This window comes from Virgibacillus oceani (assembly GCF_014638995.1).
Classification (GTDB): Bacteria; Bacillota; Bacilli; order Bacillales; family Amphibacillaceae; genus Virgibacillus_E; species Virgibacillus_E oceani.
On the sequence record NZ_BMFR01000007.1, the window covers coordinates 115,344 to 173,014 of the forward strand.

At 38.7% G+C, this 57,671-nt stretch carries 60 protein-coding genes and 2 pseudogenes (1 of these 62 only partly in view); 51 read left to right on the forward strand and 11 right to left on the reverse strand.

Features of this window, described 5'->3' with window-relative positions:
* The first annotated feature begins 27 nt into the window (after positions 1 to 27).
* The 8 genes from IEV74_RS10455 (at position 28) to IEV74_RS10490 (ending at position 5,276) form a co-directional block, all read left to right on the forward strand.
* A complete protein-coding gene (locus IEV74_RS10455; protein WP_229683126.1) occupies positions 28 to 243 on the forward strand; it encodes a DUF302 domain-containing protein in 216 nt (71 codons plus the stop codon).
* Positions 244 to 379: 136 nt separating this feature from the next.
* Positions 380 to 1,054, forward strand: a complete 675-nt coding sequence (locus IEV74_RS10460) for a hypothetical protein (protein ID WP_229683127.1) — start codon at positions 380 to 382, stop codon at positions 1,052 to 1,054.
* Positions 1,041 to 1,799 (forward strand): cytochrome c biogenesis CcdA family protein, encoded by a 759-nt coding sequence (locus IEV74_RS10465; protein WP_188455331.1) that lies wholly within the window; start codon positions 1,041 to 1,043, stop codon positions 1,797 to 1,799. The genes IEV74_RS10460 and IEV74_RS10465 overlap by 14 nt, the downstream gene beginning before the upstream one ends.
* A gap of 18 nt (positions 1,800 to 1,817) precedes the next feature.
* A complete protein-coding gene (locus IEV74_RS10470; RefSeq protein WP_188455332.1) occupies positions 1,818 to 2,402 on the forward strand; it encodes a peroxiredoxin family protein in 585 nt (194 codons plus the stop codon).
* A 93-nt stretch (positions 2,403 to 2,495) separates the two neighbouring features.
* Positions 2,496 to 2,672: an SCO family protein gene (locus IEV74_RS19665; RefSeq protein ID WP_229683128.1), complete on the forward strand. Its 177-nt coding sequence runs from the start codon at positions 2,496 to 2,498 to the stop codon at positions 2,670 to 2,672.
* A 187-nt stretch (positions 2,673 to 2,859) separates the two neighbouring features.
* Positions 2,860 to 3,480 (forward strand): redoxin domain-containing protein, encoded by a 621-nt coding sequence (locus IEV74_RS10480; RefSeq protein WP_188455333.1) that lies wholly within the window; start codon positions 2,860 to 2,862, stop codon positions 3,478 to 3,480.
* 40 nt (positions 3,481 to 3,520) lie between these two features.
* On the forward strand, positions 3,521 to 4,204 hold the full coding sequence (locus tag IEV74_RS10485; protein ID WP_188455334.1) for a response regulator transcription factor: 684 nt from the start codon (positions 3,521 to 3,523) through the stop codon (positions 4,202 to 4,204).
* Positions 4,194 to 5,276: a sensor histidine kinase gene (locus tag IEV74_RS10490; protein WP_229683129.1), complete on the forward strand. Its 1,083-nt coding sequence runs from the start codon at positions 4,194 to 4,196 to the stop codon at positions 5,274 to 5,276. Before IEV74_RS10485 ends, IEV74_RS10490 begins: the two co-directional genes overlap by 11 nt.
* A gap of 438 nt (positions 5,277 to 5,714) precedes the next feature.
* Here the strand turns inward: IEV74_RS10490 and IEV74_RS10495 are convergent, their stop codons facing one another.
* A complete protein-coding gene (locus IEV74_RS10495) occupies positions 5,715 to 6,257 on the reverse strand; it encodes an NADPH-dependent FMN reductase (RefSeq protein ID WP_188455336.1) in 543 nt (180 codons plus the stop codon).
* Between the two features lie 235 nt (positions 6,258 to 6,492).
* A complete protein-coding gene (locus tag IEV74_RS10500) occupies positions 6,493 to 7,107 on the reverse strand; it encodes a YdhK family protein (RefSeq protein ID WP_188455337.1) in 615 nt (204 codons plus the stop codon).
* 744 nt (positions 7,108 to 7,851) lie between these two features.
* Here IEV74_RS10500 and IEV74_RS10505 point away from each other — a divergent pair.
* Positions 7,852 to 9,984 carry a heavy metal translocating P-type ATPase gene (locus tag IEV74_RS10505; RefSeq protein ID WP_373284328.1) on the forward strand — a complete coding sequence of 711 codons (2,133 nt, stop codon included), beginning with the start codon at positions 7,852 to 7,854 and terminating at the stop codon, positions 9,982 to 9,984.
* Positions 9,985 to 10,330: 346 nt separating this feature from the next.
* Here the strand turns inward: IEV74_RS10505 and IEV74_RS10510 are convergent, their stop codons facing one another.
* On the reverse strand, positions 10,331 to 10,900 hold the full coding sequence (locus IEV74_RS10510; protein ID WP_188455338.1) for a TetR/AcrR family transcriptional regulator: 570 nt from the start codon (positions 10,898 to 10,900) through the stop codon (positions 10,331 to 10,333).
* Between the two features lie 163 nt (positions 10,901 to 11,063).
* Between IEV74_RS10510 and IEV74_RS10515 the strand changes: the two genes are divergently transcribed.
* Positions 11,064 to 11,987, forward strand: a complete 924-nt coding sequence (locus IEV74_RS10515; protein ID WP_188455339.1) for a DsbA family protein — start codon at positions 11,064 to 11,066, stop codon at positions 11,985 to 11,987.
* Positions 11,988 to 12,015: 28 nt separating this feature from the next.
* Here IEV74_RS10515 and IEV74_RS10520 read toward each other — a convergent pair whose 3' ends face one another.
* Positions 12,016 to 12,153, reverse strand: coding sequence for a hypothetical protein (locus tag IEV74_RS10520; protein ID WP_229683130.1), 138 nt, complete (start codon positions 12,151 to 12,153; stop codon positions 12,016 to 12,018).
* A 62-nt stretch (positions 12,154 to 12,215) separates the two neighbouring features.
* Between IEV74_RS10520 and IEV74_RS10525 the strand changes: the two genes are divergently transcribed.
* The 7 genes from IEV74_RS10525 (at position 12,216) to IEV74_RS10555 (ending at position 19,200) form a co-directional block, all read left to right on the forward strand.
* Complete coding sequence (locus IEV74_RS10525; protein WP_188455341.1) at positions 12,216 to 12,521, forward strand: PadR family transcriptional regulator; 306 nt, start codon at positions 12,216 to 12,218, stop codon at positions 12,519 to 12,521.
* Between the two features lie 27 nt (positions 12,522 to 12,548).
* On the forward strand, positions 12,549 to 13,739 hold the full coding sequence (gene chrA / locus IEV74_RS10530; RefSeq protein WP_188455393.1) for a chromate efflux transporter: 1,191 nt from the start codon (positions 12,549 to 12,551) through the stop codon (positions 13,737 to 13,739).
* Between the two features lie 141 nt (positions 13,740 to 13,880).
* Positions 13,881 to 14,177, forward strand: coding sequence for a metal-sensing transcriptional repressor (locus IEV74_RS10535; RefSeq protein WP_188455342.1), 297 nt, complete (start codon positions 13,881 to 13,883; stop codon positions 14,175 to 14,177).
* Between the two features lie 21 nt (positions 14,178 to 14,198).
* On the forward strand, positions 14,199 to 16,592 hold the full coding sequence (locus IEV74_RS10540) for a heavy metal translocating P-type ATPase (protein ID WP_188455343.1): 2,394 nt from the start codon (positions 14,199 to 14,201) through the stop codon (positions 16,590 to 16,592).
* A 21-nt stretch (positions 16,593 to 16,613) separates the two neighbouring features.
* Positions 16,614 to 16,820: a copper chaperone CopZ gene (gene copZ / locus IEV74_RS10545; protein ID WP_188455344.1), complete on the forward strand. Its 207-nt coding sequence runs from the start codon at positions 16,614 to 16,616 to the stop codon at positions 16,818 to 16,820.
* Positions 16,821 to 17,267: 447 nt separating this feature from the next.
* Entirely contained in the window at positions 17,268 to 17,807 is a 540-nt protein-coding gene (locus IEV74_RS10550) for a sigma-70 family RNA polymerase sigma factor (protein WP_188455345.1), read from the forward strand.
* Positions 17,791 to 19,200 (forward strand): DUF4179 domain-containing protein, encoded by a 1,410-nt coding sequence (locus IEV74_RS10555; RefSeq protein WP_229683133.1) that lies wholly within the window; start codon positions 17,791 to 17,793, stop codon positions 19,198 to 19,200. Before IEV74_RS10550 ends, IEV74_RS10555 begins: the two co-directional genes overlap by 17 nt.
* 160 nt (positions 19,201 to 19,360) lie before the next feature.
* Here IEV74_RS10555 and IEV74_RS10560 read toward each other — a convergent pair whose 3' ends face one another.
* Positions 19,361 to 21,565 carry an MMPL family transporter gene (locus IEV74_RS10560; protein ID WP_188455347.1) on the reverse strand — a complete coding sequence of 735 codons (2,205 nt, stop codon included), beginning with the start codon at positions 21,563 to 21,565 and terminating at the stop codon, positions 19,361 to 19,363.
* A gap of 191 nt (positions 21,566 to 21,756) precedes the next feature.
* Here IEV74_RS10560 and IEV74_RS10565 point away from each other — a divergent pair, with 191 nt between their 5' ends.
* Complete coding sequence (locus tag IEV74_RS10565) at positions 21,757 to 22,392, forward strand: TetR/AcrR family transcriptional regulator (protein ID WP_188455348.1); 636 nt, start codon at positions 21,757 to 21,759, stop codon at positions 22,390 to 22,392.
* A gap of 247 nt (positions 22,393 to 22,639) precedes the next feature.
* On the opposite strand, the gene IEV74_RS10570 is transcribed toward IEV74_RS10565, so the two are convergent.
* Both IEV74_RS10570 and IEV74_RS20060 read right to left on the reverse strand, forming a co-directional pair.
* Positions 22,640 to 22,927, reverse strand: a complete 288-nt coding sequence (locus IEV74_RS10570) for a DUF378 domain-containing protein (protein ID WP_188455349.1) — start codon at positions 22,925 to 22,927, stop codon at positions 22,640 to 22,642.
* Between the two features lie 881 nt (positions 22,928 to 23,808).
* Entirely contained in the window at positions 23,809 to 24,069 is a 261-nt protein-coding gene (locus tag IEV74_RS20060; RefSeq protein WP_188455394.1) for a DUF6429 family protein, read from the reverse strand.
* A 168-nt stretch (positions 24,070 to 24,237) separates the two neighbouring features.
* On the opposite strand from IEV74_RS20060, the gene IEV74_RS19925 reads away from it, so the two are divergent.
* Both IEV74_RS19925 and IEV74_RS10585 read left to right on the forward strand, forming a co-directional pair.
* Complete coding sequence (locus IEV74_RS19925; RefSeq protein ID WP_308418991.1) at positions 24,238 to 25,410, forward strand: PcsB-like coiled-coil domain-containing protein; 1,173 nt, start codon at positions 24,238 to 24,240, stop codon at positions 25,408 to 25,410.
* A 515-nt stretch (positions 25,411 to 25,925) separates the two neighbouring features.
* Entirely contained in the window at positions 25,926 to 27,143 is a 1,218-nt protein-coding gene (locus IEV74_RS10585; protein WP_188455350.1) for a putative glycoside hydrolase, read from the forward strand.
* Positions 27,144 to 27,283: 140 nt separating this feature from the next.
* On the opposite strand, the gene IEV74_RS10590 is transcribed toward IEV74_RS10585, so the two are convergent.
* The gene (locus tag IEV74_RS10590) at positions 27,284 to 28,147 is read right to left on the reverse strand and encodes an AraC family transcriptional regulator (protein ID WP_188455351.1); all 864 of its coding nucleotides are present in this window, start codon (positions 28,145 to 28,147) and stop codon (positions 27,284 to 27,286) included.
* 386 nt (positions 28,148 to 28,533) lie between these two features.
* Here IEV74_RS10590 and IEV74_RS10595 point away from each other — a divergent pair, with 386 nt between their 5' ends.
* The 17 genes and pseudogenes from IEV74_RS10595 to IEV74_RS10675 all read left to right on the forward strand — a co-directional run bounded on the left by IEV74_RS10595 (position 28,534) and on the right by IEV74_RS10675 (position 43,215).
* Positions 28,534 to 29,127, forward strand: coding sequence for a GNAT family N-acetyltransferase (locus tag IEV74_RS10595; protein WP_188455352.1), 594 nt, complete (start codon positions 28,534 to 28,536; stop codon positions 29,125 to 29,127).
* A 286-nt stretch (positions 29,128 to 29,413) separates the two neighbouring features.
* On the forward strand, positions 29,414 to 29,809 hold the full coding sequence (spxA, locus tag IEV74_RS10600; RefSeq protein ID WP_188455353.1) for a transcriptional regulator SpxA: 396 nt from the start codon (positions 29,414 to 29,416) through the stop codon (positions 29,807 to 29,809).
* A gap of 335 nt (positions 29,810 to 30,144) precedes the next feature.
* Complete coding sequence (mecA, locus tag IEV74_RS10605; protein ID WP_188455354.1) at positions 30,145 to 30,837, forward strand: adaptor protein MecA; 693 nt, start codon at positions 30,145 to 30,147, stop codon at positions 30,835 to 30,837.
* A 107-nt stretch (positions 30,838 to 30,944) separates the two neighbouring features.
* Positions 30,945 to 32,132, forward strand: coding sequence for a competence protein CoiA (locus IEV74_RS10610; protein WP_188455355.1), 1,188 nt, complete (start codon positions 30,945 to 30,947; stop codon positions 32,130 to 32,132).
* Positions 32,133 to 32,236: 104 nt separating this feature from the next.
* On the forward strand, positions 32,237 to 34,048 hold the full coding sequence (pepF, locus tag IEV74_RS10615; protein WP_188455356.1) for an oligoendopeptidase F: 1,812 nt from the start codon (positions 32,237 to 32,239) through the stop codon (positions 34,046 to 34,048).
* Between the two features lie 392 nt (positions 34,049 to 34,440).
* Positions 34,441 to 34,944 carry a DinB family protein gene (locus tag IEV74_RS10620; RefSeq protein ID WP_188455357.1) on the forward strand — a complete coding sequence of 168 codons (504 nt, stop codon included), beginning with the start codon at positions 34,441 to 34,443 and terminating at the stop codon, positions 34,942 to 34,944.
* A gap of 47 nt (positions 34,945 to 34,991) precedes the next feature.
* On the forward strand, positions 34,992 to 35,285 hold the full coding sequence (locus IEV74_RS10625) for an RNA polymerase alpha subunit C-terminal domain-containing protein (RefSeq protein WP_188455358.1): 294 nt from the start codon (positions 34,992 to 34,994) through the stop codon (positions 35,283 to 35,285).
* Positions 35,286 to 35,377: 92 nt separating this feature from the next.
* Positions 35,378 to 35,521 carry a hypothetical protein gene (locus IEV74_RS10630; RefSeq protein WP_188455359.1) on the forward strand — a complete coding sequence of 48 codons (144 nt, stop codon included), beginning with the start codon at positions 35,378 to 35,380 and terminating at the stop codon, positions 35,519 to 35,521.
* A gap of 365 nt (positions 35,522 to 35,886) precedes the next feature.
* Positions 35,887 to 36,135, forward strand: coding sequence for a hypothetical protein (locus IEV74_RS10635; protein WP_188455360.1), 249 nt, complete (start codon positions 35,887 to 35,889; stop codon positions 36,133 to 36,135).
* A 284-nt stretch (positions 36,136 to 36,419) separates the two neighbouring features.
* Positions 36,420 to 36,617: a hypothetical protein gene (locus tag IEV74_RS10640; RefSeq protein WP_188455361.1), complete on the forward strand. Its 198-nt coding sequence runs from the start codon at positions 36,420 to 36,422 to the stop codon at positions 36,615 to 36,617.
* 99 nt (positions 36,618 to 36,716) lie between these two features.
* Entirely contained in the window at positions 36,717 to 37,202 is a 486-nt protein-coding gene (locus IEV74_RS10645; RefSeq protein WP_188455362.1) for a DinB family protein, read from the forward strand.
* Between the two features lie 424 nt (positions 37,203 to 37,626).
* Positions 37,627 to 37,856: pseudogene (locus IEV74_RS10650) on the forward strand (recombinase family protein); the annotation flags it as partial.
* 14 nt (positions 37,857 to 37,870) lie between these two features.
* Entirely contained in the window at positions 37,871 to 38,554 is a 684-nt protein-coding gene (locus tag IEV74_RS10655; RefSeq protein ID WP_188455363.1) for a response regulator transcription factor, read from the forward strand.
* A gap of 38 nt (positions 38,555 to 38,592) precedes the next feature.
* The gene (locus tag IEV74_RS10660) at positions 38,593 to 39,627 is read left to right on the forward strand and encodes a sensor histidine kinase (RefSeq protein ID WP_188455364.1); all 1,035 of its coding nucleotides are present in this window, start codon (positions 38,593 to 38,595) and stop codon (positions 39,625 to 39,627) included.
* A gap of 176 nt (positions 39,628 to 39,803) precedes the next feature.
* Positions 39,804 to 40,589, forward strand: coding sequence for an ABC transporter ATP-binding protein (locus IEV74_RS10665; RefSeq protein ID WP_188455365.1), 786 nt, complete (start codon positions 39,804 to 39,806; stop codon positions 40,587 to 40,589).
* The gene (locus IEV74_RS10670) at positions 40,573 to 42,507 is read left to right on the forward strand and encodes an ABC transporter permease (protein WP_229683132.1); all 1,935 of its coding nucleotides are present in this window, start codon (positions 40,573 to 40,575) and stop codon (positions 42,505 to 42,507) included. Before IEV74_RS10665 ends, IEV74_RS10670 begins: the two co-directional genes overlap by 17 nt.
* Before the next feature lie 252 nt (positions 42,508 to 42,759).
* Positions 42,760 to 43,215 (forward strand): hypothetical protein, encoded by a 456-nt coding sequence (locus tag IEV74_RS10675; protein WP_188455367.1) that lies wholly within the window; start codon positions 42,760 to 42,762, stop codon positions 43,213 to 43,215.
* A 234-nt stretch (positions 43,216 to 43,449) separates the two neighbouring features.
* Here the strand turns inward: IEV74_RS10675 and IEV74_RS10680 are convergent, their stop codons facing one another.
* Complete coding sequence (locus IEV74_RS10680) at positions 43,450 to 43,899, reverse strand: Lrp/AsnC family transcriptional regulator (RefSeq protein WP_188455368.1); 450 nt, start codon at positions 43,897 to 43,899, stop codon at positions 43,450 to 43,452.
* Positions 43,900 to 44,163: 264 nt separating this feature from the next.
* Here IEV74_RS10680 and nikB point away from each other — a divergent pair, with 264 nt between their 5' ends.
* The 9 genes from nikB to IEV74_RS10725 all read left to right on the forward strand — a co-directional run bounded on the left by nikB (position 44,164) and on the right by IEV74_RS10725 (position 52,816).
* On the forward strand, positions 44,164 to 45,105 hold the full coding sequence (gene nikB, locus IEV74_RS10685) for a nickel ABC transporter permease (RefSeq protein ID WP_188455369.1): 942 nt from the start codon (positions 44,164 to 44,166) through the stop codon (positions 45,103 to 45,105).
* Positions 45,106 to 45,127: 22 nt separating this feature from the next.
* Positions 45,128 to 46,024 carry an ABC transporter permease gene (locus tag IEV74_RS10690; protein WP_188455370.1) on the forward strand — a complete coding sequence of 299 codons (897 nt, stop codon included), beginning with the start codon at positions 45,128 to 45,130 and terminating at the stop codon, positions 46,022 to 46,024.
* A 15-nt stretch (positions 46,025 to 46,039) separates the two neighbouring features.
* The gene (locus IEV74_RS10695; protein ID WP_188455371.1) at positions 46,040 to 47,587 is read left to right on the forward strand and encodes a glutathione ABC transporter substrate-binding protein; all 1,548 of its coding nucleotides are present in this window, start codon (positions 46,040 to 46,042) and stop codon (positions 47,585 to 47,587) included.
* Between the two features lie 8 nt (positions 47,588 to 47,595).
* Positions 47,596 to 48,444, forward strand: a complete 849-nt coding sequence (locus tag IEV74_RS10700; protein ID WP_188455372.1) for an ABC transporter ATP-binding protein — start codon at positions 47,596 to 47,598, stop codon at positions 48,442 to 48,444.
* The gene (locus IEV74_RS10705) at positions 48,419 to 49,390 is read left to right on the forward strand and encodes an ABC transporter ATP-binding protein (protein WP_308418992.1); all 972 of its coding nucleotides are present in this window, start codon (positions 48,419 to 48,421) and stop codon (positions 49,388 to 49,390) included. Before IEV74_RS10700 ends, IEV74_RS10705 begins: the two co-directional genes overlap by 26 nt.
* A 55-nt stretch (positions 49,391 to 49,445) precedes the next feature.
* Positions 49,446 to 51,059: a gamma-glutamyltransferase family protein gene (locus IEV74_RS10710; protein WP_188455373.1), complete on the forward strand. Its 1,614-nt coding sequence runs from the start codon at positions 49,446 to 49,448 to the stop codon at positions 51,057 to 51,059.
* 34 nt (positions 51,060 to 51,093) lie between these two features.
* Complete coding sequence (locus IEV74_RS10715; protein WP_188455374.1) at positions 51,094 to 51,675, forward strand: chromate transporter; 582 nt, start codon at positions 51,094 to 51,096, stop codon at positions 51,673 to 51,675.
* Between the two features lie 2 nt (positions 51,676 to 51,677).
* Positions 51,678 to 52,205, forward strand: coding sequence for a chromate transporter (locus IEV74_RS10720; RefSeq protein ID WP_188455375.1), 528 nt, complete (start codon positions 51,678 to 51,680; stop codon positions 52,203 to 52,205).
* 176 nt (positions 52,206 to 52,381) lie between these two features.
* A complete protein-coding gene (locus IEV74_RS10725) occupies positions 52,382 to 52,816 on the forward strand; it encodes a cell wall hydrolase (protein WP_188455376.1) in 435 nt (144 codons plus the stop codon).
* A gap of 306 nt (positions 52,817 to 53,122) precedes the next feature.
* On the opposite strand, the gene IEV74_RS10730 is transcribed toward IEV74_RS10725, so the two are convergent.
* Positions 53,123 to 54,004, reverse strand: coding sequence for an alpha/beta fold hydrolase (locus tag IEV74_RS10730; protein WP_188455377.1), 882 nt, complete (start codon positions 54,002 to 54,004; stop codon positions 53,123 to 53,125).
* A 251-nt stretch (positions 54,005 to 54,255) separates the two neighbouring features.
* Here IEV74_RS10730 and IEV74_RS10735 point away from each other — a divergent pair, with 251 nt between their 5' ends.
* From IEV74_RS10735 to IEV74_RS10750, 4 genes and pseudogenes are all read left to right on the forward strand, one after another.
* The gene (locus IEV74_RS10735; RefSeq protein ID WP_188455397.1) at positions 54,256 to 54,585 is read left to right on the forward strand and encodes an ArsR/SmtB family transcription factor; all 330 of its coding nucleotides are present in this window, start codon (positions 54,256 to 54,258) and stop codon (positions 54,583 to 54,585) included.
* Positions 54,582 to 54,995: an SRPBCC family protein gene (locus IEV74_RS10740; RefSeq protein WP_188455378.1), complete on the forward strand. Its 414-nt coding sequence runs from the start codon at positions 54,582 to 54,584 to the stop codon at positions 54,993 to 54,995. Before IEV74_RS10735 ends, IEV74_RS10740 begins: the two co-directional genes overlap by 4 nt.
* A gap of 64 nt (positions 54,996 to 55,059) precedes the next feature.
* The gene (locus IEV74_RS10745) at positions 55,060 to 55,770 is read left to right on the forward strand and encodes an FAD-dependent oxidoreductase (RefSeq protein ID WP_188455379.1); all 711 of its coding nucleotides are present in this window, start codon (positions 55,060 to 55,062) and stop codon (positions 55,768 to 55,770) included.
* A gap of 238 nt (positions 55,771 to 56,008) precedes the next feature.
* Positions 56,009 to 56,124 (forward strand): annotated as a pseudogene (locus IEV74_RS10750) (cell wall hydrolase); the annotation flags it as partial.
* A gap of 462 nt (positions 56,125 to 56,586) precedes the next feature.
* On the opposite strand, the gene IEV74_RS10755 reads toward IEV74_RS10750, so the two are convergent.
* Positions 56,587 to 57,495, reverse strand: coding sequence for a LysR family transcriptional regulator (locus IEV74_RS10755; RefSeq protein WP_188455380.1), 909 nt, complete (start codon positions 57,493 to 57,495; stop codon positions 56,587 to 56,589).
* 142 nt (positions 57,496 to 57,637) lie between these two features.
* On the opposite strand from IEV74_RS10755, the gene IEV74_RS10760 reads away from it, so the two are divergent.
* Positions 57,638 to 57,671, forward strand: partial view of an alpha/beta fold hydrolase gene (locus tag IEV74_RS10760; protein WP_188455398.1) — the beginning only. It continues 986 nt past the right edge of the window; 34 of the gene's 1,020 nt are visible here — the first part of the coding sequence; the start codon lies at positions 57,638 to 57,640; its stop codon lies off the right edge, out of view.

Consider the following 57,671-nt stretch of genomic DNA (forward strand, 5'->3'; position numbering starts at 1 on the left):
AAAGGTGCTTTATCATGTTTTGAAAGTGTGCAATCCAGAAGCAGCACAGCATGTGTTATCGCAGAATCAACTGATGGTTATGTTCTGCCTTGTAAAATAGCTGTTTATAAGGATAATGGAAAAACCATAATCGGTACGCAGAAACCAACAGCATTGATGCAAATGATTGAATACGAAGCAATTGAGAAAATTGCACAAGACATCGTAAATAGGTTGATAGCATGCATGGACCAAGCTATCTAATCATATCGGGGGCAGTCTCCCACCACACTAATGTATTAACGTGTTAGCGTGGCGGAAGACTGCCCCCATAATTTTGTTTTCATATTTTCATCAAATTTTCACATTGTGTTATTAGTATAGAGTGGGAGTCATTGGAATGGAGGAAAGAGTTTTGGTGGTAGCGAGTAAGTTAATGGCAATTGGTTTGATTGTTATAAGTTTAGTTGTGGGATTCATTTCCTTTTATATGATGAGTGATTTATCAAAGGAAAAAAAGAAAAGACACGTAGAGGAGATGAGTTCACAGTTAATTAATTTCATCATATTTATTTGGCTTGGAAAAGTGATCTTGAATTTTTCCATATTCCTCAAGGATCCCTTAGCCATATTAGCCTACCCAAGCAATTCGGAAGCATTTTATCTGGCTGTCCTATTCACTGCCTTGCTACTAGTGTATAAGTCTAAACGGCAGCGGCTGGATGTACAAGCATTTATCGAATCTTTCCTGCATGTATTTTTAGTAGCGTCATTTGTCTATGAGTTCATTCAACTCGTTTGGAACAATAATACATATTCCTTTGGTTATCTGGTTTTACTGGCTGTTCTCTTGGTATTATTTTTTCTCATCCGTGGACATATAACTGCTGGCACGTTAATCACCACAATACTAACCGTCTGGTCTGCCGGGGTATTTTTGTTAATACTTATGCGGCCGTTTATAACGGTGTTTGGTTATATCTTGGCACCATGGTTTATGGGATTGTTTTTTATCATAAGTTTAATAATCATTATTATTAGATACAGAAAGAGGGATCGCAATGGGCGGAATTGAAACGGATACAATGTTGATTGTAGGAATGTTTTTAGCGATAGGGGCAGGGGCATTATCATTCTTGTCCCCTTGTGTACTTCCTATTTTTCCAGCTTATTTATCATATATTACGGGGATAAGTGTGAAGGAACTGCGAGGAAATCGGAATACTAAAATTCGGCGACAGTTATTGAGCCATTCTTTATTTTTTTTACTGGCGGTTTCATTGGTTTTTATCAGCCTGGGTGCCAGTGCCTCGTTTTTGGGTCAATGGGCACAAAATTTGCTGCTAGGTGATTCAGGGTTGTTTATTCAACGGATTGCCGGGATTTTCATTATATTTATGGGATTATTTGTTGCGGGATGGATTAATATTCCAGCTTTAATGAAAGAAAAACGTTTTTATTATTCCAAAAAACCGGCTGGATATTTGGGGACGTTTTTTGTTGGTCTTGGATTTGCTGCCGGTTGGACTCCTTGTATCGGTCCGATTTTTGGATCCATTCTATTATTAGCTGCAAGTAACCCTAGCCAGGGAATTTTTTACACCGTTATGTACGTGATTGGCTTCGCGTTGCCATTTATCGTTTTGACCTTTTTCCTTGGATCAACCAGATGGATTGTTCGACATAGTCAGGTCATTATGAAGGTAGGTGCCATTATTATGATTATCATGGGATTGGTTCTATTTTTCGGTCTCATGCCGCGAATAACAGAGTTTCTGCTTGATTTAGTACAAGATACATGGTTATCAAGATTAGGATAGGAACGGAGGTTATCATCCATGAAAAAAAACATCATCATTGTTATTGTAGTAGGAATGCTTGGCTTTGCTACATATGAATTTGTTACCTCACCTGGTCAAGAAGATAGCGGTGATGTCTCTGGAGGTATGATTACTTCCCCGCCCAAAGACAGTGAGGAGGAAGTGAAGGAGTCTGATGAAGTTGGGCTTGAGAAAGGGGAATTTGCTCCCGACTTTGAATTAGAAACTTTAGAAGGAGAGCGAGTACGTTTATCTGATTATAAAGGGAAACGTGTCTTAGTTAATTTTTGGGCTACGTGGTGTCCGCCATGCAGAGCAGAAATTCCCGATTTAGAAAAACTGTATGATAAAAAAGATGTGACTATTCTAGCGGTCAATTTAACGGAATCAGAAAAAAGTGAAAACAATATTACCGATTTTGTAGAAAAATTCGGGATGACTTTCCCGGTGTTGATGGATGTGAACTCAGATGTCTCTTCTGCTTATCGGGTTCAGGCATATCCTACTTCCTATATGATTGATTCCAATGGTCGGATCCAATTTATTGCATTAGGTGCGATGAATTATGATCGTATGGTACAAGAACTGGAAAAGATGGAGTAAATGTTTTATCCCACATATATAACAGGCAGTAATACCCCCACTGATTGAAATTTCATTTTATGAACAGAGGGCAGGGGTAATCTTCAGGATAAAATGACGAAAGAAAATTTTGATGCACTACTTGTTTCCTTTAGTGTCGATCCTGATCGTGATACACCTGAAGTATTGAAAGAATTTGCAGAGGGTTATCAGGCCGATTTTAGCAATAGGTCGCTTTTTAAATGGTTATGCTTTTCAAACGATCAAAGAGTTTTCCATAAAATCATTTAAATCACTTACTGAAAGACCAACGGATGGGTCTGATCAGGTAACACATAGTACCAGTTTCTTTTTGGTGAATCCTTAAGGGAAAGTAATCAAACGATACTGGCACAGATGCAAAGGACATGGATGAAATTATTGCAGATTTGAAACTAGTTCTTGATTGAGATTCTAGAAAGATTGGAAGGTGAAAACAGTGAAAAAGGCGACATTTCTTATTGTGCTTGTTGCAATGTTTGGATGGGCGATCTATGATCTTGTTGACCAACCGAAAAATACAGTTAGCCAGAATAAAGATATTGAAATGGATCAAAAAGCTAGCGCAGATAGTGAAGTGAATAAGGAAAAAGCAACCAATGAAGAAAGCAACACAGTGATAATAGAAAAAGCTACCATCGGACTTAATGAGGGGAATATTGCGCCAGATTTTCAACTGCAGACATTGAATGGAAAAGTCGCAAAGTTATCAGATTACCGTGGGCAACGTGTCATGGTTAACTTCTGGGCTACGTGGTGTCCGCCATGCCGTGCAGAAATACCGGATTTGGAAAAATTCTATCAAAATAAAGATGTGGTTATTTTGGCAGTTAATTTGACACAAACAGAGAATAGCATGCAAGAAGTGAAGAGTTTCGTGGACGAATTTGACATGAGATTTCCTATTTTATTGGACGAAAATATTGAAGTAGCCAATCTATATGCAATCCGTCCCATCCCAACTTCTTATATGATAGATTCAAATGGAATTATTCAATTCAAGGCTTTAGGTGCATTGCATTATGAAATGATGGTCGAAGAATTCGAAAAGATGAAGTAGCCCTTTTCAATATCGTATAATGATGAAAGAGGTGATCTTATTGAAGCAAACCGTATTGGTAGTGGAAGATGATAAAATGATCCGCGAGCTTGTCAGCATTTATTTAAAAAAATCCGGCTATGATGTAGTAGAGGCTGCTGACGGGGAGGCGGCAAAGGAAGTCTTTTTATTAAACCATCCATGCCTAATCATTTTGGATTTAATGCTTCCTAAACTAACCGGGGAGGCCTTCTGTATGTGGGTTCGGGAACAAGAACGTAATGAAGTATCCATAATTATGCTGTCAGCCAAGGTGCGCACAGATGATAGAATCAATGGATTGAAAATTGGGGCAGATGATTACTTGGTGAAACCATTTGATCCAGCGGAACTTATCGCTCATGTAGAGGCTGTTTTACGGCGGACGGGTCAGTTTTGTCAAAAGATTACCTATAGTGGGTTATGTATTAAACCCAGAAAAGGAGAAGTATTACTGTTGGATAAGCAATTGAATTTGACAAAACATGAGTTCAATCTACTCTATTATTTTATGGAGAATCCGAATGTTGTAATATCAAGAGAAGATCTCATATATCAACTATATCCCTATGCCGATAAAACCGTGCTGGATCGTACGATTGATGCACATATAAAAAAACTAAGAAGGAAAATCGAGGATAATCCCGCTTCCCCTAAACGTATTAAAACAATTCGAGGAATGGGGTATAAATTTGTTGCGGAATAAACAAAGTAAGTCACTCTTTCCAAATCAATTTTTATTGCGCTTAACTTTTATCAATATAATTGTCATTGCCTCTTTTATCGTACTAAGCAGCTGGGCAATTTATAACACTGCTTGTATTTTGGCTGATGGGTTGGTAACGGTGAACAATCAGAAACAGGCTCAGTTTGAATCGACACTTCTTCAATACTTATGGATATTTAGCATTTCTACAATCGTAATTGGCAGTCTGATTCATTTTTATTTAACAAAAAAAATGATGTATCCATTAAATGGGTTGATTGAATCTACAAAACGAATGAAGCAAGGTCAATACCCCAGTGCAATTAGAGTAGAATCCCATGATGAGATAGGACAACTGATTAGTCATTTTAATGATTTGGTTCAGCAATTGAAAGACAACCAGCAACATAGGCAAAAGCTTGTATCAGATTTATCCCATGAATTTCGGACCCCCCTTTCGAATCTTAATGGTTATCTAAATGCATTAAAAGATGGTGTAATTGAGGCTGATCAAAAACTGTATCAATCGCTTCATGGAGAATCCAAGCGGCTCATCAGCATGGTTGAACAAATTGAACAGCTGAAAGAATGGGATTATGTATCGAAACAAACTTTTTCTGAAAAAGAACCTATTGATATGCAGTTTTTAGTTGAGCAATCTGCCCAAATGTTTCATTGGTCATTGAATAAGGAAGGTATTATAGTCAACGTTCAGGTAGAACCCGGAATAGTGCATGTAGATAATGGGGGAATCTCACAAGTTATTAGTAATTTAATTGACAATGCTATTCGCTATTATCTGGGACCGGAACCAATAATAATAAAAGGGGAAACTCTAAAGTCAGGATATATGCTTTCCATTTCTGGCACGGGTCAATCGATTCCAATAGCAGAACAAGAAAGAATATTTGAGAGGTTTTACCGTATAGATCATTCACGGGCGCAAGATTTGGGAGGAACAGGGCTTGGACTTGCCATTTCAAAAGAAATTATTGAACATCATAATGGAAAGATTGGGGTTAAGTCGGAAGGTCATTATCATACATTTTGGTTTACATTGCCGCTTTGCTAACAAAAAAGTTCATCATGCTGTTAATGTAATACTGACAGCATGATTATCGAAATTAATAACTGTGTGTTTTTCTTAAAAGTAAAGGAAGTATAAAATTTAGCACTATTCAGCTCCTTTTTGCAGTTGTTCATAATTATAAGTGGGTGTCTGTTTACTAAGTGAATCGATTATATGCATGGACAGCATCTGATCTGCAAGCTCTGTGTGTTTTTTAGTTACGAGGTTTATAGTGCATAGTCCACTTTGTTTTGTATAGTTATTTACGAAAATAAAAGTTGATTGATAAAGGCAGAGGGGTAGGGTCTGTGGGGATCAAGCTAACGAATGATTCAATTCCTTTAAATAGTTGTTCATAAGGGGGGAAGTTCCCCTTAATTTTAATTCCCACCTAAAACAACCACGTTTATTCCAAGTAAAGCTTCCAAATAAAAGAAGTCATTATCTGTTATTAATCCCCCGCTGCAGATAAATCATTTCCTCTGCAAGTTTCTGAATCCTCTCGGAAACACTTCGATCAATTATTTCATCACTGTCTTCGTTAAAGGAATCATTATGGATATAGACATTACCTGTAGGAATTAATCCCTTGAAATAGGAGAGAACCGGCTTTAATTGATATTCTGGCACTAAAAAATGCTTGTTGGACCAACCCGTAGCTACGATGCCTGTTACCTTATATTTGAAGGCATTTTCAGGGAAATGGTCTAACAAGTTTTTTAATGCTCCCGAAATAGATGCTTGATAAATTGGTGTGCCAAACACGAGAAAATCGGCTGACAAAATTTTAGTAACAACTTCCCAGGTATCATCGTTATAATCTGCTAACGGGGCACCAACAGAGAATTCAATCTCATATTCCCTCAGGTCAATTAATTCTGTCTGTATAGTTGAATCCTGAAGCTGAGCTGCAACCAAAACATCGTTTACAGCTAGGGAGGTTTTTTCACCAGACAAAGCTCCCGAAATCCCGACTAGTTTCATCGTTACTACCCCTTTTCATAGTATGATTAATATTGTATTGAATAAGGTACCACTTTAGCGCCTTATCCTCATTGCAGCTTTTCCTTGATTCATCATGGGCAACTAGTAGTGTTATTATAGGAAGCTTATCTTATCCTAAATCTATCTGCAAAAAATTTGCCTTTAACGGGCATACACGAATTCCATGCCGTTAATTAATTGAATCAATCTTCTTTGTGCCTTTATTAATCATACTTTACTCAATAGGTGATAATTCATTTTCAGTAACCCATTTATGATTTGTTACCTTATCACCACCGGTAGTTGGCATGTAATCTACCATATACACAGTTGTCTCCTTAGCTGTTTCTATTACTGCGGTAGCTCCTTTCATACCTTTCATATGTGATGCTTCAATTGTGACCTCGGATCCAGGTTCAAAAGGCACTTCTTTGGCATCTGCAATTTCTTCGTGAATAACCCATTTATGATTTTTTACTCTTTCTCCGCCGGTTGTTGGTGTATAGGATACCGAATAGACTGTTGTATGAAATGCACCTGCAATTGTTGCCTTTGCACCTTTCATGCCTTTCATATGTTCAGACTGAATAATCGCCTGGCTGCCAACTTCATAGGTAGGATTATCAGCAGCCTTCAGATCATCTGGAACCTCCCCCGTGCTTGAATGATCCATCTCCATATGATCGTCTGAACCTGATTCCATTTCGGTATCGGACTGTTTATCAGAGTTAGTCTCCATTTCAGTATCCTGCTTTTCAGCTGGTTCATTTTCCGCATTGCTGCTGCATGCGGATAGTGCAAATATAGAAATTAGAAAAACGATTCCTATCGTGATCAGTCTACTCTTCATCATTTATGCTCCTTTCATTTTTACAGTTTAATGTTACTCTACCCGAAAAATATGTAAAATAATTGCAGACTATTTTACATCCATGTTAAAAATGTTCAAGTATTGGGTCATTATCAGTAAAATTCCATGTGCGGTTGTTCTATATATGTTTGTATTTATCCGCTTTATTAAGCTAATTACACAGAAAATGGATAATTTTTTGGTATGATATATTTTTATAGCAAAGAATTGGTGCGAGGTATTTTTTTCATAGTAAAGCTGTTTATATTAGTATGAGGAGCCATTATCAAATTATCATGATTTTATTTCTTATAATTTTTTCACTTGACAATACCCTACATAGGTATGGTAAATTGAAAGCGATCAAATTGAGGAGGTTGTTGTTTGAGTGATGAATACAACTAAAAGGTATGTCCCGGGGTAGCTGTTACCTATTGAAAGAAATGCTAAAAAGTTATATGGACCCATAAGGGCATGGGTAAAAGTGGATACAAATGCAGTGAAGAACTGCTACTTCTCCACATTAATACCCCTATTACATTCTGATAGATAAAATGCAATCATAATTTACAGTTCAAACACTGTTCGGATAAGAGTATTCGACGATTAAATAATACGATGCAGGGGTATTGTATAAAAGAAGCCATATAAGGTTGTGTTCAGGTATAGAGAAAAAAGGCAGGTTTCCTGTGAAGTATGTAATAGCAATTTAAGGAATAATAGAAGTGAAGGGAGCACAAATGTATGCCAAATTATCAAGATGAAGAACATGTTCAGGATACCCATAGCAATAAAGGGGAAGGCTCACATGGGCATCACCATACAGGAGTACATGAACATCATGACCACCATAATCATGCACATGAAAAGATGAGCGGTGATTCACACAATCATGGAAGTCATGGAGGCCATGCCGGTCACGGACACGGAAACCATGATCACGGTGATATGGTTAGTGATTTTAAAAAACGCTTTTATATCTCATTAATCATTACGGTTCCAATACTTGTTTTATCACCAATGATACAAGAATTCATTGGTGTGGATCTTCGATTTGCGAATGATCAATATATCTTATTCGCGCTTTCAACATTTGTATTTTTCTATGGGGGCTGGCCGTTTCTAGCAGGTGGTATTCATGAGTTAAAGGATAAGAATCCAGGCATGATGACTCTCATTGGTCTTGCTATATTAGTTGCTTATGGCTATAGTTCATTAACCGTGTTTGGCTGGGAAGGAAAAGACTTCTTTTGGGAATTAGCCACGTTAATTGACATTATGCTGCTGGGACATTGGATAGAAATGCGTTCTGTCATGGGGGCTTCCAATGCACTTGAAGAACTGATTAAACTGATGCCCAGTGAGGCGCATAAACTCGATGACAATGGCAATGTATATGACGTACCAGTATCTGATTTGCAAAACGGGGACAGGGTACTTGTTAAACCTGGTGAAAAAATCCCTGTAGATGGTGCGATTTTGGATGGGAAGTCAGCTATTGATGAATCGATGCTTACTGGTGAATCTGTGCCAGTTGAAAAATATAAAGGTGATGAAGTGATTGGCGGTTCCATTAACAATGAAGGATCGCTTACTATTCAGGTCGAAAAGACGGGAGAAGATTCCTATTTGTCGCAGGTAGTTACACTGGTAAGGGAAGCACAAGAATCGAAATCAAGGACGCAGGATGTAACAAACCGTGCGGCAAAATGGCTTTTTTATTTAGCATTAGCATCGGGTTTACTAACTTTGATTGTATGGTTGATGCTAGGGTATCCTTTTGATGTTGCACTGGAGCGGATGGTTACCGTTATGGTTATTACATGTCCGCATGCACTTGGGTTGGCCGCTCCACTGGTTATAGCTGTTTCAACATCTATTTCGGCTAAACAAGGATTGCTGATTCGAAATCGTGCTAATTTTGAAGGGGCAAGAAATCTAGATGCAGTTGTTTTCGATAAAACAGGGACATTAACAAAAGGTGAATTTGGTGTAACAGATATTATTCCAAACAAGGGGTATCGTGAAGAAGAAATCCTCATTTGGGCAGCAAGTCTGGAACAAAATTCGGAGCATCCATTAGCTGCAGGTGTAGTAAATTCTGCAAAAGAAAAAGATTTACAATTTAAAAGGGTTTCCGAATTTGAATCCATAACAGGGAAAGGTATTGAAGGTCTTGTAGATGACAAGAAAGTAAATGTAGTAAGTCCCGGGTATGTTAACAATCATGAAATGACATATGATCGGGAAACATTTAATAAAATGTCTGGGGAAGGAAAAACGGTTGTCTTTGTTTTGCTGCAGGATCAATTGATCGGCATGATAGCACTTGCAGACATGGTTCGCGAAACGGCAAAAGAGGCGGTTGCATCATTAAAAGAAAGTGGAATTCATCCGATTATGCTTACAGGTGACAATGAGAAAGTTGCCCATTGGGTAGCAAAACAACTGGATATCGATAAGGTTTACCCCGAAGTTTTACCAAATGAAAAATCTGATCAGGTGAAAAAAATAAAGGATAAAGGCTGGAAAGTTGCGATGACGGGTGACGGAGTGAATGATGCTCCAGCACTGGCAACAGCAGATTTAGGTATTGCAATCGGTGCCGGGACAGATGTAGCAATGGAAACGGCGGATGTTGTCCTTGTTAAAAGTAATCCAAAAGACGTAGTGGCGCTAATCAATTTATCAAGAAAAACGTATCGAAAAATGGTACAAAACCTATGGTGGGCAACGGGATATAATATTTTTGCAATTCCCCTTGCTGCAGGTGTGTTAGCGCCTGTTGGAATTGTGTTAAGCCCAGCATTAGGTGCAGTATTAATGAGCCTAAGTACGGTTATTGTAGCGATTAATGCAAAATTGTTGAAAGCATGATTGTTCAGGGCGGGTGGTACAGGAATATCGGCAGGAGAAAAGAAATATCAGCAGGAGAGCACGAATATCGGCAGGAGGGCAAAAATATCGGATTCCTCGGAAAAACGTAGTATATACGGGCTGCGGGACAGAGAAGCATCGTAAAATAGTTGCGTCTCACTTTTCCGACACAACAAAGAATACGAAAATCCTAAAAGAAAAATCCGGACTAGTTTAAATTCTACTTGAAGAAATTCATAGTTCGGATTTTCTCTCTGATAAAATATTTTTGTCCTAATTTCCTTATCAAAAAGATATGAACATGCATCGGGATGTCGCTCTTATCGTTTTATAAGATCGCTTGTCACTAGTATTTAGTATCAGAATCAATCCCGGACATAATAAAGGGAATGGCTGATTTGATATATTCTTCTGGCCTTTTTGTGCTGCTATTCCTTCTCCATTCAACAGATAATCCGTAAATTCCCCAGCTTAACATTGTCGACATATGTTTTAATGCTTCCTCATTATCAGATGGATGTTGTTTAACTAGCAATTTGAAATAGATTACCTCTAGCTGGTCACGAATAATACGCGCAATTGTATCCTCATATCCTCGATGGCACCGATTTGATAAGGAAACTTGAAAATTAGTGATGGCTATAAACGTACTTATTAATGCTTCTTCCGTTAATTTACTTTTTTCATAGTCCTGTATGCTTAAATTAACGAGTAATACCTCTGATAAGACTTTATCCAATAAATCATAAATGTCTTTAAAGTGATAGTAAAACGTTGCACGATTAATCATTGCCTCTGTCGTTATATCCTTTATTGTAATATCCTTGAATTCCTTTTTATTAGAGAGCTCAATGAATGCGTCCATGATTAATTTACGTGTGCGCAAAATTCTAGGATCGGTTTTGGTTTGCTTCATTTATAAACGCTCCTTACTTTTTCAACAATTTATGAAATGTGTTGGATATACAACAGATCCAACAAACTATTGGTATTCTTATATTTCATTATCCACTAAACTAATATTATCAAGCAAACGGAAAGCTTTTAGCTCTAATGCTAACTAAAGGAGAGAGAAATTGATGAATCAAAATAATCTAATGTGTGACTTAGAGACTGGTGTATGCGGTGTAGCAAGTGCTGATGAATTGGAGATTATTAATTTAAATAAGCTACAGAAAACAATCGAATTATATTATGTTACAGATCCAATCTGCTCCCATTGCTGGGCATTAGAACCAACTCTAAGACGTTTTAATGAGCAATATGGACAATATTTCAACTTTCATACGGTAATGGGTGGCTTACTGGAAAAATGGGATGGTGGTCCAGTTGATCCGGCTAACGGAATCTACGGACCAGCAGATGTTGCTGGACATTGGAGAGAGGTAGGAGAACATACACGGATGCCGATAGATGGCTCACTTATGATTGACAATCCGGTTCAATCTTCTTTCCCTCCATCACGGGTCTTTAAAATAATTCAAAAACATTATGGTGAAGTAAAAGCATTTGAATACCTTCGCCGGGCTAGGGAGGCACTATTTGCTTTTAATGAAAACATCGGTGAAAAATCAGTCCTAGTGAAAATCATTAATGTAATGGGATTGGATGGCAGTGCAATTGTAAAGGAAGCTGATGAGAAAACAGGCCATGCATTACTAAATGAAGATTTTACGCTTGCTAGAAACCTTGGTGCTAGGGGTTTTCCAACTATTATTATGGCGAATAATGAAAATAAAGGGGTGAAAATAGTTGGCGGTCGTTCATTGGAACACTATGCTGCTGGATTGAAGCAGGTTCTAGGGGAAGAACCAACACCAAAACAACAACCTCCTTTATCAAGCTTACTTGAAAAAGAAAAGCTTTTATTTTCAAAAGAAATTGAAATTATGTATGATGTTGAGAAATCGGATATTAACTTCTTCATTGAAAAGGAACTTTCACCAAGCAGTTATCATGTAAAGGAAATTCTGGGGGAAACCTATTTTACTGCAGAAAAATAATAAGCAGAATAGTAACGTCAAGTTCAAATTATAGTTTGAATAAACTTGAAAGAGGTGCAAATCGCATAGCGTTAAGCACCTCTTTTATAATTACAAGCCATGCAACCATGCCTTCCTTCATCATTCCTGTTTTAGTATCTAAAACAATTGCAATTTCATAAGACAAATTATACAATTGATATCGAATTCCAATATTGAAATCCGATATCAAAGACAGGAGGCATTTGTTTGGATAACAAAGTTTTAAGAAAGTTATTCCTGGGATTCATCCAGATTCATATTTTACATCACGCAAAAGAAGAGGAGATATATGGTACTTGGATGCTTGAGGAATTGCGTGAGCATGGTTATGAAATTAGTGCAGGTACGTTATATCCTATTCTGCACAGCATGGAGAAGGACAAATTATTGGATAAAAAGGAAGTAAATGTGGATGGAAAGATCAGAAAGTATTATTCGATAACAAATAAAGGAGAGTCTGTACTTAACGAGGCACGTGCCAAAGCCTATGAATTATTTAAAGAGATAAACTAAACAAGGGGTGATACGTTGAAACAGGAAATGCTGCGTAAACATCGATTGAAAACTAATTTAGAGATTTTAGTTGCCTCTACAAAGTTAGGATTAACATCTTTTGGTGGACCTGTTGCACATTTAGCCTATTTCAAGGATGAATATATTGATCGTAGGAAATGGTTAGATGATAAAACCTATGCAGATATTATAGCACTTTGTCAGTTTCTTCCCGGTCCGGCGAGCAGCCAGGTAGGAATTTCAATAGGTATGATGCGTGGGGGAATTTTAGGAGGGATTATTTCGTGGCTTGGCTTTACGCTTCCATCGATTATTGCCCTGAGCCTATTTGCAATGCTCTATCAGACATTCTCTTTAGAAGATGCTGGATTCATTCACAGCTTGAAGATAGTCGCTGCAGCAGTTGTGTTACATGCTTTATTAGGCCTTGGAAAAAAGTTGACACCCGATAAGATGCGACTTGGTATTGCTATTGCGGCTGCTTCAATTATGTTAATGTATCCTTCCGCATGGATGCAGCTTGTTATCATTCTATGTGCCGGTCTATTAGGTCTCCAATTATTTAAAAATAAAGCGGAGTCAAATGTGAAACCATTTTCCGTAACCATCTCAAAGAAAACGGGCATACTTTCATTAAGTTTTTTAGTTGTTTTACTTATTGCTTTACCCATCATTACAAAGTTTGCTAATAACCCCTTAGTAACTCTGTTTGATATTTTTTTCAGAGTTGGTTCTTTGGTCTTTGGTGGCGGTCATGTGGTGTTGCCAATGATTGAACGTGAAGTTGTTCCACAAGGATTGCTCTCACCTGATGAGTTCTTGGCTGGCTACGGAATGGCTCAAGCAGTGCCAGGGCCATTATTTACATTTTCAAGCTATTTGGGAACGATGATGGAAGGGATAGCAGGTGCTGTGGTTGCATCGATCGGTATATTTTTGCCATCATTTTTACTTGTTGTCGCAGCATTACCGTTTTTAAATGAATTGCGTAAACGTGCCACTTTCCAAGGAATACTTATGGGGGTTAATGCAAGTGTTGTAGGAATATTAGTAGCAGCATTTTACGATCCCGTTATAAAAAGTTCTATCTTTGATGCTTCTGATTTCGCATTGGGTATGATCTTATTCGCATTGCTTAATGTTTGGAAAGTTCCAGCGTGGCTGATTGTCATTTTAGGAGTTGCAGGAGGATATGTAATTCATTTTCTTGGAATGTAAGGTTTAAAAGCGGGACAAGGGGTCTGACCCCCTGTCCCGCACCGCAAGACCCCCTGTCCCGCAAAATTTGTAACACTTTTTTATTGCAATCAATACAATACCATGGTAGGGTATAAATATATCAAGGAAGGAAGTGGAGACATGGATCAGGAGAGAAAGCCGATCAAACCACGTACGGAGTCAGAACGGCAAAAGGTAATTAATCGTTTAAAGCGTATAGAAGGCCAAGTCAGAGGTATTCAAAAAATGGTCGAGGAAGATCGTTATTGTATAGATATATTAGTGCAGATATCCGCTATTAATTCAGCATTAAAGAACACGGGCTTTCAATTAATGGAGAGACATATGCATCACTGTGTATCTCATGCCATTAATACGGGAACAGGTGACGAATCAATCGAAGAATTAATGAAGGTTGTCCAGCAGTTTTCCAAGTAACAGCGATTGGGGTGACATAAGATGTCTATTAAACATGTGAATATAGGAATTACTGGAATGACGTGTGCTGCTTGTTCCACCAGAATTGAAAAATCCCTTAATAAAATGGAGGGTGTGGAAGCAAATGTTAATCTTACGATGGAAAAGGCATCTGTAGACTATGATGAAGAGAAAGTTTCACATCATGACCTTTCCGATAAAATTGAAAAACTCGGATATGGCGTACAGACAGAAAAGGCAGAGTTTGATATATATGGCATGACATGTGCCGCTTGTTCCACCAGAATTGAAAAAACATTAAATAAAATGGACGGCGTAAATGCTTCGATAAATTTAACAACGGAAAAGGGCATAGTCGAATATGAGCCTGGACTAGTAACGGTCGATCAAATCACGGAAAGGGTAGCAAAACTTGGCTACGAGGCAAAACAAAGTCAAAGTCGTGAGGAACAACGGAATCATAAAGAGGAAGAAATTCATGATAAGAAGGTTAAATTATTAATTTCAGCCATCTTGACTTTACCGCTACTATACGCAATGATTGGGCACATTCCGTGGGATTTGGGATTACCAATGCCAGAAGTTTTGATGAATCCGTGGGTACAATTTTTATTTGCGACACCGGTGCAATTCTATGTTGGCTGGCAATTCTACACGGGAGCTTATAAGAATCTGAGAAACAAAAGTGCGAATATGGATGTGCTTGTTGCTTTAGGTACGTCCGCTGCCTATTTTTACAGTTTGGTTGAAGGGATTCGGGCTACTGTTAATCCAGGCTACGATCCACACTTATATTATGAAACGAGTGCCGTGTTAATCACACTTATTCTGGTTGGAAAACTTTTTGAAGCAATGGCAAAAGGAAGAACAACCGCCGCTATTTCAAAATTATTGAGTCTCCAAGCTAAGGAGGCAACCGTGATTCGTGATGGTCAGGAAATGAAAATACCATTGGAACAGGTTGTTGTTGGAGATAAAATCAGTGTCAAACCCGGTGAGAAAATTCCTGTTGATGGGGAGGTTGTTTCAGGTAAATCCGCTGTTGATGAATCCATGATAACGGGTGAATCTATCCCGATTGAAAAAAGCAGCGGCGATCTTTTAATTGGATCGACCATTAATAAAAATGGAACATTACAAATGGAAGCAACTAAAGTAGGGAAAAATACTGCTTTAGCAACCATTATAAAAGTAGTAGAGGATGCCCAAGGTTCAAAAGCACCGATTCAGCGTATGGCGGATGTCATATCCGGTATTTTCGTTCCAATTGTTGTAGGTATTGCGGTACTAACGTTTCTAATATGGTTCTTTATCGTTGATCCGCAAAACTGGCCAGCAGCACTTGAGGCTTCGATTGCTGTACTCGTCATTGCTTGTCCCTGTGCGTTAGGATTGGCGACACCAACATCGATTATGGTTGGAACTGGGAAAGGGGCAGAAACAGGAGTCCTCTTTAAAGGGGGTGAACATTTAGAAGCTGCGCACAAAATAAATGCAATCGTATTGGATAAAACGGGTACAATCACAAAAGGGACACCGGAAGTAACGGATATCCATTATTTCGTCAGCGATTCACTACCATATTTAATTGCTGCCGAACGTTCATCAGAACATCCACTTGCAGAAGCAATTGTGGATTATGGTAAGAAACGGAATGTTGAAAAATTGGATGCAGATGATTTTAAGGCAATACCCGGTCACGGTATCGAATCACAAATAAACAATAAGAAAGTCCATGTTGGTACTCGTAAATTAATGATAGAAAACAATATTGATTTTGCCGATCATGAGGAGCAGCTTACTCAATATGAATTGGAAGGCAAAACCGCAATGATGTTTGCAATCGATAGTAAGCTAGCGGGGATTGTCGCGGTTGCGGATACAGTGAAAGAAAATGCAAGACAAGCAATTGACCAGTTAAAGGCACAAGACATTGAAGTCTACATGATTACTGGCGATAACGAACGCACTGCTAAAGCAATTGCTGGACAAGTAGGCATTGATCATGTATTTGCAGAGGTATTACCAGAAGATAAGGCAAATCATGTAAAAACAATACAGAACCAAGGCATGAAAGTTGCAATGGTAGGGGATGGCATTAATGATGCACCTGCACTAGCGACCGCTGATATTGGAATAGCAATCGGTACAGGAACCGATGTAGCAATTGAAACAGCAGGCATTACATTGGTTGGTGGAGAGCTAACCAATATTCCGAAAGCGATTGGGTTAAGCAGAAAAACAATGACAAATATTCGTCAAAATCTATTTTGGGCATTAGCTTATAATACTGCTGGTATTCCGATTGCTGCTTTAGGACTTCTGCAACCATGGATTGCTGGTGCGGCAATGGCGTTTAGTTCTGTTTCAGTCGTGTCAAATGCATTGCGCTTGAAACGTGTAAAAATAGATTAAATTTTATAGGAGGTTTTCTTAATGAAAAATATAACATTAGATGTAAAAGGGATGACTTGCGGACATTGCAAAATGGCGGTAAATGGCGCGCTCACAGACTTAAACGGAATTAGTGATGTGGAAGTAAACCTGGAAACCGGTAAAGTGGAAGTCACTTATGATGAGAATAAAGTTGATCAGGAAAAAATGAAAGAAGCTATTGAAGATCAAGGGTATGATGTTGCTTAAAGAAGGAAAAGGGGCTAGAATGAAAAACGAGTTCCGTTCCTTTTAGCAAAACATTTAAATTGAGGGCTAAAAATGACTAGCATACTTTGTTAGTCATTTTTCTTTGAACAAAAAGATTTTTGATAAAACCATATTATATTTGCTATTATAATGTAGTCGAGAGGGTACAGCAGTTGTTTCAACACATTTCGAATGACAGATTGGGATGCAAAGGAACATTTTAATGTGGAAATATTAATTTAAATTATTTGTACACATGTGGTATTCAGAATATTTGTGTTAGGATAGAAGTGGAGTATGTGAACAAATGAACCGACAGGATATTTAAAAGTAATTCGATATTTTTGGTAATAAAGGAAGGCTAGGAGAAAACAATTTTCTTCTAGCTAATTTTTTTGAAACTTTTTCATCTGTTGTTTGCTCTAACTGGTGGAAGGAGGTTATAAATTGAAGAATTTATCCTTAGTAAAGAAAGCTATAAATGGCAACAAAGAAGCATTTGAAATTCTTGTCAAAAATGAAAGTGAAAAATTGTATAAAACAGCTTTTCTTTACGTTCGAAATAAAGAGGATGCATTGGATGTACTTCAAGAAACAATTTATAAGGCTTTTATATCTATTGAACAAGTAAAGGAGCCTCAGTTTTTTAATACTTGGTTAACTAAAATTTTAATCCGCACTGCCTATGATGTATTAAGAAAACGAAAGATAGTAGTTTTTGATGAGAAGCTTATTAGTAATAAATCGGACGATAGCATTAGGGATGTTGAAGGTAAGATGGACGTTATAAATGCAATATCATGTTTAAGTAAAAACTATCAAACAGTAATTATCCTATATTACTATCACGACTTAACTATTCAACAGATTGCGGAAACGATGGAAAAACCTGATAACACAATTAAAACATATTTACGGCGTGCAAAAATTGAGTTAAAAAAAGGTATTGGGGGAGTGAATTACAGTGAACATGGAGCGTTTTCATAAAGAAATAAGCGAAATAAAAGTTCCAAAGAATGAAATATTAAATGCAATAGATAAAGGATTGGAGAAAGGATTTAAAGAAAAAGTACCGAAAAGAAAATCTAAAGTTAAACTTTTTAGTGCTGTTGCATTAATTGCAGTAACCATATTCTTAGCAGCAGGTTTAATTTTCGCACCCATTTCATATGCTTTATCAACCATCCCATTATTGGGCTCAATTTATGAAAAGATTGGTTTGCAAATCGGATATGAGTTATTAGAAAGTGAATTGATTACTCAACTAAATCAAAAGGCTACAAGTAATGATGTAGATATTACAATAACCAGTGCTTATTATGATGGGAATATTATTGGGGTTACATTTAACGCTGAAGGTGACAAGGTATCAATGGATAGTATGGGTGATAGAGGACCCGAAACTGGATATAATTTTCATCTATTTGATGGTGATGAACAAAATCAGTGGTCTTCAACAATGACAGAATTAAAAGAAACAGAGGATGGTTATATCGCTTCTATAGAATTTTACAACCCTAATGCTAACTTATCTAAAAACTATACTTTACCCTTAACATTTACTAATATTACAGGAGTTAAAGGGCTTTGGAAATTTAATGTCCCGGTTGAGCAAGTCCCTTCTGAAACAATTTATTCTGAAGCTAATACTGAACTTGAAGGTCAAGGTTATTCCTTTAAAATGGAGTCAGTTGTAAAAGGGAAAGCTACAACGATATTAAATTATAAGACAACGATACCATTAGTAGGCAAAAAGGATACTATAAGAATTACTGTTTTTGATAATGAAGGAAATCGTTTATCAAAGTTCCACCCAAATGTTTTGACAACTGAGGTAAACGGAACCTCCATCGTAAAGAATTACCAAGAACTATTTAGTAGTAAAATTAGTGAAGATGCAAAGTATTTAACTATTCAACCTGAAATCGTAAAATCGGATAAAGAAATTGTTAATGCTATGGACCAAACGCTTCCTTTTATTGTAGAAAGCAGCAGGTTTAACTACTCTATAAAGGTTAAAAGTATACAGCGAGAAGGAGGACAGCTAGTATTGGATTATGAGATACAGAATATCAATACAAGATCAATTAGAGAGGATATTATTCAAAATTTTGCTGACTTTATAATGATAGTTAAGTCTGACAATATTCAAAGGGATGAAAATGGTGAATTGGATATGGAAAAAATGCTGGAATACAAGACTCGTAGTGATCAAGCAAAATTAAAAGACGAAGGTAGTTTACATTATCAATCCATTTTTAACATAAAAAATCCTGAGAAATTTAATTACAAAGATTATTCAATAGTTGTCCCATTTAGAACATTAAGTGCAAATGAAAAGCCGATTCAAATGGAACCAATTAAAGTTGAATTACAATAATCCACAAGATAGGTGTTGGGGTGTTCCGCTCCAATACCTATCTTTTTTAGGGATTAAATTGTAATCTTGAACTATTAAAACCATCTCTTGAGTAAATTGAACAAGGATTTTAAAAAGAAAATCCGCTTCTAACTATTCCTCAGCTTAAGAAAAATATCTTTCACTTTTTCCTCCACAACTTACCTGGCCAAAAAGCAAATCTTCCAAGTACGGTTGTTATGGATGGTACGAGCAATGGTCTGACGATAAAGGTGTCCAAAAGCACGCCGATTGCTGTGACAGTACCAAATTGGACGAGCACCTGCATAGGTAAAACGGCCAACACAGAAAACGTTCCTGCCAAAATTAAGCCAGCTGAACTGATCACACCGCTTGTTTGTCCTACACCTTCTGCAATTGCTTCTTTCATCGGCATATGTTTACGGTTTTTCCATATATTTGACACCATGAAGATGTTGTAATCCTCACCAAGAGCAACTAGAAAAACAAATGCATATAACGGGATTAATCCTTGCATGGCAGGAGCATCGAAACCATAATGTATGACTAGCCAGCCCAGTCCTAATGCAGATAGATAAGACAGCACAACCGTTAGCAAGAGGTAAATCATTGCAATAATCGATCTCAGGTAAGCAAGCAGCAATGCAGCAATAATAATCAGTACCACCGGAATGATTAGGTTCTGATCCTGCTTTGTGATTTCCTCTGTATCATATAGTGTTGCTGTTTCGCCGCCAATCCAAACATGATCACCAGCATTTTCGATACCAGTGTCTTTAAGACCTTTGGCAACCGTGTTCTTTATAGCTGGAATTCGATCAATAGCATCTCTCGAATAGGGATCCATTGCTAACGTTAGCTCATATGCTTGATAGTCTTGATTTTCCTCCCCGGTTCTTGGTTCACTGACGCTTTCGGTTATGTCCATTGATGCAAGCTGATCCTGTAACGAAACATCTTTCCCTTCCGTATCAACAATTATTTGTACCGGTGCAATTGTCCCGGGTGGATAGTGCTCAGCAATAATCGTGAATCCTTCCCGTGAAGGCATATCTTTAGGGAATGAATCAAGAAGGCCATACGTTAGTGAAATTTTCGGCACCACTAAGGCAAGTGCTCCTAAGAAAATGGTGCAAATAGCGATAATGCGCCAAGGCTTTTCTGTTACCAATCGGCCGACAGATTTGCTGAACCTGCTCCTTGTTTTTGGATGACGAACGGGTTTTCCTTTCTTTTCCTCCAATTCCTGTGCCATTTTTTCAGTACGTGGAATAAAAGGGAAGAAAGCTATTCTGCCTAACATGGATAATATAGCAGGCAAGAATGCAAGCACCGCAACCCCCATAATTAGAATTGCCAAGCTAAATGGAACAGCAAACCTGTCATAAGAAGCATATTGGGCCAATGATAATGTGAAAAGTCCAATAACTGTTGTTAGGCAGCTCATCATAATTGCTCCACCGGAATGACTGATTGCTTTATGCAAGGCAGTGTATTTGTTTGTTTCCAGCTGTAATTCATCGCGATACCTGGAAATAAGGAATAGGCAATAATCTGTACCAGCACCAAACAATAATACAGTCATTATCGATATTGCTTGTGCATCAACCTCAATCCAACCTTGATTTGCCATGAAGCCAAGCAAAGGACTAATTAAACCGTAAGCAAATCCTACACTAATTAAAGGAACAACTGCAAGAATTGGTGAACGATACAAGACAATTAATAAGACTAATACTAGGATAACCGTAGCAATCAATAAGGTAACATCTGCTTGACTGAACAGCTCGACGGCATCTGTCTGAATACCAACAGGTCCGGTAAATCGTACATGAAGCCCATCTTCTCCTATATCTGTGTCGAAAGAATTTTCCGCAGTCAAATCGTTAATTGTATTTTTTAACGTTTCCATTGCCTGCTGTAATTCTTCTGTAGTTGCATCTTCTTCAAAAAATACGGGTGTTGTAAGTGCCTCGAGATCCTGTGAAGCTGGCTGCTTTAACGCTTCAACAGGCATATTTCCAAAATCCGGCACGAGTGACTGATACTCGAGCGGATCCTTCTTTAATTGCTGATAGGCTGCCTGAACACTTTGATAATCATCATCTGTTAAACCACCATCACGATACCAGACAAGCAGTAATGGAATACCTGAATCATTGGGAAATTGTTTCTGCATGATTTTTTCCGCTTCAACTGACATGGCATCCTCAGGCAAAAGGTTGTTTGATGCAGTTTCTTCCTGATTCACCTGTGGCCATATAGAAGAAAGAATCCCTATAACCAAGATCCAGACAACTAACGTGGCAAAGCGACTCTTGTTTCCTGCAACTATTTTTCCCCATTTCTTTAAAAAGCTGTACATCCAATCTTCCTCTCCAGGGAATTTATATAATCGGGAATCCGTGATTTTAATTATATATACTGGTTGGTTAATTATCAACTATAATGGATCAAATTCCTGTATGCTTGACAATATCTTAAATTGGGCAGCTGAATGGTGTTATACTTTATGGTATAATTTAGCGACAAACACGAGTCAAGGAGAGAGTTAGAGTGAAGCGGAAGCAGGAGCGACCACTAGGCAGACCCAGACAAAGTGAAAAGAAACAACCTACAAATCAATTGATTATTCAGGCTGCAACAAGGCTGTTTTTAGAAAATGGCTATCAGCATGTTTCAATTGACAATGTTGCAAATAAAAGCAATGTGACAAAAGCAACAGTGTATTATTACTATGCAAGTAAAGCGGAATTATTTACAGAAACAATGGTTCAGCTGATGGTGCACATTGGTGAAAAAATAAATGCGTTGCTCCATGAGAATCTTCCATTGAAAGAACGTCTTCTGAATATAACGAAGACACATCTAAAGGGTACTGTTAATGTTGATATGGCTGGATTTATGAAAGGGACAAAAAATACATTATCAAACGATCAGCACAGGAGAATTGAACAAGCGGAGGGTGGATTGTACCAGGCGATCGAAAACGCCTTTATGGATGCAATGGAACAAAATGAAATACGTATGACAAATGCAGCATTTCTTGCCCAAGCTTATTTATCCCTATTAAAGGTAGGTTATTACAATAATGAAAAACAGCAAATCCTTCCAACGATAGAGGAAGTTGCAGAACAAATTATTGAGCTGTTTTGGCATGGTGTTCATTTGTCTGAAAATGAGCCGGATTAAACGCGATTGCGGCATGATCTCTGGACAAATTTTCAAGTCAGCAGCTAGTGGTACGTTGTGTATTAAGCGGAATCGGGTGGTAGGGATTCCCGAAATAATAGGATTGGAAAGGTCACGGATGTTGCGGCACATAGCAACGGAATAAAGCTAAGTCTGGTTACAACGGGTTTCAAGAGGACAATTCAAAAAGCAAAAAACAAGCCATACAGGGACATGGCTTGTTTTTTTTTGCTAATCATTATTACGTTTATTGATCACGATTTAAGTCAGAGAAGTCTGTTTCTTCTCCAAACTCGGTACCATAATTGACTCTTCCTGTATCGGTAACGTCATCCGTTTCGTCCATCGGTGCAAATAGCATGGTTATGCAATATAATCCACTTAGTCCAACGAGAGCATAGATGATTCTTGCTAGAGCGCCGTCTTGACCGCCAAAAATGGCAGCGACTAGATCAAATTGGAAAAATCCAATCAGCCCCCAATTTATAGCACCGATAATTACCAATGCAAGGGCAATTCGTTTTAATGTTTCCATTCTTTTCACCTCCATCTGGTTGTTTGAAAGGGTCTGTTTTGCAATGATGCGTTGATGTGCAACCAATTTAATGGTTTTTAACACGGAATGAGCTAGTCCAAAACCGATAATCGAGCAGGTATCATTGGATTTATGTGTTTATTATTACGGAGTGCAAATCCGGTAGTTGTACGCTCTGTTCCTAAAACCACTGGGATCATTCCCTATTTTGCATGAATCTAAATAAACCCTCCCATAGTTGCTATGAATCAAACTTATCTTTTGCTAAAAATGATGTATTCATGCAATAAATATACATAATTTGAGTGGTCAGAAGAGAAATAGAAATTAAACGTAATGATTTGGATGTTTACAGTTTTTAAGAGAATGAATCACAATAAAACTATACATTTGGATTTGCAATATGTCCTAATAACTGGCTATATAGGATTTGAAGTTAGGGATTTGCCCAGCTATTAAATTGACAAATTATGTGAAGATTGTATGGGGAGACAGGGATGTTGCAGGAGTGAAAGCTTGGTTAAAAGTCGTGACATGCATGTTATTGCAGAAGATGTGAAGATTAGTATTTACACTAGCTTCAGGTCGAACTCATAATACCACTTCCACCTTGAAAGATATATTATTTTCCCATCTTGCTCTGCCTTTTTCCATCGTTCCCTGCATAGCTTATCAATAATGTTTTGTTCATCCTTATCCCTTTTTCGGGTACGGATTAACTTTTATTCCGTATTATGGATTGTTCCTCTTCGGGCTTTTGTTTATCAATCCATTGGTTGAGGTCGTTGATGTGTATTTTTTTCAATTTCATCACCTCTTATAAAAGTTACCTTATAGTATAGCATGTTTTGGGTGAAAATAAGCCTTTCCCAATGGCTTGGTTATTTCAAATAGGTTTTTAAGCGTTTTTCCGCTTCTTTAATTCCATTTTCCGTTAAATAGACAGATTTGGATCGATTACTTCCTCTAATTAATTCCTCTTCCCTTAATTCATCTAAAATATCAAATGGATAGCCTTTCCAGCTTCTTCTCATTCCTCCTGGCAAATCATCTTCTTTCCAAGATGTTAAGTAGAGTAATAATATGGTAAGATCTTTAATTTTTTCTTCCTTGAAACCAAAATCCTTTCCATTTAGGTTTATATAACTAGACTATTAGCAACCACTTCATTAAGCAAGGGAATCTATCAAAAACGATCCTGTGAAATACAATTGTAATGTCCTTATAATAATCATGTCATTTTAAGGTGATATACTGTTGACGTTATCATGCTAGGTTTAATTACATAAAAAAGGAAGCGGGGGAAAAAGTTGACGAAAAAATTAACTGCAATTACCTTAGCCACTTCTCTAATCCTGGGAAGCTTTTATTTTAACAATTCTATCAGTCATGCAGAAACAAAACAGGACCTCAGAAATATTCAGGAACAGCGCAAAGATGTGAAGGAAGATCTATCAAAAGCGGATAAACAGGTTACAGACCTTATGTCCGAAATAGAAGACTTGAATAAAGAGATTGAACGTGTGAATCAGTCATTGCAAGAAAAGCAAGAAACGATTGAGGAAACAGAGCGGGATATTAAGAATTCGATAAAAGATATTAGAATTCTTCAGGATGAAATCAAAGAATTAGAAGCGGATATACAAAAACGCCAGGAAATATTAAAAGACCGTATTGCTTCCTATCAAAAGTCAGGCGGGTCCATGAGTTATTTGGAAGTTATATTCGGTGCACAGAGCTTTAGTGATTTTATCAGCCGTGTTTCCTTAGTATCAACCATTACAGAGTCTGATGCTACCTTAATAGAAAATCTGAAAACCGACATACATAAAGTAGCAGAAAAGAAAAAGCTTGCTCTTGAAAAACTCAACGAATTAAACGAAATGAAGGCTAAGCAAGAGGAAACCTTGGCACAAATTAATGGGGAAAAACGAAAGAACGAGCAGCATAGAGTATTATTAGAAAAGAAACAGCAAGCGTTAATTGCACTGATAGGGGAATTAAAAAGCGAGGATAAAAATCTTGCATCACTTGAAAAAGAGGTAAAACATAATATAGAAGCGCAAGCAGCGGAAAAAGCATTGCGAACTAAACGAGAAGCGGAAAGAAAAAGAAATGAAACGAAAGCGCGGTCCGTAAAAGAAGCAGTTGCAAAAGGAAATGAATCAGAGGAAAAAACGCAGGAAAATGATGACAAAAAGACATTTACCGTAACAGCGACTGCCTATACATTGGAAAGTGCTGGAGGATCCGGTACGACCTACACAGGAATTGACCTTAAGGAAAATCCTAATGCAAAGGTAATCGCTGTTGATCCAAGTGTTATCCCGCTCGGTTCCATTGTACACGTTGAAGGGTATGGTTATGCAATAGCAGGCGATATCGGCAGTGCTATTAATGGAAATAAAATTGATGTTTACGTCCCAACCGAACAGGCTGCAATGAAATGGGGAGTACGTACGGTTAAAGTGACGATTCAATAATAAGAATAGAACATGTACTGTGAATCTACTAAATCAGCAAAAATAGGCAATAGTCCTGCGTGAATGGCTATAGTAACAGTAAAGCTGATTTTTGTTAATCTTTCGCAAACAATAAAAATAGAAAAAATGACTGTCAAATTGTATATCAGTTTGGTGGTCATTTTTTTGATGGTAATGGGATTTTCTAATAGCAACGAAAATAGGAACGGACACAAATAGTTCTTTTAAATTTACAGTTTTTAATTTCAAATGGCTACGTTCAATTTATTGTTGGACTATTTTATTTTTATAACAAAAAAAGGATTTTGCAAAAAAATGTTTTAGTCAAAAATATATCCGGACTAATTCGGTTAGTCCGGATATATTTTCTCTAGTTCTTCCTGTTGGTCAACCGTCAATCCAAAAGTATGTAAAAATTCATCCTTCATTTCGACATAAATCTGCAAAAATCCATTCAAATATTCCGTTGTCTCCCTTATAATAGAATAAAAGATGAGAATAGGAGATTGATAGTTATGAGAAAAAATCGGCTCAAAATGTATACGTTTATTGGAATTCTCCTATTAGGGATCGGAATACCGTTTACAATTCACGAAAGCAGTGGGGAAGAAGTACATATTGTAAAATTACATCCAACAAAAGAAACTAGTGTGGAAAAGATTGATATCTCGAAAAAGTTCCAGCGCTTTACATATGATTCTGGTCTTAATTTTGAATACCCGGATGCTGTAAGGGGAATTTACGTTACTGGTCCATCAGCTGGCGGAAGCAATTTTGACCGGCTTCTTAAGTTAGTTGAAAATACCGATCTAAATGCTATGGTAATCGACATTAAAGAAGACCATGGGAACCTTACCATAAAGCCCGAAAAAGGGTCTCCATATGAGGATATTGCACTAAACTATATTAATGACCCTGGAAAAATGCTCAAGGTACTTGAAGAAAAAGGAATCTATCCAATTGCGAGAATTGTCGTATTTAAGGATTCTGTTTTAGCTAAGAAGCGCCCTGAGTTATCATTTATGGAAAATGGGAAAGTATGGACAAATGGAAAAGGGGAAGCATTTGTCAGTCCATTTCAAAAAGAAGTCTGGAAATATAATGTGGAAATTGCAAAAAAGGCAGCAGCGTTAGGCTTTCAGGAGATTCAGTTTGATTATGTCCGTTTTCCTGAAGGATTTGAACGGTATGATAAAAAACTGGAATATAGCCAAGGTGACTATGCGAACGAGGAAATAAGCAATGTCCAAAGACGTGTTAAAGCTGTAACAGACTTTGTTGCCTATGCAAAAGAGGAGCTTGAGTCTTACGATGTCGATGTAGCTGTTGATATTTTTGGCTATGCGGCAACCATTCCGGAAGCGCCGGGTATCGGGCAGAACTTTTCAAAAATATCCAGTAATGTTGATGTCATTTCTTCTATGATTTATCCAAGCCATTGGACATCTTACTTTGGAATTGACTTCCCGGATAAAGAACCATATAAATTGGTCACGGAATATGCCAAGGTGGAAAATAACGTATTGAGTAAACTCGAAAACAAGCCTACCTCAAGGCCATGGATTCAAGACTTTGAGGCACCCTGGTTATATGACGGGGAACCGACACAATATGGAAAAGAAGAGGTTGAAGCGCAAATAAAGGCGTTGAAGGAGAATGGCATAAACGAATTTTTAATTTGGAATGCCAGCAATGTATATTCGAAAAATGTTGATTATACGCCGATGGATTAAAGTTGTACGGGAAAAACCGAATGTGAAGAAACCGCATGAAATCAAATTTGATTTCATGCGGTTTTTAAAACCCTGGTCCAATGATAGCTATTGAATGAATGATTTTACAATGCAATTTTTTTACAGGTTCTAACGTATTTTTATTTTTTCCGGACAGGTATCCATACCTCACTATATGCGTAATCTCTCTTAGTTTTATTCATTTTAGTAAACGAAAAAGATGGTGCATGGATTAATTCATAATCGGAAGTAGGAAGCCATTCTGAATATGTTTTGGCCATCGTTTCTTGTAATGTTGCAGGGAATGGCCCCTCATTTGGGAATATGGCCCACGTACAGGCAGCAACGGCTACTTTGTCTAATCGATCACTGACCTGATTATCAGTCGTTAAAACGCCTATCAAATGTGTTAAGTCCCCTTCTTCTTTTAGGAAATTGGCATCTGCCTCAAAAGAAGCATTGATAATTTCAAACGGCTCTATATTTTGAAGCGAATGCATTTCTACTTTTTGCTCGTCTGTTATACTTTCCGCAAGTTTTACAATTTCGTTATTAACTCCTTCAAACTGCATTGGAACACGTTTGCTGACACCCACTAAATTAAATGCTGATTTGTCTTCAATTCTAAATTCCATACTGATTCCTCCCTTAACGGTAATGATGAATGAAAGTCTGGGAAATGATTTACTAACACCGTGTTTGATTACATCTGATGGTAAAAATCCGCTCCATTTTTTAAATGCTCTTGTAAAACCATCCATTGACTGATAACCATATTTAAAAGCGACATCGGTTACTTTTTCTCCCTGTAATAAATCCTTATTTGCTTCCGACAATTTTCTGTTTTTGATATATTCACTGAGTGTCAGTCCGGAAAGGTAAAAAAAGATCTTTCTAAAGTGGTAGTCAGATACCCCAGCATATTCGGAAATTGCTTCAAGAGATAGGTTTTCCGTTAATTGATCTTCAATATAGTCAATGACGTGATTAAGTTCGTGCAGCATATTTTTCCTCCTTTCATCTCACATTATAGCTAAGCAGATGAAACAGTACTCGACTATTTTAATACAAAAAATATCGGAAGCCAATTTGCTTCTGTTATGACGCACGTAGGTTTGGGAGAGGGTCGCTGATGAACTGGTCGAAATCGCTGATGATTTATTAAAATCCGCTGATCGATTTAATAAAAACACTTGAAAAAAAAGCGAAATCCGCTGATGAAACCTTTAAATGCGCTGATCCTGCAACAGAAATGTCCCGCTTAAACAATTCTATTCATTAAAATGTATCATCAGGTTAAACTAAACGTGGAGCTTTTTCAAAAAGGCGATTTAACAAATTGTGAATCTTTCGTTATAATAGGGAGGACTACTAAAAAAGGAGTAGATCTATGAATTGGTATGAAAAGCTAAACAAGTATTTTCCAGTGGAAGAAATGAAATCCAAAGAGCATATGGAAATGCTTCTAAAGGAAAAGGGAGACGTGTATTATAAGGATGAAGGTCCTTACCACGTTATGATGTACGCTGAATTTGACACATTTATCTTTATAGATTATGTATATGTTTCAGCAAAATCAAGAGGACAAGGTATTGGTCATAAGCTGATCGAGAAGCTTAAACAGAGGAATAAACCCATTATTTTAGAAGTGGAACCTGTTGACTATGAGGACACGGATACAGAAAAAAGACTTCATTTTTATCAAAGAGAAGGCTTTACCCACGCACAGTCCATCGGTTATAATCGCCGGTCACTTGCTACAAATGAAGAAACTCCAATGGAAATTCTATATTGGTCTCCAAACGAAGATTCCGAAGATGCCATTTATGAAAAGATGAAAAAAATGTATGAAGATATTCACACGTATAAAGATGAAGAAATTTACGGGAAATCATATCAGCCAGTTGAAGAGGTTTTAAGTTATGATGAAGGCCGTGAATCGGATAATATTTTTGAAAGCTTAAGAGAACCTGAAAAAGCTTGATGCTAAAAGCCCCTTGTGACCTTGGGCAGGGGGCAGAGCATTAAATGAACTATTTTTTTTCAAATAAAGGGTTTAATTGAAAAAATTTAGGGGTATCTTAAACATAAATATTAACATTTCGTGAACATTTGAATTTCAATTAACTTTTCATGGATACCCTCTACCTTTTGCTTGACAAATGTAGTATAATTATACATATACGGTTATTTAAACTTATTTTAAACTAATAAGTTTTTCAATGTTTATGAAATGACCCTACACTTATAGAAATGAGGAGTGAAGTTTCATGGTAACACTTTATACCTCACCAAGTTGTACATCTTGCAGAAAGGCAAAAGCATGGCTTGAAGAACAGGAGATACCGTTCACTGAACGAAATATATTTCAGGAGCCGCTGTCGTTAGATGAGATCAAAGAGATATTGCGTATGACGGAAGATGGAACTGATGAGATTATCTCGACCCGTTCTAAAGTATTTCAGAAATTAGACGTAAATATTGATCAATTGCCTTTAAAGGATTTGTTTAATTTAATTCAGCAAAATCCTGGCTTATTACGCAGACCAATTATCCTTGATGAAAAACGTCTGCAGGTTGGATATAATGAAGACGAAATTCGTCGATTCCTACCTAGAACTGTGCGTACGTTTCAATTACGCGAAGCCCAACGCATGGTAAACTAAGGTTTAAATAATGATGTAGAACTTTGATACAACAATAAAACGCAGATCCTCCATGTTAAGGTCTGCGTTTTTGCATTCATATTTTTTTATAAAAAAACCAAGATAGGTAATGACAAACGAAATAAATTGGGTTAAAATATTAAATTAATTATTATAGGCATTTAAATTTTCAAAATGCTGCATTCTGTCATACAATGGCTATATAGATATAAATGAATGGTTAGCAATGTACCATCCAGGGAATAGAACTAATAAGAAGCATCAGTAATTGCAGCATAATTGAAGGTGAAGTTGTCTCTTCCACCTAACGAATATAGAGAAGGGAGAGAAATAGGATGGATATTGAAAGAATTAATGAAAACACAATAAAATTTTATATTTCTTATATCGATATTGAAGATCGCGGTTTTGGCAGGGAAGAAATCTGGTATAACCGTGAACGAAGCGAACAATTATTCTGGCAAATGATGGAAGAAGTTAATTATAAAGAGGATTTTAGTGTCGAAGGTCCGTTATGGATTCAAGTGCAAGCATTGGAAAAAGGCTTAGAAATCCTTGTAACCAAGGCACAGGTATCCAAAAATGGCGAGAATATTGAAATCCCAACTGAGAATGGAAAAACGATCGACCTGTCAGTTGATGAAAAAATCGAAGGCATGTTAGATGATAAGTATGGTACCAGTGATGACAGTGAATATGCAGAAGCGGATGAGGAAGATGGCAATTTATCTTTAATCGTAAGCTTTAGCGATTTTGAGGATGTCATTCAATTGAGCCATTATTTTCAAAACGTCAGTGCAGGCATTGAAGAAGATAGTCTATTCCATTACAGTAATGATTATTATCTCTATATTGAATTTTCACAGGACATACTCGATGAGGATACCCAGGAAGACTTAATTAGTCAAATTCTTGAGTTCGGCAATGATACGGATATAACCATTCATTTTCTAGAGGAATATGGGAAAAAGGTGTTTGAAAATAACACATTTTCACAAGTCAAATCCATTTTCCCAGCGCAACTTTAAGGCATCCATTGGGTGTCTTTTTTTGTTTATAAAAAAATCTCCTCAAAATATGCAGGAATTTGTCAATCTGAGTCGAAAGAGTAAGTAAATGGAGGTGTTTAATATAGATGCTGCGAGCTAAAACAAACGAAGGGAAACTAGTGACGCTTGCTTCGTTAACGAAAACAGAAATTGCAAAACACAGGAAAAAACAATTTTACTGCCCATCCTGCAACGAGCAAGTGATATTGAAGGCAGGGTCGAAAATGATCCCGCATTTCGCCCACCGATCTAAACCTGGCTGCCCTTCATATGAAGGCGGGGAAGGCCACTATCATGAAAAAGGCAAACTTATTTTACTTCAATGGCTAAAACAACAACAGATTGATGCAGAATTAGAAGTCCATATGCCGGTAATTAATCAACGCCCCGATTTACTGATTAACATTGGCAAAAAAATAATTGCACTGGAATTTCAAAGCGCCAGGGTTCCGGTTGAGCAAATAAACAGCCGAAATGAGGGGTATAAACGAGCAGGAATTACCCCGATCTGGATATTGGGTGCCAATCGCTTCTCCCGCTTAACGCAACACCATCTGAAAATGAATCAATTTCTTCTCCATTTCATTCATCAGTTCTCACAAACCTTTCCACCAACACTTTATTTCTTTTGTCCCGACACGCTTCAATTTATTTTGTTTCAGGATATTCAGCTTACAAGTTTGAATCGCTCGGTCGGAAAAATTCGTATTTACCAACTGAATCAAATGAAACTCACCGATTTATTTCAGCATAATCCGCTTGGCGACAATACATTGTATCATTTATGGATAAGGGAAAAGCGGCGTTTCCGGCTGCAGCAGCGCCACCATCTTCGTGGACGGGAACTCGCCTTTCACCAATGGCTGTATTTAAAACAAACACACATTGAATTTCTTCCTTCAATAGTCCATCTTCCAGTTGCTTCACAGTATCTAATGAAAAGTGCTGCATGGGACTGGCAATGCCGCCTGTTACTTGATATTCTGGATCTGCTGCCAATAGGAGGGCAATTTTCTTACTCCGCATGCAGGCACTTGCTAAGAAATCACCTTATTTCCCCATCAAGCTTTCCACTAATTAAATCACATGCTAATCCAATCTGGGAGTACTTACACCTGTTAACAAAACTGCGTGTGGTAAAGCAGCTTTCTTCTGAGCTTTTTATGAAGGTAACGGAGATTAAATTCCATAAAAACGTTGAAGATGCATTAGAAGCAGACGAGAAGGTAATTCATGCTTTACAGACAACTCTTCCAAACAAAATTCAGGCATGATTAAGAGGATATTCGTTATACTAGTAAAATAAGTGATGCTTTGGAGGATTTTCAGGCATTTTTGGAGAAAGATATAGTGTAGAGATTAAAAGGAGGAAATTCAATTGGCTAAAGGAACGAAAGAATTACCTAAACGAAGTGAGATACCTGAGGAACTGACGTGGAGACTGGAAGATATTTTTCCAACAGATGAAGCATGGGAAGAGGAATATCAAAGCCTTAAAGCAGATATTCCTAAAGTGGAGAACTACCAAGGGAAAATAGGGGAATCTGCTGCTAATCTTTATGAATTATTTAAATTGCAGGACGAGGTTTCGGAACGGCTTGGCAAATTATTTACATATGCGCACATGCGTAACGACCAGGATACGACCAATTCCAAGTACCAGGAAATGAATTCAAAAGCCGAGAACATTTTAACATTGGCATCCAGTTCCATGAGCTATATTGTTCCAGAGATTCTGACGATTGATGAAGCTAAATTAAACGGTTTCCTTGAGGAAAAAGAGGAACTGAAATTATACGGGAAGACATTAGACGAAATTACCCGGCAGCGTGCACACATTTTAAGTGAACGGGAAGAAGCGCTGCTGGCCGAGGCATCAGAACCTTTGTCAAGTGCATCCAATACATTTGGCATGCTGAATAATGCCGACCTAACCTTCCCCGCTATTAAAAATGAAAAAGGCGAGGAAGTTGACCTGACTCATGGGCGCTATGTCGGGTTTTTGGAATCAAAAGACCGCCGTGTCCGGGAAGACGCGTTTAAAGCAATGTATGATACGTATGGCAAATTTAAGAATACGTTCGCATCAACGCTGACGGGGACGGTTAAATCAGATAATTTCAGTGCGAAGATCCGCCATTACGATTCTGCAAGACAGGCAGCACTGGACAACAATAATATTGATGAACAGGTTTACGATAATTTAGTTGAAGCAGTAAATGATAAATTACCATTGCTGCACCGATACACGGAATTGCGTAAAAAGGTTCTTGAACTAAATGAACTGCATATGTTCGACATGTATACACCACTTGTTCAAAATGTAGATATGGACATTCCTTACGATAAAGCGAAAGAATATGTTCTGGACGGCTTAGCACCGCTTGGCGAGGATTATTTGAACGTTTTAAAAGAAGGCTTTGAAAATCGCTGGATCGATGTTGAAGAAAATAAAGGCAAGCGCAGTGGAGCCTATTCATCTGGTGCATATGGAACAAACCCATACATTTTATTAAACTGGCAGGATAAGGTTAATGACTTGTTCACATTGGCGCATGAACTTGGCCATTCTGTTCACAGCTATTACACGCGAAAATCTCAGCCGTTCCGTTATGGGAATTATTCCATTTTCGTGGCAGAGGTAGCTTCAACGTGCAATGAGGCATTGTTAAATGATTATATGCTGGAACATTTAGACGATGAGAAACAAAAGCTTTATTTGCTTAATCATTACCTGGAAGGCTTCCGCGGCACAGTATTTCGTCAAACCATGTTTGCCGAATTCGAGCATGATATTCATATGCGAATACAAAACGGCGAACCATTAACCGCAGAAAAACTAACTGAAATCTATTACGATCTTAACAAAAAGTATTACGGTGAAGCAGTTGTTTCGGATGAAGAAATTGGCTTAGAATGGGCACGCATCCCACATTTCTATTACAATTATTATGTCTATCAATATGCTACAGGATTTTCAGCAGCTACTGCACTGGCTGGTAAAATTCTTTCCGGCGAAGAAGGCGCAGTTGATCGCTATCTGGATTTCCTCAAAGCCGGCAGCAGTGACTATCCGATTGAGGTATTGAAAAAAGCAGGCGTTGATATGACGTCTAAACAGCCAATTTTAGCAGCATTAGACGTATTTGAAGAGAAGCTGAACGAGCTGGAGCAGATGCTGCTGAAGTAATAAGGTAAGACATATGGAATGAAAAAGCTATCAGATCTTTTATGGTTTGATAGCTTTTTCATGGAGTTAGATGTGTAACTCTTTGCGCGTGCAATCACGTGGGGAGGTCGCTAAATAGTTGGCGGGGGCATAAACACGGGGGAGTACGCATAATCCGTGTAATTCAAAAAGGTAGCACATGCGTATACAGAATCATCTAAATTCAGGGAATTTTTGTTATAATGAATATGGAAATAGTGGAAAAGCTAGTTTGAAAGGAATTTTCTCATGGATATGTTTATTAAATTGGGCGGTTGCGGGGGAACTTTACATTCTGAGCCATTCATTCGGAGCTTCCACTAAATTTGGCGATTGCAGTATAGTTGTTTTTACTCAAAAGGGGGATTAAAAAAATGGAAAATAACAGGGCAATAAAGATGTATGATTACCACGTTTGGGCTAATCAGCAAGTATTCCATCACCTAAGGCAGCTGCCTGAAGGAATTTATAATGGTACTATTAAAAGTGTTTTCCCATCAATAAAAGAAGTTCTTGTTCATCTGTATGCAACAGATATAACTTGGCTTAAGACAATGAACGAAAGCAGTTTTGATGATACGGTTAGAGAAGTTGAACGTGGAAAGTCAGAAGCAGCGGGGGCATCAATCGATCAGCTTGAATCTTTATATGGTGCGCTTTCAAAGGAATTTTACAGTTTTTTAGATGAGAAACAGGATCTTGAAAGTGTCTTCATTACCGAGCACCCGAAATATGGCAGCTGTGAGTTTATTATTGCTGATTTGATTCACCATGTCGTGAATCACGGGACTTATCACCGTGGAAATGTTACGGCGATGCTGCGTCAACAAGGTGAAAAAGGTGTACCTACTGATTACGTTTATTTTCTCTTGAAATAAAGTTCAGACGAATTAGTTTAACATTCATAAGAAGGAGGAGTATGTAAATGCCAGATTCAGAGAAGACTGTGAGAATTTGCGATAAAGGGCACAAGTATTATAAAAGCAGTGACTGTCCAACCTGCCCAATTTGTGAGCAAGAACGTAAACCGGAAAATGGTTTTCTTTCCTTGCTTTCTGCACCTGCACGGAGGGCGTTGGAGAACAATGGCATAACTTCGTTGGAGGAGTTGGCAACATATAGCGAAAAAGAGATATTGCAATTTCACGGGATGGGACCATCTTCATTACCAAAGCTTAGGACTGCTTTAACGGAAGATGGGTTATCCTTTAGGAACTAATGGAATTATTTGATAGTACACGTTAGAATCAATAGACAGGATTGATGTAGACGAAAATATATTGTCGATGTAGAAGAGAGGGGATGGGGCGCATGGCATTTTTCTTCTTAGCTATCGTATTAATTGTATATCTGTTTGATTTTAAGAAAATACAAAAACAAAATAATATCATGATTAATCAAAATGAGCGGATTATTGCTTTGCTCGAGCAATCAGTTAACAAGCAGAATTTGTAAAACTGATATCTATTTTTGAAAAGATAGTTACCTTCCATTAGCACCTTATTCTTAGGTGTTTTTTGGTGCTTGTGCAGTTGTACATTAAAAGGAAGCAGTAATTCAATTATTAGAACGTATTAAAATACATATAGAAGCATTGAGTTTTACACAAGTGTAGAACCAGATAATGTTAATACCATAAAGTGGTATGGAAATGCAGGTTTTATAAAAACTGGCGAAATAATGTGAAATGAAGTTGTATTGAAAATTCTGCTTTAGCTTTATTCAAGGTAAAGGGCACGCTTGCAGAACTAACGATACTTTTAAAAGGGTAGTGCTTATTTAACTAATATCAATTATAATAATCACATAGGGGTGATGAAGTGGATAAGCAAATTTTTGATTTACTTACCGAAATAAATAAAGAAATGAAAAGTATGAAATCAGATATTCATTCTTTAAAATCGGAAATGCATAATCGATTTGATACTGTCGAAGCCAAACTAGAAGGTATTGGTGGACAGTTTGAATTAACTAATGAATCAAGAATTAATGAAATGGATTTTATTGTTGACAAGGTAAATAAGATGGAAAAAGAACTATATATTTTAAAAAACAGGAATAGTAACTAAGAGAGCGCTAAATACGCGCTCTTTTTTTTAAATAGAAGATGAAATTCAGTTAAATTGTAGTATTAATTACTTATGGAGAATATGATGATACAGGTTATGTTAAAACATATTCCAAAGTTGGTCAAACAAAGCCGATTACCCACTGAAAGTGATTTCTAATGTGTCATATAACGCTAATTATGCAGTCGCCGAGGAATTATGTAATTATGTCCGAAGCGGGTAATTTTGGAGAAATAACATGTGCTTAATTGAAGTATAGGTATGGGGAGAATTGGTGTATAAAGATGAAATTTAATTTTTCACTTAATGAAGAAGATATAGATACGTTTGCAAAAAATTTATACAAGCATAGTAAACATGACAAAAAGCAAAAACTCAGAGTAATATCAGTAGCAATCCCTATTCCTATCCTAATCTCTGTTAGAATCGACAAGATTTCTTCAGGAACACCAGCTGTTATTGAACTAATGAGTAAAGGTTAGTTTAAGATTGTTGTTTAACTCTTAAAAAATCAGGTCCAATGACGCCATTATCAGAGTAAGCTTGAATAAATATATTTTTGTGAAGGAGTGAAGGACAAAATGAGCTCTAGTTTAAAAGATTACTTTTGGAAGACTTGGGAGGACAATCGTCAGCTTACAATTAAGGTTGCACATCGTTTTTCGGATGAACAGTTGATCAAAGCGACACCCGTTCCCTCAATGCGCCCTTTTGCAAGAATGTTATTAGAAATAGCAGGTTTGGAACATTTTTTTATTCGCGGATTGAGAGAGGATATTTGGGAGTGGGTGCCTGATGAAGCAACTCATCCAGAAATCTCCGATGCAAAAGAACTTTTTACAATATTGGACGATACAAGAAATTACACAGCTCGAGTATGGCCAGCCATCTCCGAGGAACAGCTACGCACATTTCATACTGCACCTCCCGCATTTGCAGGTCCAGATGCACCACCAATCGATTGGCTACAATATGCCCTTGAGAATGAAATCCATCACCGTGCCCAAGGTTACACATATCTAAGATGTTTAGGAATTGAACCGCCAATGTTTTGGGATCGTAGCTAAACGACATTGACAAAACCGTATTGCACTTTTGAATATCGTATTTGATATCTTAAAGAAAAGAGGAAAATGAAATGAGAAATTTTGTTGCACATTCGGCCTTGCCAAATTAGAAGAAGCAACACCTATTTGGTTACAGATACAAGAAAAAGTTGAAAATGGTTTGGGTAAGGAAAAATATAAAGATTTGTTAGAAACGTTAAAAACCTTACAGAATTCATTGAATTATATGTGAACCAAAGGGCCTCTCCGCAATACGGTCGGGCGCATTAATGAAATAACATGGTATTTATGGGCTGCTCAGTTTTTGCTGTCAGTCTATTTTTTATTTCGTTAGGGTCTACCCTATTGGAACAAACGTAAATGAGTGGTAAAATGGGGTTTCAACATATCCCATGTGACTTGTTTCAAAATTGGGATGGAAATTATGAGAAGAATCGGTTATGTAAGGGTCAGTTCTGTTGATCAGAATCCTGCAAGTTAATACAAGCAACTCGAATAAATAGGAATGGATATCATATTTGAAGAAAAGTTATCCGGAGCTAAACAACGCCGACCAGGGCTACAAATGTTAGATGAACTACGGGCAGATGATACGATTTTTGTTACAGACCTTACCCGATTACCCGGAGCACAAGAGATTTATTTGCGTTACTAGGAGGCAAGCTCGAATGAAGATAAACATATTTGTAGTTGAAGATGATGATGCTTTGTTTGCTGCGTTGAAGAAAGGTCTAGAGGCTTGGTCGTTCCGGGTCACGAGACCAGATGATTTTGAAGGTGTGATGCGTTCATTTCTCGAACAGCAGCCTCAGCTCGTTATCATGGATGTCATGCTCCCGAAATTTGACGGTTTTCATTGGTCTCGCGAGATTCGCGCTGTATCCAAAGTACCCATTGTTTTCCTTTCCTCCCGCGATCACCCAATGGATATGGTCATGGCGCTGAACATGGGGGCGGATGACTTCATCCAGAAGCCGTTTCATACAGACGTGCTTTATGCCAAAATTCAAGCCATTCTTCGGAGGACATATGCTTATGGCGAAGAGCAACCGGATATTCTTGAATGGAACGGCGCCTTGATTGATTTGAATCGAGGTGTAATTCGAAACGCTGGGAAAGAAGTGGATTTAACAAAAAACGAATTTTTTATATTGATCACGCTCGTGAGATCGAACGATGTCATTATCTCGCGCCATGACTTGATACGAAAGCTGTGGGAGGACGAGCAGTTCGTGAACGACAATACCCTTACGGCGAATATAACCCGTTTGCGGCAGAAGCTTGCGACAATCGATTTGGCAGACGCTATTGTGACAAAAAAAGGGCTGGGTTATATGGCCATCACTTTATAGAGAGTTATGAACATGTACTGATAGGGGGAAACCGTGCCATGTTTATCCGTTACGTTGATGCAAGGAAAAGCTGGATTTTACTGTTTGCCGGCTTGCTCGGCTTGGCCAATGCCCTGATCCTGCTTGATCGAGGCATCCAGTTCACATCTGCTTCTCTCCTTTATTTTAACACCTTATTTATTTTGTCCTTTCTCCTGTTTTTCATATGGCGCTTTAAAAGAGAGACAAGATATGCCGCTGCGTTGGCTGCTCTGCAGGAAGACATGGCCTTAGACTGGATCGAGACACTTCCTGAGCCTGGGAACGGCCTAGATCAAGTGACCAACGACATCTTACGGGAGGCCTCCCTTCAGTTCAATAGAAAGCTTTCTGACTATAAAGAAATTCAACTGATCAAGAATGAATTCACGGCCTCGTGGATCCATGAGGTGAAGACTCCTCTCACCGCCATGAAGCTAATCCTGGACGCCCTGCCAAGTGATCCGGAAATACGTAAAATTGAAGCGGAATGGTTGCGGGTGTATTTGTTGGTCGACCGTCAGTTGCATATGACACGTCTGCCCGCGATTGAATCAGACTATGTTCTTGAATTGGCCTCCATACAGCGACTTGCCGCGGAAGAAGTACGGGAGCTTTCGCCATGGTGTATGGAAAAAAATCTGGCGGTCAGTATCGAAGGACCGGATGTAAAGGCCATTACAGACCGAAAATGGTGCCGCTTCATCCTTCGGCAACTGTTAACGAATGCCGTGAAATATAATCCTGCGAATACGGCACTAATGATTGTGACAGATGTAACGGAGACAGGCCAAGTCTTTTTGGATGTCATCGATGAAGGACCGGGAATACAGCCCCACGATTTGCCGCGTATCTTTGACAAAGGCTTCACGGGCGAAAACGGCAGGATTCAAAACGCAGCGACTGGACTTGGGCTCTATCTTGCAAAAACAGTTGCAGATAAATTAGGTATTACCCTTAAAGCGCAACCCGGTCAAACGAAAGGTACGGTGATGCGAATGATCTTTGTCAATCCCAACGCATTCGAAGCTGTCCGAAGAGGGGTGCGCGAGTAATATCCAGCTATAAAGCAGTCAGGATTGTTCCTGGCTGTTTTTTGGTGTGGAATAGTGAACGTGACAATATTGTCACGTTGTCTTGCCATATTGTCATGTGAAACGTACGACCAGCGGAAAATCCATCCGTATAATAAAGTTATCATCAAGCAACAATTATGATTTGGAGGTACGTTATGGTTCAGTTGAATGTAGGAGAAACCATTTTACAAGCACGAAATGTCCTCAAAACATTTGGTACCAAAGGAAATGCACACCATGTATTAAAAGGAATAGATTTACGCGTCACCCGCAATGAATTTGTCGGCATTATGGGTCCTTCCGGCTCAGGCAAGACGACATTGCTTAACGTCTTAGCCACGATTGATCATACTACGGATGGAACGGTTTTAATCGATGGCGCAGATATCTCCAAGCTGCGTAATACCGCGCTTTCCGCCTTTCGGCGCAACAAGCTGGGATTCATCTTCCAGGATTACAATCTACTGGACACGCTGACAGTGAAGGAAAATATACTGCTGCCCATCTCCCTTAGCAAAATGAGCAAGCGGAAAGCGGAAAGCGAGTTCACAGCCATCGCCGATGTGCTTGAGATTAAAGCACTGTCGCACAAATATCCGCATGAAATATCAGGTGGCCAGAAACAACGGACAGCTGCCGGGCGCGCTCTTATCCACCAGCCTTCGATCGTGTTTGCGGACGAACCGACCGGTGCTCTGGATTCCAAATCGGCTTCCTCGTTACTGGGTGTGATGGAGAAGGTGAATCAGCAACGAGGCGTCACAGTTGTCATGGTGACCCATGATCCGGTAGCCTCCAGCTATTGCAGCCGTGTTGTGTTTTTAAGAGACGGGAAGATTTATTCCGAGCTGTACCGCGGTGATAAAACAAGACATGCTTTCTTTAATGAAATTTTGGACGTGCAAGCTGTACTGGGGGGCGACCATGTTGACAGTTTTTGAATTAGCGCTTCGCAGCATGCGGCAAAATGTGAAGCATTATTATTTGTACTTCTTTGCGCTGATCTTTAGTATGAGCCTGTATTTTGTCTTCACCTCACTACAGCACGATCAGGCTGTTCAGAATATGACACATCCGAGCGTTGACTTCTCTACTGGGTTTCAAATTGCAGGAGTCATGCTGATTGTGATTGTTGGGATCTTTACCGTCTCAGCCAACGGCATTTTCCTGCGTCGGCGCAGTCGAGAAATCGGACTATATCAGCTGATTGGTCTTACCAAAGGCTGGGTAGCCCGATATCTAATGATCGAGAATATACTGCTTGGTTTAGGTGCACTATTTGCTGCGATCATTTTCGGAGCGTTGATTTCAAGGCTGTTCGTCCTGATTTTGTTGAATCTGCTTGGCTTAGAAGGGATAGTCGACATCAGCTTCTCCGTACCAGCGGCTTTTAAAACGTTGATGGTCTATCTTCTCATCATCGTCATCACTTCCATTCAGATGATGCTGAAGGTTTATCGCAGTACCCTTTTGAATTTGTTTCAAGCTGACAAGCGTCCTGATCTCACTAGGCCGCCCAAAGCGATGACATCTTCTATTTTCGCCCTGCTCGGTCTGGCGCTGATTGGATACGGCTATGAATTATCGGGTCATATTAATGAACGGTTATTCCTCAATTCACTATTGGTGCTCGGATCCATCGTTGCAGGGACTTACTTATTGTTTCGCGTTACGATCAGATGGTGCTTTTACCGGTTCCGCAAACGTAAAGATGGACACCTGGGCTTAACAAACAGCCTGTCGATGGCTCCGCTGATGCACCATATGAAAGCAAATGCCAACTCTCTTACTTTGATTACGGTGTTGTCGGTTATGGCCATCACGCTGATTTCCATGGCTTACTCCTTCTACTACTCCGTAGAGCAAGAGACCCGCCGCGATCTCCCTTATGATTTTATGTTTGAAAACGAACCGCAGGAGGCGCTGTCGTTCAAGGTGGAGTTGGAGAAGGAAGGCATCGATGTTAATCACCACGTCGCTCAAGCGGTTCTGACGATGGGCATCATCCTTGATCCGAACGACGAATCCCGCAAGATTGAAGAAAGTTTGTTATGGCTTCCGGCCGAACAGCTTAAACAAACAGGCGCAGACCTCAACGTGCCGCCAGACGGCGAAACCATTTTGTACAATGCTGGGGCCTCACTTGCCGGGGACTTAGATGAGCAGTCGAAGCGATATCCAACCAGAATAAAACTGGAGCAGCATGGACAGACCGTTATGTATACATTGAGGACATTGAAGGAAAGGAACATCATGAATTTAAATGCTCCCGGTAAGCAGATGCTAGTGTCAGAAGCGACGATGGACAAAATCGCAGAACAAATGGCCGGTACGCACGGTTATAAAAAAATTCGCTTTGATACGTTTCAAGTTCCGGACAAGGAAGAGCTTGCCATAGCTTCCTCTCTATACAACGCAAAATACGTCAGTGACGAACGACTAACGTATGATTTCTATACGCAGTACAAAGAAGTGCTGCAGACGACAGGCTTGCTCATTTTCATCGCAGCTTTCCTTGGACTTGTCTTTTTGATCTCAACCGGCAGCATCTTGTATTTCAAGCAAATGACCGAAGCCGAGCAGGAAAAGCAAAGCTTTAAGACGTTGCGTCAGCTCGGATTTGACGTGAATATGATCATGAAAGGCATTATACGAAAGCAGGCCATCGTGTTCCTTCTCCCTCTATCGATCGGTATGCTGCATTCGATCTTTGCTATCAAGGCGGCTTCATTTATGATCCGGTCGGACACCACGTTACCGGCATCCATCGCCATGACAATTTACACGGTTATTTATCTTGTATTCGCACTGTTTACCATTGGCTACTACCGCAACATTGTAAAAAACGCTATGTCATAACCATCACTTAAATGGGGATAAGCTATAGAGGGTACCGCCAATATTTCGGACATTTTGTACGCTAAGCATATTTCCAACCTAAAAAAATCGATTCCTTATCGTACAGGGAATCGATTTTTTTAGGTGTGCCAATTAATAGTAGAAAGCAGCAATCTTCTGTTTCCGTCTTTCGGAGTAACGCTCGAATGGATTTTTACATCATGTAACATTTATAACCAATTATCGTCTAACATGAAAAAGGGGATGTTAGTCGTGAAAATGAAAAAGTTATTAGGCATCGTGTTGTTATTATTATTTGCTTCAGTTGGTTGTTCAAATGTAACGAAGGAAGATCCAGTCAAGGAGGAGCCTCCGGAAGCGGTTGTAATGATACATGATGAAAAAATCCAAACAACGAAAGGTACTTATAGTTGGGAAACTAAAGGACTTTTTTCAAACAATGCTGTTATTGCTGATGCTGCCGCTCCATATCAAATAGCCGAAGAAATGGAATCAAAGCTAGTGGAAGCAGATTCCATCGCTAATGTGGATTTTAGTGACGGTTCAAAGCCGCAATTGGAGGCATATTTGTGGGAAGATGAGGGACGGGGAAAGCAATTATCATTAAATAAGTCACGATTATCATTGCCATCCCAAAGTGGAAATCATGTCATTGAAATATTTGCAATATGGTCAAATGGCGAGGCTTCCTATACGTTTGTGGTGTAAGTGCACTGACAATAAAATCACCATTAGACCAACCCCCATTATGTGGGGCAGCATAGTTAAAGAAATAATCCCTCAAAAGTGCAAGAGGGATTATTTTTATCGGACAGGAATGAAATCATCAACGTTATAATTCTCCTCACCATAGGCAGCACTTCCTCGGGAAAAATCCCGGAAAGTGAAACGTGTTCCATAACCCATCATTTAAAGCCTTGATTTCTTCTGATGTGGAAAAAATCAGAGTTTATAACCAGTTCTGCTTTTAAATCTTTTTAAAAGAACAGAGCTTTCTACTCGTGTTATGCCTTCAACTGAATATAATTCATTATTAATAAATATCTCGAGCATTTTAAAGTCTTCTACCAGAACATGCATGTGTAAGGTACTAGGACCTGTCATCTGATAAATACTAGCAACGTTAGGGTTATCTGCAAGGTTTTGTGCTACTTCCTGAAGCTGTTTCGGCTCGACATCGACCTCAAAAAAAGCTGAAACCTTCTTCCCGAACTTCTCGGAGTTTATGACAACGGTGAAGTTCTCAATTACGCCCTCATTTTTGAGATTTTGAATTCTATCTTTTACAGCTACCCTTGATAATCCTACTTTTTCCGCTAATTCCACGTATGATATTCTTCCATCTTTAATTAATTCATCTAAAAGTTTGTGATCAATTTCATCATATTTCATAGACTTTTCTCCTATAACAATCTTTTTATTTAAAATGTTATCACAAAGTAAAAAACTACCAAAACCTTTTTTCTAGAATACACATACAATTATACAAAATGAAATCAGTTTTGTGAAATCATACTTCTATATGAAAGCTATTTTTAAATTATAGCTTACTTTTGTTCGAAATTATATTGACATTTAATTCACGCTTTTGTATTATGTTAATAATTTAATAAATAGTATGAAAAATTCTATAAATCATAATAAAGGAGGGATAGAGTGATTGGATTAATAGTTAGGAGATTTCTTCAATTGATTTTACTGCTGCTGGGTATTTCATTTTTAGTATTTATGAGTATGCACATTGCCCCAGGGGATCCAGCAACTATTATTGGCGGACCAACAGCAAGTGCTTCAGACCTTGAGGCGATTAGGGATAATTTAGGATTAGATAGACCAGTAATTGTCCAATATGCAGATTATTTGGGTGGAATTTTACAAGGAGACTTTGGGTATTCCTTCCAAACTGGCCAATCGGTAACAGATGCCATCATAACCCGATTTCCAAATACGATAAAGCTTGCAACTGCAAGTATGATAGTAGCCATAATCATTGGAATTGTTACAGGGATCATTTCCGCAATAAAGCAAAATTCCTGGATTGACCTGTCCAGCACGACTTTTGCATTGGCGGGGGTGTCCATACCGAATTTCTGGCTGGGTGCCATGTTAATCCTTGTATTTGCCGTAAATTTGCAATGGCTTCCAGTGGGAGGATTAAGTGCCCCTATATATACCATTGAGGGAATGAAAGAATTGATTTTACCGGCTATTACATTAGGAACTGCCTCAGCAGCCTTAATTGCCCGGATGAGCAGATCGGCAATGTTAGAGGTAATTCGATCAGATTATATTCGTACTGCAAAAGCAAAAGGGGTCAAGCAGCGTTCGTTGATTTGGATTCACGCTTTGAGGAATGCGATGATCCCCGTTGTTACAGTTATCGGAATAAATTTTGGCGGATTATTGGGAGGTACCATCATTACCGAGCAAGTATTTGCTATTAATGGGATTGGCAGATTAATGATTGATGCAATTGCGGCGAGGGATTTTCCAATCGTGCAGGGAACCGTGCTATTAGTAGCAGCTATCTTTGTATTCGTTAATTTAATAGTAGATGTAATTTACGCATTTATTGATCCTAGAATAACGTACAACTAAAAATAGGAAGGTGGTGAAGGCAGTGTCTGCAGAGGTAGTGTTTAACGAGAAAAATGCAGCACCTAAGAAAAAGGAAAGGTATATTGTTCAAACTTTTAAACGGGTACTCAAGAATAAACTAGCATTTATAGGAATTATTATTGTCAGCATACAAATCATTCTGGCTATATTCGCTCCTTTTTTAACGAGTTATGGTCCATATGAGCAAAATTTGGCAGTGACGGAGCTTGGAATCGGAGAGGAAGGGCACATTCTTGGAACAGATAACTACGGGAGAGATATGTGGTCCCGGTTGGTTTATGGAGCCAGGATATCTCTCATTGTAGGATTGTCATCCGTAGCTTTAGGACTAATTGGAGGCCTTACGCTGGGTCTTCTAGCCGGATTTTATAGAAGAATTGATGGGTTTGTCATGCGGATTGTGGATTTATTGTTTGCCTTCCCTGGTATTCTTCTAGCTATGTTAATTATTGCAATGTTAGGAACAAGTCTAGTAAATGTTGTAATTGCAATAAGTATTTGGTCTATTCCTGGCTGTGCAAGAATTGTAAGAGGAAGTGTTTTATCGATTAAAAAGCAAGAATATATTTTGGCCATGAAGTCGTTGGGGGCAAGTGATATAAGAATTATGCTTAAACATATATTGCCTAATTGTACAGCGCCTATTATTGTTTTTGCAACAATGAGGATGGCTACAGCGATTCTATCGACATCTGCTTTGAGTTTCCTGGGTCTAGGAGCTCAACCGCCAACACCTGAATGGGGCGCAATGATTGCTGCTGGTCAGGACTTTATGTGGACTGCACCGCATATGTCAATCATTCCAGGGATAGCTATTATGCTGACTGTTTTCGCATTCAATGTTGTAGGTGATGGATTAAGAGATGCATTAGATCCAAATATGGAGATAGATTTATAAATGGGAGGTCTTATAATGAAGAACAAGCGTTATTTTCAGTTTATTGCATTTTTGATAATCGCAGCATTTGCTGTCGTTGGATGCAGCGATAAGAGCAGTAGTAAAAGCGGTGGGACAAGTAGTGGCGAGGCGGCTTCAGAACTTACATATGCATCCACGAGTGATGCTGCTGGGCTATCTCCAATTGATACAAATGATTCCGTTTCATCAAATGTTACGGGGCAAATCTATGAAACGTTATTTACACAGGATCCAAAAACATTAGAACCAGAGCCGTTACTAGCAGAATCATATGAAACACCGGATGATAATACATGGGTGATCAAGTTACGCGAGGGAATTACTTTTCATGATGGTACTCCATTCAATGCAGAGGCTGTAAAATATACCTTTGAACAAATTAAAGATCCGGAAAGGGCTGCACCTAGGGCATCATTGCTTGCACCGATAGAGTCCATTGAAGCAAAAGATGAATATACCGTTGTTCTTAAAACGAAGGAGCCTTATGGACCGATGTTAGCGGCTCTAAGTCACACAAATGCCGCCATTGTTAGCCCTGAAGCTGATAAAGAAGGCGATATCGGTAAGAATCCTGTAGGCACCGGTCCTTTTGTTTTTGAGGAGTGGGTTGAAGGTGACCATATAACATTAAAAAGAAATGAAGACTATTGGCGTGAACCGGCAGCGTTAGAAAAGGTTACGTTTAAGGTGGTTCCAGAGACTTCGACGGCGATTTCAATGCTGGAAACAGGAGAAGTTCAATTTATCGATGCATTACCTTCAGACCAGCTTCCGAGAATTGAGTCCATTAAAAGTGCAGAGGTACAAAAGTCTGAGGGGACACGTGTATCTTATCTCGGTTTTAATATGGAGAAGGCTCCATTTAATGAATTAGAATTTAGACAAGCCGTTGCTTATGGTGTTGATCAAGAAGCATATGTTGCACAATTAAATGGGTTAGGAACGTACAATGAAAGCATTATTGGTCCAAAAGTGTTCGGTTACAACGAGGAAGCTAAAAATGAGGGCTATCCATTTGATCAGGAAAAGGCTAAGGAAATGATTAAAGAAAATGGATATAGTGGTCAAAAAGTTACACTATTAGCAGCAAATCGCGATAATTATATGAAAATGGCAGAGATTGTTCAGTCACAATTAACGGAAATTGGTCTTTCTGTAGAAATCGAAACAATGGAATGGGCAACTTTTCTAGATACTGCCAGAAAGGGAAATTATGAAATGACGTTCCTGGGCTGGTCAAACAGTACGGCTGATGGAAGTGAATTGTTATATCCAAATCTGCATTCTGATAATATCGATTCCTCTAATTACAGCAGATATAACAATGAAGCATTTGACAAATTAGTACAAGAATCACGTTCAACTGTTGATCAAGAGGTTCGTAAAGAAAAATTACATGAAGCGAATATTATGGCAATAAAGGATGCACCTTGGATAGTGATGGAGCATGGTACGGTAACAGCTGCCTATGATAAATCTGTTAGTGGATTAGTTGTTGACCCTACTGGTAAATGGTCGCTTTATAATGTTAGCAGAAAGTAGGGTTACGTATGGAAAGGTTACTGCAAGTTGAAAATCTGGTTACACAATATAAAACAGCAGAAGGTATGTTCTCGGCTGTTAAAGGTATCTCTTTCACTGTGGAAAAGGGAGAAACAGTATGTATTGTTGGTGAATCTGGAAGTGGAAAAAGTGCTACTGCCTTATCCATAATGGGTTTATTACCTGCGAATGGGAAAATTACTGAAGGATCAATCCGTTTGAAGGACGATGAATTAGTGGGTAAAACGGAAGAACAGCTGCAGCAGATCAGAGGAAACGAAATATCGATGATTTTCCAAGAGCCAATGACTGCTCTCAATCCGGTATTCACGATTGGATTTCAGATTCGGGAGCCATTAATGATACATCTAAATATGTCTAAAAAAGAGGCCACACTCGTTAGTATTGAATTGCTTAAAAAGGTAGGAATACCAAACCCAAAGGAAAAGATAAAGCAGTTTCCTCATGAACTAAGCGGTGGAATGAGACAAAGGGTGATGATCGCTATTGCACTGGCATGTGAGCCGTCCTTGCTAATTGCCGATGAACCTACTACAGCATTAGATGTAACAATCCAGTCACAAATTTTAGATTTAATTGATGATTTAAAAGAACAAATGGGCATGGGCGTTGTATTTGTAACACATGACATGGGTGTAGTAGCTGAGATTGCTGATCGAGTTATGGTAATGTATGCCGGTGAAGTTGTCGAAATGGGTGATGTGCACCGTATATTTAATCACCCACAGCATTCTTACACAAAAGGACTTTTGGCAGCAGTGCCAAATGTAGATGATGACAGTAAAAATTGGCTTCAGGGGGTGAATATACATGGAAAATCATCAGCCTCTTCTTGAAGTGAAGGATTTGAAAAAGTATTTTCCTATAAAAAGCGGGATACTGCAGCGGACAAAGGCAAATGTGAAAGCAGTTGAAAATGTTAGTCTGAAGGTGTACGAGGGAGAAACGCTAGGTATTGTTGGGGAGTCTGGCTGCGGGAAATCAACTTTTGGCAGAACAGTTCTGGGGTTAGAAAAGCTCACAAACGGCTCTATTCTATTTCGTGGTGAGAATATTGAAGGATTATCCGATCGCAAATTAAAAGGTTATAAAAAGGATATGCAAATGATATTTCAGGATCCCTTTGCTTCTTTAAACCCGCGGCAACGAATCGGCAATGCATTGGAAGAGGCATTTATAATTCATACCGATTTATCAAAAAAAGATCGGGAAAAGCGGGTTCGTGAACTTTTAGTGGAGGTTGGGTTAGAAGCAGAACATTATGATCGATATCCACATGAATTTAGCGGAGGGCAACGACAGCGAATTGGTATTGCCCGGGCAATTGCACTTAATCCGTCATTAATTATATGCGATGAAGCAGTATCAGCACTCGATGTATCGGTACAAGCGCGAATTATTAGGCTCTTAATAGAATTACAGAAGAAGTATAAATTGACATATATGTTTATTTCACATGATTTAGGTGTTGTTCGGCACATGTGCAATCGAGTTCTGGTAATGTATCTCGGAACTATGGTGGAATTAGGGTCATCAGATCAAATATACAAAAATCCAATGCATCCATATACGAGAGCACTGTTATCGGCAATACCTCGTCCCGTACCAGGACGTAAGAAGAATCCTATAAAGTTAGAAGGAGATCTGCCAAGTGCCTCCAACTATCCATCGGGCTGTCCGTTTCATACCCGATGTCCGCTGGCACAGGAGCATTGCAAGCTAAAAGTTCCGGAATGGCGCGAAATAGAGGAGGGGCATTTTGTTGCATGTCATGAAGTTTGATACTGCTTATTGAATATAAGATTTAAAATTTAGTTCATGCGAGGAGTGTTTTAACATGTTTTCTTTTAACCATCAATCGTATCCATATGCTAATACACGAAATGCAACATATGCAAAAAATGGGATGGTAGCAACATCTCAGCCGCTTGCTTCCCAGGCTGGATTAGATATATTGAAACAAGGTGGAAATGCAATAGATGCTGCGATAGCTACAGCAGCATGTCTTACGGTTGTTGAACCAACTTCTAATGGGATTGGCGGAGATGCCTTTGCATTAGTCTGGACGAAGGGTGAATTACATGGACTAAATGGAAGCGGCCGATCACCTAAAAGTATTTCCATCGATGCTGTGAAGGAGGCAGGGCACGAAGAAATTCCAAAGTATGGATGGATACCTGTTACTGTACCAGGTGCACCTGGTACATGGGCAGAGCTTTCCAATAAATTTGGAAAGCTGCCATTAACGAAGGTGTTAAAGCCTGCTATTACGTATGCATCTGAAGGCTTTCCAGTTTCTCCGACATTAAGCAGGTTCTGGGGAAGGACATACAATGTTTTTAAAAAGGAACTAAAGGATGACGTTTTCACCAATTGGTTTGATACATTTGCACCAAGGGGAAGAGCACCGCAAACTGGTGAAATATGGTCATCACTTGATCATGCGGAGACACTGCAGGCAATAGCTGATTCAAATGCAGAGTCGTTTTATAAGGGGAAGTTAGCTGATAGAATTGCCAGTTTTTCAAAGGAAAATGGCGGCTACTTAACCTCCGGGGACCTTGCAGAATTTGAAGCGGAGTGGGTAACACCAATCAATGTTACTTATCGAGGCTATGATGTCTGGGAAATCCCGCCAAATGGACAGGGAATTATCGCACTACAGGCGTTAAATATATTAAAAGGATTTAAATTTGCCGAAAAAGAATCTGCAGACACCTATCATAAGCAAATTGAAGCTATAAAACTAGCATTCGCGGATGGGCATAAACACGTAACCGAAGAAAATTGTATGACGTGCACAACGAGTGATTTATTATCCGAAGATTACGGGGAATTACGCAGAAAGCTTATTGGTGTGGAGGCATTACTTCCTGAAGCTGGCGAACCTTCTTTAAGTGGAACTGTTTATTTGGCAGCGGCCGATAATGAAGGTAATATGGTTTCATTTATACAAAGTAACTATATGGGGTTTGGTTCCGGGTTAGTTGTTCCAGGTACAGGGATCGCCTTGCAAAACCGAGGGCATAATTTTTCAATGGATCCCAATCATGTAAACGCGTTAGCAGGCGGCAAGAGAACCTATCATACCATTATTCCAGGATTTTTAACAAAGGGAGAGAAGCCCATTGGTCCATTTGGGGTAATGGGAGGATTTATGCAACCGCAGGGACATGTTCAAGTCGTTATGAATACAATTGATTTTGGACTAAATCCACAAGCGGCCTTAGATGCTCCACGCTGGCAGTGGATGAAAGAAAAAACGGTCGAGGTTGAAAACAGATTTCAGCATCATCTTGCAACAGGTTTAGCGGAAAAGGGTCATGATGTTCGAATTGCACTTGAGCCAAACAGTTTTGGGCGTGGGCAGATTATCTGGCGGGATCCCGATTCGGGTGTGTTAATAGGTGGTACAGAATCAAGAACTGACGGTACTGTTGCTGCATGGTAACAGCCAGCAAGAATAATCTTAAGGAATGTTGTTTATGAAAAAGCATTGGGATATTTTTATAGCATTTTTTAGGATTGCTATGCTTGGATATGGTGGTGGACCAGGTTCCATTCCACTAATCCACAAAGAAGTGGTAGACAAATATAAATGGATGAGTGATGAAGACTTTGGGGATATATTAGCTTTGGCTAATACATTGCCTGGTCCGATTGCTACCAAATTAGCAGGATATATCGGGTATCGGGTATCCGGATTTTGGGGAATGCTGAACGCTATTCTAGTTACTATTCTACCGACAATTGTTTTGATGATTGTCCTTCTTACTTCATTATCATCCATTAAGGATTTACATTGGGTTAATGGAATGACGGCAGCTGTTATACCAGTAGTTGGTGTGATGCTAGCAGTGTTAACGTGGCAGTTTTTCCATAAAGCTGTACAAGGCATGGGCTGGTTACAGACGAGTATGATGTCTGTTGTGATTTTTGTATTGCTGTATGTTGCAGGTGTACATCCTGGGATTCTAATCGGACTCTTACTCGTTGCTGCTTTAGTTAAAAAGGATAAATCGGAGCAAAAAACAAAACAAAATGTCAGGGTTAAGAAAGGGAGTTAACAATGAAGTATTGGCACATATTTTTAGCCTTTTTTATCCCGGGAATTCTTGGCTATGGCGGTGGACCTGCTTCCATTCCACTTGTAGAAAATGAAGTTGTAAAGCGATATGAATGGATGAATGTCCAGGATTTCAGTGAAATGCTTGCGCTTGCTAATTCATTACCTGGGCCGATTGCAACGAAAATGGCAGGTTTTATCGGTTATGATGAGGGAGGCATTCTAGGGTCTCTGGTTGGTGTTTTTGCTGCTGTTGCACCTTCGCTAATAATACTAATTTTATTATTAGGAGTACTTTATAAACATAAAGATTCGAGTAAGGTAAAACGATTAACATTGTACGTTCGCCCGGTTATTGCTATCTTACTTGGTATTATGGCATGGCGATTTTTCCAAGAGTCCTATGTAGGAATTGGTTTTTGGCAGACAGCTTTCATTATAATCAGCAGTTATTTATTAATTGAGCGAATGAGGGTGCATCCAGCATTTGTAATTGGTGCAGCTTTTGTGTATGGCGGGTTTTTATTGTAATACCTAATCATACTAAGAGTTTAGGTCAATCTGGAAATGACCCCTCGGCACCGGGCTGGCGCACATGAGGGATAGATTCATCCTTCATACATAAAACCGATGGCATTTAAAAGAAGCATTATTTAATGACATATTAAAACAGGCTATTTTCATATAATGTCTTGGGGTGAATAAAAATGTCAATCGTAAAATATACAAGTGCAGATGTTAATTTAATGGCAAGGATGATGAGAGCGGAGGCAGTGGGTGAGGGGAAACAAGGGATGCTGTATGTTGGAAATGTAATTGTTAACCGAACGAAAGCGGATTGTTTAGATTTTAAAGATGTACGAACAATTCGTGAAGTCATTTTTCAAGTACAGGGAGGAAATTATTCGTTTGAAGCTGTCCAGAAGGGTAATGTATTTTATCAACGAGCGAGAGAAAGTGAAAAAAAGCTGGCAAGAAAGAATTTGAATTTTTGGAGGCAGCATCCGGCGAAATTTGCTCTCTGGTATTTCAATCCATATGCCCCATGTCCTCCAACTTGGTACGGCCAACCTTTAACCGGTCAATTTAAAAATCATTGTTATTATGAACCAGCGGCCGGAACCTGTCCCAGTGTTTATTGAGTCATTTTATCACATTTTTAGAAAAAAGCTTGCTGCGTTAGTGAACAAGGTCAATAATTTTTGTATTAATCTTATAAAGATTATATTAAAATGCTCTGATGTTGTGGTAGTACCTGCGAACCCATAACCACGAAAGAATAGAAGGGTTTAGTATCCTGTGTTCCATGTTGCACAGGAATGTTATTTCCAAAAAATGATCCTCTGCATTTGGCACAATTGTATAGTAAAAGAGATGGGTTCAATTCTCCTATTTTAAAGTAATGCTGTTTAGCCCTGCTTATAGCCGGGCTAAACAGTTATTTAACTTTAGCAGCCCTTTATAAATTCACCTATTGCGCCTGCAACTTTTTCAGGCTCTTCTTCTGCGGAAAAATGCCCACAGTTTTCAATTACTTTTGCTTTGATATGCTGGAAGCCGTTTTCAGAAAACCCCCTCATGTATGTTTCAATATCTATCTGTTCATCTTCTCCGCGCAGGTAAAGAACAGGAATGGACACCTTTTGATCCTTTAAAGCAACATTATCTTTTTGATCCTGAGGAAACCACCGGTAAAAATCAAATCCCGCTTTCAAAGCGTCTGGGCGGATATAGGCATCGGTATATAATTTTTTGCGAGCATCATCCATCTTCTTATCCTTTCCTGCTAATACATCATAAAAATAGGAAAAATACAGAAATTCATTACCAGAAACAAGCCGTTCAGGTAATTCAGGTATAGAATGAAAAGCAAAATGCCAAATGTAAGGGTTGCTCTTTACCGTATCCCACGGTTCAACTCCAGGGATGACAACATTCATAATGACCGCACGGCTAATTATAGTTGGGTAATTCTTCAAAAAGGCATAGGTGATCTGCCCGCCTACATCACATCCGACTAATGTGACATCGGTTAAATCCATAGTTTCCATAACACCACGGACACATGCTGCAATAGTGCGCTTGCTGTAAGATTTTAGTGGAACCTCTGATTCTCCAATCCCTGGCAAATCGATGGCTATTACATGATAATCCTCAGAAAGAATCGTCATAACAGTTTCAAACTCCAACCAGCAAGTTGGCCATCCATGAATAAAAAATAGTGCCGGCTTTGAAATAGAGCCACTTTCAACTACATGGATAGGGATTCCACTGACCATAACTTTCCTATGTGTGAAGTGTGGTTTTGTGCCTATTTCCGTATTTACCATTTTCTCACTCCTTAAAAGTAACTTAGCAGTAGTATAGCCTGTAAAATATGACAACAGTGTGTCATGTTAGTTTTTATTCATCGATCTTTTCCAGAAGCAGACTATCAGACAATTATTTACCGATGCCAAATGCACAATGAGTCCCTTATTATAATAAATTTGACATGACACTAAATGGTGTCGTATGATTATTATCAAATAGGACACCATTTAGTGCCGTTTTATTTTATTAGAGGGGGTGGAGAGTGGTATTGAACGAAAAGGGAGTGGAAAGAGACGTTTATGATGCAGTGGCGGATTCATCACGGCGTAAACTGCTTCGCTTGCTAGCCGACGAGGATGAACTGCCGCTCTATGATTTAACTGTTCATTTCAACATGGGGCGCACTGCAGTTTCCAAGCATTTGGCAATCTTAAAAGAGGCCGGACTTGTGACAAGCAGAAAGGCAGGCAGGGAAACGAGGTATCGGCTAAATGCTGATCCCTTAAAGGAAATCAAAGACTGGGTGACTTTTTACGAGAAATTTTGGATTGATCGGGTGGACCGATTAAAAAACTTATTAGGAGAGGATAACGAATGAAAGCGGATGTATCATTAGATTTTCAATTTACAAGTTCAATCGAGCAGGTGTGGCACGCATTAACTGATTCGGAAATGCTTGCAAAATGGATATGGGAAAATGATTTTAAACCAGTTGTGGGACATAAATTTCAATTTCGGGCAGAGCCGAATGAATGGTGGAATGGAATTGTTGATTGTGAGGTACTTGAAGTGGAGGAGCCTCATAAATTATCTTACATTTGGGCCAGTGCAGGCGAAACCACTACGATTACATGGACATTGAATAAGGAATCAGATGGAACCACTCATCTGCATTTTGATCAATCTGGATTTAGTGAAGAAACGAAAGCAAGAAAAGGAGCCATCGAGGGAGCTAAATATAGTTGGATGACGTTTGGTGAACAGCTTGAGAAAGTGTTGGAACAATAATCTCATTCGGACTAAAATCATCATCCTTTACTGAATTAAACGGGATAGGAAAAGGAGATCAATCATGAGTTTTAAAGATATCTTTGGGATATTCAATAAAAGAGAATTAATATTTAAAGAAAGCTATAAGGAATCTGAAAATGTATATACATTTGTCTTTGATAAAGATAAAGATGCGGAATGGAAAGCAGGACAGCATGGTTTGTTTACAATTACCCATAAAAAGATTAAAAATCCGATTAAGCCATTCAGTTTGGTTGCCGCTCCCACAGAGAATACCATTAAAATAACAACAAAAATCAGTGATAGCCCAAGTGAATTTAAAAAGGCACTAATGGAATTGGAAAAGGGAATGAAAATAAAGATGGCTGGACCTGTAGGGGGTTTTTATGTAAAGGAGCCCCATAAACCTACCCTTTTGATCGCGGGTGGAATGGGGATTACGCCATTCCGGTCGATTTTAAAACAACTGGAGGCAGAAGAAAATAGGGTTGAGCAGCAAATTAACCTGCTATATATGGATAGTGATGGGACATATCTATTTAAAGATGAATTTGATACGATTGCAAATAATAATCCATTAATAAAGGTAACGTACCTTGATTCCAGGGAAGAATTACATCAGGAGATAGATGCTTTTGCTGCCTCCAATACGAACAATGGCAAATACTTTATTGCCGGCCCGAAGTCCATGGTCACTTCCATCTCAGACCACTTGCAACATAATAATATTTCAAAACGTAATATTAAAAAAGATGCCTTTTTTGGATATTAGCGGCACCCAATACCGCATCTTGCAAATCTATCATAGGTCGAATGGAAGAATAGTTGACTAGGATGGAATTAACGGGAGCTACTGTTATGGCTAATTTCTCAGTAAAAAACTGATAAATTGGCCTATTTTTTCCTGTATTTTAGGTGCTGTATAGAGATATTCCGTAAAAACATAAAGCATTATTATAAACAATAACTTGAATATAAGCTTTTTTTCATACTATATTTGAGGTGAAAAAATGGCAAAAGTAAAATACAAAAGTTCAGATGTTGCCTTAATGGCTAGGATAACGAGGGAGAAGCGGTAGGCGAAGGAAAACAGGGTATGCTATATGTTGGAAATGTAATTGTTAATGGACCGCATGAAATCAAATTTGAGGATTTTGATTTCATGGGTTTATTTTTTGTGGTTTGTACTATGTTGGATTAGGATTGAACATATTTTTTAACGTCCTTTTTACATAATTATTTGATTTACCATGGAAATTGTATTTTTTGTTGAGGGAGGTGGAGCCTGTGGATATAATGAGCGTTCTAATGCTGATGGTATCTTTCGGCATGTTAATAGCGTTTATTATGTCCGATAAAAATAAAAAAGTAACCCCTCTTGTGTTTGTGTAGGCCATTGAGGGATTACTGTCTCTAAGTGTGCCTTGCCCCTCTTGATGGGGTTCGATCTATTGTGACCGATCCATGTAACAGCATGGAAGGTTTTACGATACACTATATATTCAAAATCAAAATATTGATACACAACCGTAAAGTTTACATGAATAATCACAATTCGACCTTATAACGTAATTGATTCCCTATCAGGCTAAACGGCTTTATTCCCATCTTCTGCAGCAATAATTTCCCTTGCTGCCTCTATGAAAGCTGACAGGATTGGGGATAGCCACTTGTCTTTATGCCATAGCATCTGTGTATAGACATGCAGTTCCGGAATTTGCCATGGAAGTGCCACAAGTTCGCCGCGTTCAACTTCTGCTTTCGTGGTTATTTCAGGGAGAAAGGCTATACCGATTCCCGTAATGGCACATTGTTTAATCGCTTCTGCATTTTGAAACTCTAAATACGTAATACTATCAATACCCTTTTGCTCAAATGACCGGTCAAACATGGTTCGATAGGTACAGCCCTTTTCATTTACCAAGAACACTTCACCGTGAAAATCGCCTTGCTGCAGTACAGTTTGTTTTGCAAGTGGATGGTCCGGTGCTGCGAAAAAGCGGAAAGTTTCTTCTAGTAACGGTTCCACCGCAAGACCGCTTGAACGTATTGGTTCATCAAGCATAAATACAACATCCGCTGTTCCCTCAAAAAGCGTTTGCTTGAGCTCCTGATTGGGAACGGAGCGGAAAATGAGACGGACTCCAGGATAACGTGAGCGAAATAGGTGAAAGACATCTGGAAGACGATAGGCACAAAGAACCTCGTTGGCGCTTATCGTAAGGGTGCCGCCTAGATTTTCGGTGTCATGAACGGAGCTGCGAGCTTCATCCAATTTGTTTAAAACGACTTGGATATGGGTTAAAAAGCGCTTTCCAGCAGTTGTGAGCACGAGCTGTTTACCCAAACGGTCAAAAAGACGAACGCCAAGCTCATCCTCCAATGCTTTTATTTGCATCGTGACATTGGAGGGGACATAGTTCAGCGCCTCTGCAGCCCGAGTGAAATTTAAAGTTGAAGCAACTGTTTGGAACGTTTTCAGTTGACGTAATTCCATCATGCGTTCCTCCTTTTACTATCAATAAAATTGAATGTGACGTTTAAATTTATTCACTTGTATTGATGGTACCATTGATCTATACTAACAACAAGAAATACATTCTAAATGAATGGTTTCATTTCGAAAGGAGCGAATTACAATGGATTATGAGATTTTTGATTTGGGTGACGTAA

Excerpts from the sequence above, each read along its gene's own strand:
- IEV74_RS10540 (WP_188455343.1), top strand. The coding sequence starts at position 14,199 with ATGTCTATTAAACATGTGAATATAGGAATTACTGGAATGACGTGTGCT.
- IEV74_RS10725 (WP_188455376.1), top strand. The coding sequence starts at position 52,382 with ATGTCAATCGTAAAATATACAAGTGCAGATGTTAATTTAATGGCAAGG.
- IEV74_RS10610 (WP_188455355.1), top strand. The coding sequence starts at position 30,945 with ATGCTGCGAGCTAAAACAAACGAAGGGAAACTAGTGACGCTTGCTTCG.
- IEV74_RS10710 (WP_188455373.1), top strand. The coding sequence starts at position 49,446 with ATGTTTTCTTTTAACCATCAATCGTATCCATATGCTAATACACGAAAT.
- IEV74_RS10745 (WP_188455379.1), top strand. The coding sequence starts at position 55,060 with ATGAGTTTTAAAGATATCTTTGGGATATTCAATAAAAGAGAATTAATA.
- IEV74_RS10535 (WP_188455342.1), top strand. The coding sequence starts at position 13,881 with ATGGATCAGGAGAGAAAGCCGATCAAACCACGTACGGAGTCAGAACGG.
- IEV74_RS10470 (WP_188455332.1), top strand. The coding sequence starts at position 1,818 with ATGAAAAAAAACATCATCATTGTTATTGTAGTAGGAATGCTTGGCTTT.
- IEV74_RS10555 (WP_229683133.1), top strand. The coding sequence starts at position 17,791 with ATGGAGCGTTTTCATAAAGAAATAAGCGAAATAAAAGTTCCAAAGAAT.
- IEV74_RS19665 (WP_229683128.1), top strand. The coding sequence starts at position 2,496 with ATGACGAAAGAAAATTTTGATGCACTACTTGTTTCCTTTAGTGTCGAT.
- IEV74_RS10465 (WP_188455331.1), top strand. The coding sequence starts at position 1,041 with ATGGGCGGAATTGAAACGGATACAATGTTGATTGTAGGAATGTTTTTA.
- IEV74_RS10495 (WP_188455336.1), bottom strand. The coding sequence starts at position 6,257 with ATGAAACTAGTCGGGATTTCGGGAGCTTTGTCTGGTGAAAAAACCTCC.
- IEV74_RS10755 (WP_188455380.1), bottom strand. The coding sequence starts at position 57,495 with ATGGAATTACGTCAACTGAAAACGTTCCAAACAGTTGCTTCAACTTTA.
- IEV74_RS10625 (WP_188455358.1), top strand. The coding sequence starts at position 34,992 with ATGCCAGATTCAGAGAAGACTGTGAGAATTTGCGATAAAGGGCACAAG.
- IEV74_RS10715 (WP_188455374.1), top strand. The coding sequence starts at position 51,094 with ATGAAAAAGCATTGGGATATTTTTATAGCATTTTTTAGGATTGCTATG.
- IEV74_RS10730 (WP_188455377.1), bottom strand. The coding sequence starts at position 54,004 with ATGGTAAATACGGAAATAGGCACAAAACCACACTTCACACATAGGAAA.
- IEV74_RS10570 (WP_188455349.1), bottom strand. The coding sequence starts at position 22,927 with ATGGAAACATTAAAACGAATTGCCCTTGCATTGGTAATTATCGGTGCT.
- IEV74_RS10630 (WP_188455359.1), top strand. The coding sequence starts at position 35,378 with ATGGCATTTTTCTTCTTAGCTATCGTATTAATTGTATATCTGTTTGAT.
- IEV74_RS10460 (WP_229683127.1), top strand. The coding sequence starts at position 380 with ATGGAGGAAAGAGTTTTGGTGGTAGCGAGTAAGTTAATGGCAATTGGT.
- IEV74_RS10510 (WP_188455338.1), bottom strand. The coding sequence starts at position 10,900 with ATGAAGCAAACCAAAACCGATCCTAGAATTTTGCGCACACGTAAATTA.
- IEV74_RS10665 (WP_188455365.1), top strand. The coding sequence starts at position 39,804 with ATGGTTCAGTTGAATGTAGGAGAAACCATTTTACAAGCACGAAATGTC.
- IEV74_RS10560 (WP_188455347.1), bottom strand. The coding sequence starts at position 21,565 with ATGTACAGCTTTTTAAAGAAATGGGGAAAAATAGTTGCAGGAAACAAG.
- copZ (WP_188455344.1), top strand. The coding sequence starts at position 16,614 with ATGAAAAATATAACATTAGATGTAAAAGGGATGACTTGCGGACATTGC.
- chrA (WP_188455393.1), top strand. The coding sequence starts at position 12,549 with ATGCTGCGTAAACATCGATTGAAAACTAATTTAGAGATTTTAGTTGCC.
- IEV74_RS10515 (WP_188455339.1), top strand. The coding sequence starts at position 11,064 with ATGAATCAAAATAATCTAATGTGTGACTTAGAGACTGGTGTATGCGGT.
- IEV74_RS10740 (WP_188455378.1), top strand. The coding sequence starts at position 54,582 with ATGAAAGCGGATGTATCATTAGATTTTCAATTTACAAGTTCAATCGAG.
- IEV74_RS10590 (WP_188455351.1), bottom strand. The coding sequence starts at position 28,147 with ATGCTGCACGAACTTAATCACGTCATTGACTATATTGAAGATCAATTA.
- IEV74_RS10670 (WP_229683132.1), top strand. The coding sequence starts at position 40,573 with ATGTTGACAGTTTTTGAATTAGCGCTTCGCAGCATGCGGCAAAATGTG.
- IEV74_RS10705 (WP_308418992.1), top strand. The coding sequence starts at position 48,419 with ATGGAAAATCATCAGCCTCTTCTTGAAGTGAAGGATTTGAAAAAGTAT.
- IEV74_RS10645 (WP_188455362.1), top strand. The coding sequence starts at position 36,717 with ATGAGCTCTAGTTTAAAAGATTACTTTTGGAAGACTTGGGAGGACAAT.
- IEV74_RS10680 (WP_188455368.1), bottom strand. The coding sequence starts at position 43,899 with ATGAAATATGATGAAATTGATCACAAACTTTTAGATGAATTAATTAAA.
- IEV74_RS10505 (WP_373284328.1), top strand. The coding sequence starts at position 7,852 with ATGCCAAATTATCAAGATGAAGAACATGTTCAGGATACCCATAGCAAT.
- IEV74_RS10695 (WP_188455371.1), top strand. The coding sequence starts at position 46,040 with ATGAAGAACAAGCGTTATTTTCAGTTTATTGCATTTTTGATAATCGCA.
- spxA (WP_188455353.1), top strand. The coding sequence starts at position 29,414 with ATGGTAACACTTTATACCTCACCAAGTTGTACATCTTGCAGAAAGGCA.
- IEV74_RS10620 (WP_188455357.1), top strand. The coding sequence starts at position 34,441 with ATGGAAAATAACAGGGCAATAAAGATGTATGATTACCACGTTTGGGCT.
- IEV74_RS10595 (WP_188455352.1), top strand. The coding sequence starts at position 28,534 with ATGAATTGGTATGAAAAGCTAAACAAGTATTTTCCAGTGGAAGAAATG.
- IEV74_RS10640 (WP_188455361.1), top strand. The coding sequence starts at position 36,420 with ATGAAATTTAATTTTTCACTTAATGAAGAAGATATAGATACGTTTGCA.
- IEV74_RS10500 (WP_188455337.1), bottom strand. The coding sequence starts at position 7,107 with ATGAAGAGTAGACTGATCACGATAGGAATCGTTTTTCTAATTTCTATA.
- mecA (WP_188455354.1), top strand. The coding sequence starts at position 30,145 with ATGGATATTGAAAGAATTAATGAAAACACAATAAAATTTTATATTTCT.
- IEV74_RS10655 (WP_188455363.1), top strand. The coding sequence starts at position 37,871 with ATGAAGATAAACATATTTGTAGTTGAAGATGATGATGCTTTGTTTGCT.
- IEV74_RS10585 (WP_188455350.1), top strand. The coding sequence starts at position 25,926 with ATGAGAAAAAATCGGCTCAAAATGTATACGTTTATTGGAATTCTCCTA.
- IEV74_RS10660 (WP_188455364.1), top strand. The coding sequence starts at position 38,593 with ATGTTTATCCGTTACGTTGATGCAAGGAAAAGCTGGATTTTACTGTTT.
- IEV74_RS10720 (WP_188455375.1), top strand. The coding sequence starts at position 51,678 with ATGAAGTATTGGCACATATTTTTAGCCTTTTTTATCCCGGGAATTCTT.
- IEV74_RS10700 (WP_188455372.1), top strand. The coding sequence starts at position 47,596 with ATGGAAAGGTTACTGCAAGTTGAAAATCTGGTTACACAATATAAAACA.